Below are 57,671 nucleotides of genomic sequence, written 5' to 3' on the forward strand. Positions count from 1 at the left end.
GGGGCGAGCCACGACCTGTGCGCGGTGGGCTGCTGCCCGGCGCGCGCGCCCCGGCCGGCGGCCGCGGGCGCCGACAGCCCGTACGCGTAGGACCCCTACGCAGAGCGGCAGCCGTACGCACCCACGCACCGTGGACTCGAGAGGGCGACGCATGATCTCGGAAGAACTGAAGGCCGAACTGCTGGACGTGGGCCTGGAGGCCGCACGGCGGGCCGGAGAACTGCTGCGCTACGGCAGGCCGGCCGATCTGGCGGTGGCGGCGACCAAGAGCAGCCCCGTCGACGTGGTCACCGAGATGGACATCGCGGCGGAGAAGCTGATCACCGGCATCCTCGCGGAGCGGCGGCCCGAGGACGGGCTGCTGGGCGAGGAGGGAGCGGACGTCGCCGGGACGAGCGGAGTCCGCTGGGTCGTAGACCCGCTGGACGGCACCGTGAACTACCTCTACGGGCTGCCCGCCTGGAGCGTCTCGATCGCGGCCGAGTACCGGGGCGAGACCGTGGCGGGGGTCGTCGAGGTGCCGTTGCGCGGGGAGACGTTCCACGCGCTGCTCGGCGGCGGGGCCTGGCTGGGCGGGCGGCGGATCGCCTGCCGGCCGCCGGCGCCGCTGGACCAGGCGCTGGTCGCGACGGGCTTCGCGTACCTCCAGCCCCGGCGGGCCCAGCAGGCGAAGGTCGGGCAACGGATCATCCCCCTGGTGCGGGACATCCGGCGGGGCGGGTCGGCCGCGGTGGACCTGTGCGACGTGGCCGCCGGACGGCTGGACGGCTACTACGAGCGCGGGCTGAACCCGTGGGACCTGGCGGCCGGGGACCTGATCGCCCGGGAGGCGGGCGCGGTGACCGGCGGCCGTCCGGGGAAGCCGGCCTCGGGGGAGCTGGCCCTGGCGGCCACCCCCGCGGTCTTCGCCTCGCTCCAGCCCCTCCTGGACGAGGCCGGGGCCTGGCACGACTGACTCCCGGCTGAGCCACCGCCCCCGGCTGAGCCCACCGGCCCCGGCGCCGGGCCGGGACATGACCGAACCCCGGCCGCCCGAAGGCGGCCGGGGTTCGGTGTGTCGGGTGGGGGTGCGGGCTCAGCAGGCGGGCACGGCGGCCGTGACCGGGACGCCGTGCTCGGCGGCGGTGACCGGGACGCCGTGCTCGGCGGCCAGTCGCTGGAGATCCTCCAGCTCCGCCTGTTCCACTTCCGCCAGGAAGTCGTCGCCCGCCTCGCGGGCCTGTCGGAGGTCCGCCTGGGTGGCCCGGATGCGCTGCAGGAGACCCGCGGTGAATGCGTCCATGGTTCGCCCCCTCTTCGTGGGTCGGCGGCGGCACGTGGCAGTCCGCCGTCAGGGAGTGGATTGGGGTGTCCTCACGTCCTCCCCGGCGCCGCGCGCCCAGAAACCTCGTGAGGACAGGGAATCCTCACTCCCGTCCCGCCCGCCCCTCCGTGGCCCCTGCACACGACGCCTTACAGCCGGTTTACGGCCGAAACGGGCAGGATGGGCGACGCAACACACGTGTGCCCTTCTGGGCTCGGAGGAAGGAAACGACGTGCGCGTACTCGTCGTCGAGGACGAGCAGCTGCTCGCCGATGCGGTGGCCACCGGACTGCGCCGGGAGGCCATGGCCGTGGACGTCGTGTACGACGGCGCCGCCGCCCTCGAGCGCGTCGGAGTGAACGACTACGACGTGGTCGTGCTCGACCGGGACCTCCCGCTCGTGCACGGCGACGACGTCTGCCGGAAGATCGTCGAGCTCGGCATGCCCACCCGCGTGCTGATGCTGACGGCGTCCGGTGACGTCAGCGACCGCGTGGAGGGACTGGAGCTCGGGGCGGACGACTACCTCCCCAAGCCCTTCGCCTTCACCGAGCTGACCGCCCGCGTCCGGGCGCTCGGGCGGCGTACGACCGTCGCCCTGCCGCCCGTACTGGAGCGGGCCGGGATCAAGCTGGACCCGAACCGGCGCGAGGTGTTCCGCGAGGGCAGGGAGGTGCAGCTGGCGCCCAAGGAGTTCGCGGTGCTGGAGGTCCTCATGCGCAGCGAGGGGACCGTCGTCTCCGCGGAGCAGCTGCTGGAGAAGGCCTGGGACGAGAACACCGACCCCTTCACCAACGTCGTGCGGGTCACGGTCATGACCCTGCGGCGCAAGCTGGGCGAGCCGCCGGTCATCGTGACCGTACCCGGTTCCGGATACCGGATCTGATGCGCGTGGCAGCCAATCCGGCGCCACCGCCCGCGCCGCCGAAACCGACCTGGGACCCCGGCCAGCCCGAGGGTCCCTTCCCGTGGCTGCGGCCGACCATCCGCATACGCCTCACGCTGCTCTACGGCGGGATGTTCCTGATCGCCGGCATCCTGCTGCTGTCGATCATCTACCTGCTGGCGGCGCAGGCCCTGCGGGAGGGCAACGCGCTGCCGTTCCAGATCGTCGGCGGCGAGCAGGTGAAGGTCTCCAGCAACACCTGCCCGGGCGTGGTGGGCATCGAGCAGACGCACAGCCAGTTCAACGCCGCCATCAACCAGTGCGTCCTGGAACAGCGCAGGCACGCGCTGGACGACCTGCTGAGCCGGTCGCTGATGGCCCTGCTGGGCCTGAGCATCATCGCCTTCGCCTTCGGCTACGCGATGGCCGGCCGGGTGCTCTCGCCGCTGGGCAAGATCACCCGTACCGCCCGCCGGGTGGTCGGTTCCGACCTGACCCGGCGGATCGAGCTGGACGGGCCGGACGACGAGCTCAAGGAGCTCGCCGACACCTTCGACGAGATGCTCGACCGGCTGGAGCGGGCCTTCACGGCGCAGCAGCGCTTCGTGGCGAACGCCTCGCACGAGCTGCGCACGCCGCTCGCGATCAACCGGACCCTGCTGGAGGTGCACCTCTCCGATCCGGGGGCCCCGGTGGAGCTCCAGCAGCTCGGGAAGACCCTCCTGGCCACCAACGAGCGCAGCGAGCAGCTGGTCGAGGGCCTGCTGCTGCTGGCCCGGAGCGAGAACCAGATCGTCGAGCGCAAGCCCGTGGACCTGGCGGAGGTCGCCTCGCGCGCCCTCGACCAGGCCCGTGCGGAGGCCGAGGCGAAGGGCGTGGAGATCCGCGGCGAGCGCGCGCTGGCCGTCGTCCAGGGCAGCGGCGTGCTGCTGGAGCGGATCGCCCTGAACCTGGTGCAGAACGCCGTCCGGTACAACGTGCCGGAGGGCGGCTGGGTCGAGGTCACCACGGAGGTCCAGCACGGCCAGGCGGTGCTCCTGGTATCGAACACGGGTCCCGTTGTTCCCGCGTACGAGGTGGACAACCTGTTCGAGCCGTTCAGGCGGCTGCGTACGGAGCGAACGGGCAGTGACAAGGGGGTCGGCCTCGGCCTCTCCATCGCGCGCTCCGTGGCGCGCGCACACGGCGGAAGGATCCAGGCGGTACCCCGGGAAGGCGGTGGCCTCGTGATGCGTGTCACTCTTCCCTCGTGAGAACCTCACCCCGTGTTCGCTGACGGCCGAATGCGTGGCATGCGCAGGCGCCGGGCTTTGTGTGATCGATCACAGGGCCCGACGTCCGCCCATGTGCGTTCGGTGACTCCGGGACGGCCGGAAAGCCCGGGAAGTCCGGGTTTCCGGTCCCCCTGATGGCGGGAAATACACGGGGTGGCGTTTGTGCAAGACGGCCCCCGGACCGTGTACGGTCCCGGTCGTCATCCCAGCCAATCGCACCTCCATGTGGGCGGCTGGGTGTCGATTCAGTAACAGACCTTGATGTGAGGCAAAATCTCCGCCTCAGGTCGGGCACAAGTCCGGCCTCTCGCGCGTTACGTGCGCTGAGACACCGCTAACACCCAGAGGGGGAGAGCGAACAATGGCAACGGACTACGACACCCCGCGCAAGACCGACGACGACGTCGACAACGACAGCATTGAAGAGCTGAAGGCCCGACGTAACGACAAGTCGTCCTCGGCCTCGGACATGGACGAGTTCGACTCGGCCGAGAGCCTGGAGCTTCCCGGCGCGGACCTCTCCAACGAGGAGCTGGCCGTCCGGGTTCTGCCCAAGCAGGCGGACGAGTTCACCTGCATGAGCTGCTTCCTGGTGCACCACCGCAGCCAGCTGGCGCGTGAGAAGAACGGCCAGCCGATCTGTCGCGACTGCGACTGAGAGGCGACGGTCGTGGCTGGCTCCACACCGTTCCGGAAGCGACGCTTCCGGAAATCAGGTGAACCGGCGGAGACGCAGGAGGCGATCACGGGCCCGGAAACGGGTCCTGGGGCTCCCGGCGGCTCCGCCCTTGAGGCGACAGCCGTGCCCGCCGACACCGCCGCGGCGGTGCCGTCGGACACAGAGTCCGGCGAGGGAACCCGGCAGCGGTCCGGGGCTCGTCGGCTGCAATCCGTGCGCAACGGCGTACGCAAGGGCGGCGAAGGTGTCAGGGGCGCCGCCCTGTACATCGCCGACCGGATCATCGAGAACGCACCGCGCGTTCCGGTTCGGGACCTCGCGACGCTGCGCGCGCAGTTCCCGGGCCTCGGTCCCGAACAGCTCGCGGACAAGCTGATCTCGGGCGCCGCCAACGCCACCTCCACCGTCGGCGCGGGCGTCGGAGCGGCCGCGATGCTGCCCGTACCGCCCGCCATGATCGCCGAACTGACCGCCGAGGTCACCTGCGTCGCGGCGATCGAACTGAAGCTCCTCGCCGAGCTCCACGAGGTCTACGGCCAGCGGCCGCCCGGCAACCTCAAGGAACGCAGCTTGGCCTACCTGACCGCGTGGACCGAGGAGCGCGGGGTCGACCTGACCAAGCCGACCACGCTCAACGCCGCGCTCGGCGGCCAGATGAAGCGCGAACTGCGCCAGCAGATCACCAAGCGGATGGTCCGCAACCTGCCGAACCTCATCCCGTTCATGGTCGGCGCGGCCGTCGGAGCGGTCATGAACCGCCGCGACACCCGGAAAGTCGCCGAGAAGGTGCGTACGGACCTGCGTGCGCGCGCCGTGCCGTGGGACGCCCTGGCGAAGCTCCCGCCCCTGGAGTCCCCCGCCCAGCCCCTTCCCGAGGCCATCAGGGCCGCACTGGAGCCCCCCGAGCGGGAGGACTGAGGCCCGCCACCCCCGAAACCCCGGGGGAGCGGCTAGCCCTTGGCCGCGCGGATCGCCGAGGCCAGAGCCTGCGGCTCCCGGGTGGAGACGTACACGTACGGGGTGGGGTCCGCCGGGTCGGTCACCTCGACGCGCACCGCCGTCGGCACGTAGCTGCGCATGAACATGAAGGCGCGGGTGTCGGCCTTGTACGTGCGCCAGGCGGCCGACTCCTCGGCGTCCAGGACCTCGGGCTCCCCGAGCGCCGACACCGGGATCCGCGCGTCCCCGGCCGCCAGTGAGCCGTTGACCACGCGCACGCGCGCGGAGCCGTACGAGCTCACCGCCAGCCCCGCCAGCGCCGTGCCCCCGACGAGGCCGGCCAGCAGCGGCAGCGAGCCCAGCGGCAGCAGCATCAGCGCGCACGCCAGGCCGATCAGTACGGCGATGACCCACCAGGAGCGGGGGGCGGTCAGGCGTTCGTCGTGGTGCGCGGGGGAGGGCTGCATGCGGCCAAGCCTGCCACGAGGCGACCGGCGGGTAGCCGCGCGGGTAAGGTCTGCGGCTGTGAGTGGACGAAACACAGCGCTGACGCCCCCGGCCGACGCCGCCGCACCGGTCCGGCACCCCGACGCCCCGGCGCCCGGCGAGCTCCTCGGTGCGCACTACGAGCACTGCTTCGGCTGCGGCGAGGGCCAGCCGCACGGGCTCCACCTGGAGGCCCGCGCGGGCGAGGGCGTGCGCGTCACCGCCGAGTTCACCGTACGGGCCGCCCACCAGGGCGCTCCCGGCCTCGCCCACGGCGGGGTGCTGGCCACGGCGCTCGACGAGACGCTCGGCTCCCTGAACTGGCTGCTGCGCGTCATCGCGGTGACGGGACGGCTGGAGACCGACTTCGTGCGGCCCGTGCCCGTGGGCACCGTGCTGCACTTGGAGGCCGAGGTCACCGCGGTCGCCGGGCGGAAGATCTACTGCACCGCCGTCGGCCGGATAGGCGGCCCGCGGGGCCGGGTCGCCGTGCGCGCCGACGCCCTGTTCATCGAGGTCAAGGTCGACCACTTCATCGACAACGGACGGCCCGAGGAGATCCAGGCGGCCATGGCCGACCCGGACCAGGTCAGGCGCGCACGCGCCTTCGAGGTGAACCCCTGATGTCCCAGAACGACTACGCGCCCCACCATGACGTCGACGTGCTGATCCGGCGCGTGGACCCCGAGGTGCCGCTCCCCGCCTACGGTCACCCCGGCGACGCCGGCTGCGACCTGGTGACCACCACCGCCGCCGAGCTCGCGCCCGGAGAGCGGGCGGTCCTGCCCACCGGGGTGTCCATCGCCCTGCCCGACGGGTACGCGGCGTTCGTGCACCCGCGGTCGGGCCTGGCCGCACGCTGCGGGCTCGCGCTCGTGAATGCCCCGGGGACGGTGGATGCCGGGTACCGTGGGGAGATCAAGGTGATCGTGGTCAATCTCGACCCGCGCGAGAGCGTCCGGTTCGAGCGTTTCGACCGCATTGCCCAGCTGGTTGTCCAGCGGGTCGAGAAGGTGCGCTTCCACGAGGTGGCGGAACTTCCCGGCTCGGCCCGGGCCGAGGGGGGTTTCGGCTCCACCGGCGGGCATACGGCCGTGGCCGGATCCGGGGCTGGTCAGCAGGGTGGGAATGGCTACGCTTCGGTCGTAACCGACCGGGAAGGACAGTGACGTGTTCGGACGTCGCAAGAAGAACGACTCCGCCCAGGACGGCGGCGCGGCCGAGCAGGTCGTCGACGCCTCGGGCGCTGATGAGCGGGACGAGGCCGAGGGCCAGGACGGCGCTGCCGCGCCGCGCCGGATGAACCTGCCGCCGGCTCCGCGGCCCGACGGTCCCTGGGACTCGACCGAGGTGCTCGGCGACCCCGCCGACGGGCGCGTCGACCTGGGCGGCATCCTGGTACCCGGTGTCGAGGGCATGGAGCTGCGCGTCGAGGTCGCCGGTGACGCGATCGTGGCCGCGACCGTGGTGCTGGGCGACAGCGCCGTGCAGCTGCAGGCCTTCGCGGCGCCCAAGAAGGAAGGCATCTGGGGCGAGGTCCGCGACGAGATCGCCACGGGCATCACCCAGCAGGGCGGCATCATCGACGAGGCCGAGGGCCCGCTGGGCTGGGAGCTGCGCGCACAGGTGCCCGTACCGCTGCCCGACGGCCAGACCGGCGCCCAGCTGGTCCGCTTCGTCGGCGTCGACGGCCCGCGCTGGTTCCTGCGCGGCGTCATCTCCGGCCAGGGCGCGGTGCGCCCCGAGTCGGCGGGCGTACTGGAGCAGATCTTCCGGGACACGGTCGTCGTCCGCGGCGACGGTCCGATGGCACCCCGCGACCCGATCGTCCTGAAGCTGCCGAACGACGCCCAGATGGTGCCGGACGGCGTGCAGACGACGACGGAGGAGCAGGAGGGCTCCCGCTTCGGCGGCGGCATGGGCCAGCTGGAGCGCGGCCCGGAGATCACCGAGGTCCGCTGACTCCGGCGGCCCCGCGCACGTAACGGGGCACGCGCAGCCTTCGGCCGGTGGGCCCCACTCCTGCGGGAGTGGGGCCCACCGCCGTTCGCGGGCGGCCGACGGGTGCGTCAGGGATGCGTCAGGGATGGGCGTGCGGCCCCCCATCGGTGCGTGAACAGCGCGGACGTCCCCGAGAATGGGCGCATGGGACGCGGCAAGCTCAGGATCTATCTCGGCGCGGCGCCCGGCGTGGGCAAGACCTACGCGATGCTCTCCGAGGGCCACCGCAGGGTCGAGCGGGGCGGGGACGTCGTCGTCGGCTTCGTCGAGCACCACGGCCGGCCGCGCACCGAGGTCATGCTGCACGGCCTCGAAGCGGTCGAACGCAGGGAGCTGAGGCACCGCGGCGCCGCCTTCACCGAGATGGACGTGGACGTGCTGCTCGCCCGCGCGCCCGCCGTGGCGCTCGTGGACGAGCTGGCGCACACCAACGTGCCGGGTTCGCGCAACGCCAAGCGCTGGCAGGACGTGGAGGAGCTGCTGCGGGCCGGCATCGACGTCGTGACCACCGTGAACATCCAGCACCTGGAGTCGCTCGGGGACGTGGTCGAGTCGATCACCGGGGTCCGGCAGCGGGAGACCGTACCGGACGAGGTGGTCCGGCGTGCCGACCAGATCGAGCTCGTCGACATGTCGCCGCAGGCCCTGCGCCGGCGGATGGCGCACGGCAACATATACAAGTCCGACAAGGTCGACGCGGCCCTGTCCAACTACTTCCGCCCCGGGAACCTCACCGCCCTGCGCGAGCTGGCCCTGCTGTGGGTGGCCGACCGGGCCGACGAGTACCTCCAGCAGTACCGGGGCGAGCACGACATCCGCTCGACCTGGCAGGCGCGGGAGCGGATCGTCGTCGGCCTCACCGGCGGCCCCGAGGGGCGCACGCTGATCCGGCGGGCCTCCAGGATGGCGGCCAAGGGCTCGGGCAGCGAGATCCTCGCCGTCTACATCGCCCGCAGCGACGGGCTCACCGCCGCCTCGCCGAAGGAGCTCGCGGTCCAGCGGATCCTGGTCGAGGACCTCGGCGGAACGTTTCACCACGTGATCGGGGACAACATCCCCGACGCCCTGCTGGAATTCGCCCGCGGGGTCAACGCCACCCAGATCGTGCTCGGCTCCAGCCGCCGCCGTTCCTGGCAGTACGTCTTCGGACCCGGCGTCGGCGCGAGCGTGGCCCGCGACTCGGGTCCCGACCTCGACGTCCACATCGTCACGCACGAGGAGGTCGCCAAGGGGCGCGGCCTGCCCGTGGTCCGCTCGGCGGCCCGGCTCGGACGGCCGCGGATCGTGGCCGGCTGGATCGTCGGCGTGATCTTCCCCGTCCTGCTCTGCGTCCTGCTGACGCACGTGGACGTGGACCCGGGGCTCGCCAACGACATGCTGCTCTTCCTGGCGCTGACGGTCACCGCCGCCCTGCTGGGCGGACTCTGGCCGGCGCTGGCCTCGGCCGCCTTCGGCTCGCTGTTGCTGAACTACTTCTTCGCGCCGCCGCTGCACCGGTTCACGATCTCCGATCCCAAGAACATCGTGGCCATCGCCGTCTTCTTCGGCGTCGCCGTCTCCGTCGCCTCGGTGGTGGACCTGGCCGCCCGGCGCACTCACCAGGCGGCGCGGCTGCGTGCCGAGTCGGAGATCCTCTCCTTCCTCGCGGGCAGCGTGCTGCGCGGCGAGACCCGGCTGGACGCGCTGCTGGAGCGGGTGCGCGAGACCTTCGCCATGGAGTCCGTCGCGCTGCTGGAGCGGGCCGGCGACGTCGAGCCGTGGAACCGGGCCGGAAGCGTCGGCCCCCGGCCGGCCGGCCGCCCCGAGGACGCCGACGTCGACATGCCGATCGGGGACCACATGGCGCTGGCCCTGTCCGGCCGGGTGCTGCCCGCCGAGGACCGCCGGGTGCTCGGCGCCTTCGCCGCCCAGGCCGCCGTGGTGCTGGACCGGCAGCGGCTGGTCGGCGAGGCCGAGGAGGCCCGCCGGATGGCCGAGGGCAACCGGATCCGGACGGCACTGCTGGCCGCCGTCAGCCACGACCTGCGGACGCCGCTGGCCTCCATCAAGGCCTCGGTGACGTCGCTGCGCTCCGACGACGTGGAGTGGTCCGAGGAGGACCGGGCCGAGCTGCTGGAGGGCATCGAGGCCGGCGCCGACCGGCTCGACCACCTGGTGGGCAACCTGCTGGACATGTCCCGGCTCCAGACCGGCACGGTCACCCCGCTGATCCGCGAGATCGACCTCGACGAGGTGGTCCCGATGGCGCTGGGCGGCGTACCGGAGGACAGCGTCCTGCTGGACGTGCCCGAGTCGCTGCCGATGGTGGCGGTGGACCCGGGGCTGCTGGAGCGCACCGTGGCCAACGTGGTCGAGAACGCCGTCAAGTACAGCCCGGCGGGCCGGCCGGTGCTCGTGTCGGCCAGCTTCCTCGGCGACCGGGTCGAGGTACGGGTCGTCGACCGCGGCCCCGGCGTGCCCGACGAGGCCAAAGACCGGATCTTCGCCCCCTTCCAGCGGTACGGCGACGCCCCCCGAGGGGCGGGCGTGGGCCTCGGGCTCGCGGTCGCCCGCGGCTTCGCGGAGGCCATGGACGGCACCCTGGCCGCCGAGGACACCCCGGGCGGCGGGCTCACGATGGTGCTCACCCTCCGCGCCGCGGGCCGGGGCGCAGGACAGTCGCGCGTCACGGTGGACGACGAGGGCCGGAGCGTGGAGCACGGCCACGGCGGGGAGGACGGCCTCGGCGTGGACGACCACGGCGTGGACGACCACGGCGACCGGGAGCACGACCCCCACCCTCCCCCCGGCCCCGGCCCCGGCCCCGAACCCGACCATGAGCGCGGTCGCGACGACCGTGACCGGACACGACAGAAAGCAGGACCCCGATGACCCGGGTGCTCGTGGTGGAAGACGAGCCGCAGATCGTGCGAGCCCTCGTGATCAACCTGAAGGCGCGCAAGTACGAGGTCGACGCCGCCGTCGACGGCGCGAGCGCCCTGGAGCTCGCGGCCGCCCGCCACCCCGACGTGGTCGTCCTCGACCTCGGCCTGCCCGACATGGACGGGGTCGAGGTGATCAGGGGCCTGCGCGGCTGGACCCGGGTGCCGATCCTGGTCCTGTCCGCCCGGCACAGCTCCGACGAGAAGGTCGAGGCCCTGGACGCCGGCGCCGACGACTACGTCACCAAGCCCTTCGGCATGGACGAGCTGCTGGCCCGGCTGCGGGCCGCCGTACGGAGGGCCGAACCCGCCGCCGGGGCCGGCGGGGACGAGGTGGTCGTGGAGACCGCGGGCTTCACGGTGGACCTGGCGGCCAAGAAGGCCGTACGGGAAGGACGCGACGTCCGGCTCACGCCCACCGAGTGGCACCTGCTGGAGGTGCTGGTCCGCAACGGCGGCAAGCTCGTCAGCCAGAAGCAGCTGCTCCAGGAGGTCTGGGGGCCCTCGTACGGCACCGAGACGAACTACCTGCGCGTGTACATGGCGCAGTTGCGCCGGAAACTGGAGACGGACCCGTCGCACCCGCGCCACTTCATCACCGAGCCCGGCATGGGGTACCGCTTCGAGAGGTAGCCGGGGCGCCGGTACGCTTCCTGTATGAGTGCTGAACCGCGTCCCGAGAAGTCCGCGAAGCCGGTCCGGCCCGCGGGCCGGTTCCGCCGGATGATAGAGCGGCTGTCCACCTCGCAGGAGGAGCTGCATTCGGCGGAGCTGCAAGAGGACGCAGAGGCCGCGGGGTGCCTGCGGATCTGCGACTGTTCCGACCGCCAGATAGTCAAGGTGACCGGGACGCTGCGTACGGTCACCCTGCGGCCCCGGGCCGGCGTTCCCGCGCTGGAGGCGGAGCTGTTCGACGGCTCGGCCGCCCTCGACGTGGTCTGGCTCGGCCGTCGCTCGATCGTGGGAATCGAGCCCGGCCGACGCATGATCGTCTCCGGACGCATGTCCATGTCCCATGGCCGCCGGGTGCTCTTCAACCCGAAGTACGAACTCCGACCGCTCGGACAGGAGCAGTAACCGGTGACGTCTTTCGACAAACCGACCACCCCAGACCCCGCCTCCTCCTCCGCCCCTTCCGAGGACCAGAAGGCGGTGACGCAGGCGGCGCTCTTCGACGCCTTCGGAGGCATCCGGGGCACCGTGGAGACGATGCTCCCCGGGCTGCTCTTCGTCATGATCTACACGATCAACAAGGACGTGAAGCTGTCCGCCATCGCGGCGGGCGCCGTCGCGGTCCTGCTGGTGATCGTGCGGCTGCTGCGCAAGGACACGGTGAAGCACGCCTTCAGCGGCGTCTTCGGCGTGGGCGTGGGCGTGGCCTTCGCCCTGTTCACGGGCAGCGCGAAGGGCTTCTACCTGCCGGGCATGATCTACGGCGTCGGCCTGGGCGCGGCCTTCACGATCTCGGCGCTCGTCGGCTTCCCGCTGCTGGGCGTGATGCTGGGGCCGGTCTTCAAGGAGAACCTGTCCTGGCGCACCCGCAACCCCGGCCGCAAGAAGGCCTACACCAAGGCCAGTCTGGCGTGGGGCCTGATCTTCCTCGCCAAGTACGCGATCCTCTTCCCGCTGTACTGGTGGGGCGATGCGACGCAGCTGGGCTGGGTCCTGATCGCGCTGAAGCTGCCGCCGATGGTGCTCGCGGTGTACTTCACCTGGGTCTTCCTGGCCAAGGCGCCCCCGCCGATCAACGTGATCGATGAGTGGGAGGCCGAGGAGCGCGCCGAGAAGGCCGCCAAGGCGGCGAAGGCCGCGGCCAAGGAACCCGGCCTCTGACACGCGTGCGACGCGAAGGGGGCGGGACGACCGGTCGGTCGTCCCGCCCCCTTCGTACGCCGTCGCACCGGCGTCGTACGCGCCGTGGCCCCCGCGGGGCTACGGGCGGCGGGCCTGGAGGAGGACCTCCAGCTGCTCCTCACGGGCCTGGGCGGCCACGAAGAGCAGCTCGTCACCGGGCTCCAGGGTCTCCTCCCCGTGCGGGGTGAGGACCCGGTTGCCGCGGATGATCGTAACCAGCGAGGTGTCCTCGGGCCAGCTGATGTCGCTGATCTGGGTGCCCGCGACCGAGGAGTCGGGCGGCAGGGTCAGCTCGACGAGGTTGGCGTCGCCGTGGCTGAAGCGCAGCAGCCGTACGAGGTCGCCGACGCTGACGGCCTCCTCGACGAGCGCCGACATCAGGCGCGGCGTGGAGACGGCGACGTCCACGCCCCAGGACTCGTTGAAGAGCCACTCGTTCTTCGGGTTGTTGACCCGGGCCACCACGCGGGGGACCCCGTACTCGGTCTTGGCGAGCAGCGAGACGACGAGGTTGACCTTGTCGTCGCCGGTCGCCGCGATGACCACGTTGCAGCGCTGGAGCGCCGCCTCGTCCAGCGAGGTGATCTCGCAGGCGTCGGCCAGCAGCCACTCGGCCTGCGGGACCCGCTCCACCGAGATGGCGGTCGGGGCCTTGTCGACGAGGAGCACCTCGTGGCCGTTCTCCAGCAGTTCGGCCGCGATGGACCGGCCCACCGCGCCCGCCCCGGCGATCGCGACCCTCATGCGTGTGCCTCCTCAGGCCCCTCGGCGAAGGCCGCCTCGACCTTGTCGATCTCGTCCGTGCGCATCATCACGTGGACGAGGTCGCCTTCCTGGAGCACCGTCGCGGACGTCGGCAGCACGGCCTCGCCCAAGCGGGTGAGGAACGCGACGCGCACGCCAGTCTCCTCCTGCAGCTTGCTCACCTTGTGACCGATCCAGGCCGTGGAGGTGTGCACCTCCGCGAGCTGTACGCCGCCGCTCGGGTCGCGCCACAGCGGCTCGGCGCCCGACGGCAGCAGCCGGCGCAGCATCTGGTCGGCGGTCCACCGCACGGTCGCGACGGTGGGGATGCCGAGGCGCTGGTAGACCTCGGCGCGCTTGGGGTCGTAGATGCGGGCGGCGACGTTCTCGACTCCGAACATCTCCCGGGCCACGCGGGCCGCGATGATGTTGGAATTGTCACCGCTGGAGACGGCGGCGAAAGCGCCCGCCTCCTCGATCCCGGCCTCCCGCAGGGTGTCCTGGTCGAAGCCGACACCGGTGACGCGGCGGCCGCCGAATCCGGCTCCCAGCCGGCGGAATGCGGTGGGGTCCTGGTCGACGACCGCGACCGTATGCCCCTGCTGTTCCAGGGTCTGCGCGAGAGCGGAGCCCACTCTTCCGCAGCCCATGATGACGATGTGCACGGCCGTCCTTCCGGCTGTCAGCGCTCGCTGGTTTCCAGCCTCATTGCATGCTCTGGCATAACAGGGTCTCAGACCATGGCCCAAGCTACACACGGGCGGTCACGAGCGGGGCCCGTTGCGGCGCAGTCGGGGAGGAATTGCTGCGGGATCGCGATATGGGGGGGTGGGGGGTTCGTCAGGCTGATTTCGAACGCTTACGATCCTCTCCGTGTCCAAACTGACCGACGTGCCCAAACGGATCCTGATCGGCCGGGCGCTCCGCAGCGACCGCCTCGGAGAAACCCTCCTGCCCAAGCGGGTCGCCCTTCCCGTCTTCGCCTCCGACCCGCTCTCCTCCGTGGCGTACGCCCCGGGCGAGGTGCTGCTGGTCCTGTCGATCGCGGGCGTGTCGGCGTACCACTTCAGTCCCTGGATCGCCCTCGCGGTGGTCGTCCTGATGTTCACCGTCGTGGCCTCCTACCGGCAGAACGTCCACGCCTACCCGAGCGGCGGCGGCGACTACGAGGTGGCGAACACCAACCTCGGGCCCAAGGCCGGCCTCACCGTGGCGAGCGCACTGCTCGTGGACTACGTCCTGACGGTCGCGGTCTCGATCTCCGCCGGTGTCGAGAACCTCGGCTCGGCGGTCGATTTCGTCATCGAGCACAAGGTGCTCTCGGCGACGATCATGATCGTGCTCCTCACGCTGATGAATCTGCGCGGAGTGAAGGAGTCCGGGAGCCTCTTCGCCATCCCGACGTACATCTTCGTCGGCGCCGTTTTCATCATGATCGCCTGGGGCGCCTTCCAGGGCATCGTCCTCGACGAGACGATGCGGGCACCCACTGCGGATCTGGAGATCAAACCCGAACACGAGGGACTGGCGGGCTTCGCGCTGGTCTTCCTGCTGTTGCGGGCCTTCTCCTCCGGCTGCGCCGCGCTGACCGGCGTCGAGGCCATCAGCAACGGCGTCCCCGCCTTCCGCAAGCCCAAGAGCAAGAACGCGGCCACGACCCTCGCCCTCATGGGCGGCCTGGCCGTCACCATGTTCTGCGGGATCATCGGCCTGGCCATGGCCACCGACGTGAAGATGGCGGAGAACCCCGCCACCGACCTGATCGACAACGGCGTCCCGGTCGGCCCCGACTACGTCCAGCACCCGGTGATCTCCCAGGTGGCCGAGGCCGTGTTCGGCAACGGCAGCTTCCTCTTCCTCCTGCTCGCCGCCGCCACCGCGCTGGTCCTCTTCCTGGCCGCCAACACCGCGTACAACGGGTTCCCGCTGCTCGGCTCGATCCTCGCCCAGGACCGCTACCTGCCGCGCCAGCTGCACACCCGCGGCGACCGGCTGGCCTTCTCCAACGGCATCGTGCTCCTCGCCGGCGCCGCGATCCTGCTCGTGTGGGTCTACGACGCGGACTCGACCAAGCTCATCCAGCTCTACATCGTGGGCGTCTTCGTCTCCTTCACACTGAGCCAGATCGGCATGGTCCGGCACTGGAACCGCCACCTGAAGTCGGAGCGCGACCCGGCCGCCCGCCGCCGGATGCACCGCTCCCGCGCCATCAACACCTTCGGCGCCTTCTTCACCGGCATGGTCCTGGTCGTCGTCCTCGCGACCAAGTTCACCCACGGCGCCTGGGTCGCCCTGCTCGGCATGGTCATCTTCTACGGCACCATGAGCGCGATCCGGAAGCACTACGACCGCGTCTCCGCGGAGATCGCCGCCGCCGATGGACCGAGCGACGACAGCGTGCGGCCCTCGCGGGTCCACTCCATCGTCCTGGTCTCCAAGGTCCACAAGCCCACGCTGCGCGCCCTGGCCTTCGCCAAGCTGACCCGCTCGGACACCCTGGAGGCGCTCAGCATCAGCGTCGACCCGGTCGAGACCAAGGCGCTGCGCACCGAGTGGGACCGGCGCGGGATCAACGTCCCGCTCAAGATCCTCGACTCCCCGTACCGGGAGATCACCCGGCCGGTCGTCGAGTACGTGAAGGGCCTGCGCAGCGAGAACCCGCGCGACGCCGTCAGCGTCTACATCCCCGAGTACGTCGTCGGCCGCTGGTACGAGCACCTGCTGCACAACCAGAGCGCGCTGCGCCTCAAGGGGCGGCTGCTCTTCACCCCCGGCGTGATGGTCACCTCGGTGCCCTACCAGCTGGAGTCCTCCGAGCTGGCCAAGCGGCGGGCCAGGAAGCGCCAGGACTGGAACGCCCCGGGCGCGGTGCGACGGGGACCCGTCGACACCCCGCGCCCGCCGAAGGCGAAGGCGCCGCCGAAGTAGCAGGCGCCGCCGGAGCAGCAGGAGGCTCGGACCGGGGCGGGGACCCCCGGGGCCCGTGGGGTCGGGGGTCGGGACGGGTTGGTGAACGGCCGGGCGGGATCCACGTAAACTGGTGGGTCGGTCGTCCGGCCGTTCCCTTTCATTTTTGGAGTCTCCCCACCATGACCGAGCAGAACGAGAAGCAGTCACTGGTCGGGGAGGAGTACGAGGTCGAGGTCGGTCCCGTCGCGCACGGCGGCCACTGCATCGCCCGGACCGCCGAGGGCCGGGTCCTGTTCGTCCGCCACACGCTGCCCGGCGAGAGGGTCGTCGCCAAGGTCACCGAGGGCGACGCCGACTCGCGCTTCCTGCGCGCCGACGCGATCACCGTCCTGGACCCCTCCAAGGACCGCACCCCCGCCCCCTGCCCGTACGCCGGCCCCGGCAAGTGCGGCGGCTGCGACTGGCAGCACGCCAAGCCCGGCGCCCAGCGGCGGCTCAAGGGCGAGGTCGTCGCCGAGCAGCTGCTGCGCCTCGCCGGACTCACCCCGGAGCAGGCCGGCTGGGACGGCACGGTCATGCCGGCCGAGGGCGACAAGCTGCCGGCGGGCGAGGTCCCGCAGTGGCGCACCCGGGTGCAGTTCGCGATCGACGAGGACGGCAACGCGGGCCTGCGCAAGCACCGTTCGCACGACATCGAGCTCATCGACCACTGCATGATCGCCGCTCCCGGCGTCAGCGAGCTGGGCATCGAGAAGCAGGACTGGCCGCAGATGGCCACGGTCGAGGCCATCGCCGCCTCGGGTTCGAGCGACCGCCAGGTGGTCCTCACCCCCCGGCCCGGCGGCCGTCTCCCGCTCGTGGAGCTGGACAAGCCGGTCTCGGTCCTGCGCGTCGAGGAGAAGGACGGCGGGGTCCACCGGGTCCACGGCCGCCCCTTCGTGCGCGAGCGCGCGGACGGCCGTACGTACCGCGTGGGCATGGGCGGCTTCTGGCAGGTCCACCCCCAGGCCGCCGACACCCTGATCAAGGCCGTCATGCAGGGCCTGATGCCGCGCAAGGGCGAGATGGCCCTCGACCTGTACTGCGGCGTCGGCATCTTCGCGGGAGCCCTGGCGGAGCGCCTCGGCGAGACGGGCGCCGTCCTCGGCATCGAGTCGACGAAGCGCGCGGTGGAGGACGCCCGGCACAACCTGGAGGACTTCCCCCGGGTCCGCATCGAGCAGGGCAAGGTCGAGCAGATCCTCCCGAAGACGGGGATCACGGAGTGCGACCTGGTCGTCCTGGACCCGCCCCGCGCGGGCGCCGGCAAGCAGACGGTCCGCCACATCGCGGGCCTCTCGGCCCGCCGCATCGCGTACGTGGCCTGCGACCCGGCGGCACTGGCGCGCGACCTCGGCTACTTCAAGGACAACGGCTACCGCCTCCGCACGCTCCGCGTCTTCGACCTGTTCCCGATGACCCACCACGTGGAGTGCGTGGCGATCCTGGAGCCGGTGGCCAAGGGCGCCTGACCTGCAGGTCAGGGCCGTGCGCGTGATGTACATTGTGGCCGTCGCGGGCGATATCTTGACGCGGATTCGACGCTCGTTTGATGCACATTCTGGCGGATCGTCAGCTCCCTGATCGCGCAGGTCGCGTCAGGTGGCAGACCTACGACCAGAGACTTGGCATTCCGAAGTCTTGACTGTCCGCTGCCATGGGTGGCCAATGCCCATGGCAGCGGCCACTGTCCACGAGCATCGCTGAACCCTGAGGACGATCCGTAGCCGATCGGCAGGGGCGCAGTCGAACCGCGGAATCGTGACCCACGAGTATTTCCTGGATTCCGCTAGTTCTTTCTCAGTGGCTGTGTGATCCGTACGGTCCTGCTCCCGAAGGGCTGGGAAGCCGCACGCCTGTCCCTGAGCGGTGATCGTGAAGTGCGGAGCGGCGCTGCGCCGCCGATGGTGGAGCGGCGCACCGTGAGTCGGCCCGATCTTGCTGACGTGCCCCTGCTTCTGCGTTGCCGAAACAAGAGCCTGAACAAGTCGCAGGGCCCGTGCCGTACGGCCTTGGTCACACCCATGGGATGCAAATGGCTCTGCATAGCCTTCACCACAGCATGCGGTGGCGTGAGCCGGGCAGTTACGGGGACGGGTTCGAGCACAGCCAGGCGCCACGGGGGAACATCCTCCAACCGGATCTCAAAGCCGCCCCGACACCAGCGTCCGTACGGCTCCTTCGTCTCCGGAATCCTTCCGGATCTGCGCGCAGCGCTCACGCGGACGGATCAGTTCACGGAGTTCGGGCTAGACCTGCTGCTCTTCACAATCCGCCCGCCCGCTTCTGCAAGTCCCTCCAAAAGCTCTTCCGTAACCGTCCTACGGGGGTGCCCCGGGACGTATCGCCTTCTGTGGTGCCGTCAGCGCAACCTGCCTTGCAGGCGGCTCACTCTCAAGAGATGCGGCAGGGACGGAAGGAGCCGACTTCTGCGCTTGCGTCGTGGATCTGCGCTGCGGTTGAGCGGGCGGGTGCGTTCCCTGCGCCAGACAGTGCTGGCCCGCGCCGGTACATCGTGGCGCTCCACCGCCCCCGATGCCTGACCACCTTCTCAGCAGCCCGCGATGCTGTAGAGCCTGACAACTGGTCTTGTAAGAGCTGTCTTCCCACACGCCATCAGGGCGCCCCCGCCCGACCCAGTGCAGTACCGCCAGCCGTTCGTCAGTTGCTGCTTCACATGAACCTCCGTCCGGGTCGATCGGGCAATTTCGCATGTTGCCAGCCACGGCCCGCGATCTCCCGGAGTCCGGTGAAACAGAGGCATGCGAGATCGCATTGTGGTGTAAATCAGCCAAGTGCTTTGGTCTCTGTCTGCGACTCTGTCCGCTGCGGGACAATGGTCTGCGATGACCGTCACCACCACCGCACCGGAACCACGACCGGACGGATACAGCCCCTTCGCTCACCTCACTGTTCAGAACACGGCTCTCTACCGTCAGGTGATGCGGGGATTCGTGATCGCCAAAGAGCGGTTCGCGGTGCACCTTCGTCCCGAGGACGTGCATGCCACCCTGCCGGCCGGGACGCGACCCGCTGAGCTGGACGTCGTGGTCAAGGCGCTGGACAGCCTTGTCGGCTGGGGCAATCTCCGCGCTGACCCCGACACCGCCCGCGTTACCGCTGTCGAGGACTTCTACCGGAAGCGGTTCGTCTACCAGCTCACCCAGGCCGGAGAAGCTGCCGAGGAGGCGCTGGGCGTCTATGACGAGGCGCTCGGGCGGCGCGGCTCGCTGCAGGCCGTCGCCCTGCACGACATCGTTACCCAGTTGAGGGCCCTCCTCGTGCTGGCAGTCGAGGAACAGCCGGATCAGGCCAAAACTCATCTGGCACTTGACGCGCTGGCGAGTCGGTTCACCGCTCTTGCCGACAACGCCCGCGCCTTCATGGGGTCCTTGCAGCGGACCATCGACCTCCACGACGTCGAAGAGGACGTCTTCCTCGCCTACAAGGACCGCCTCATCCAATACCTGGAGCGGTTCATCCAGGATTTGATCACTCTTGGCGGGCGCATCGCCCGCTTGATCCTGGAGCTGGAAGACACCGGGAGCATCGAACCCCTACTGCGGGCTGCAGCGGCCCGTGAGGCGGCCGACGCCTCGCCTGAGGAGACCGAGCACGCCGAGTGGGCGGCTTACCAGCGCTGGTCCGGGCGTTGGACCGGCCTCGCCGCTTGGTTCATCAGCCGGGAGGGGCGCGAGTCGCAGGCCAGGCTGCTGCGCGGCAGGGCCCTCGGCGCGATTCCCCAGCTCCTGGCCGTCGTACGGTCGCTGAACGAGCGCAGGGCCGGGCGCTCCGACCGGTCTGCCGACTTCCGAACCCTCGCCCGCTGGTTCGCCGAGGCCCCGGACGACGACGCCCGGCACCGGCTGTGGCGCACCGCCTTCGGGCTGCACCCCGCACGACACCTCACCGTCGACGCAGAGACGCTGGCCGCCCGCGCAGCGCTGCCGGTACCCGCAGCCACTCCGTGGGCCGAGGCCGAGCCGCTGCGGATCAGCCCCCAGCTGCGTCGTACCGGCAGTTATGAGCGGCGCGGCAAGCCTCGCAAGGTGGAGGACCGTGAGGAGCCGCGCCGCAGACTCGCCGAGGCGGCCGCCAAGCAGGCGGCCGAGACCGCGGCGGCACGAGCTCGGCTCGTCACCGACGGGATCACCCGACTTTCCGGTCTCGGTGAACTCGACCCGGTCTCTTTCGGGCTCTTCCTCCAATTGCTCGGCGACGCGCTCGCCACCTGGCGGCCCGGTATGCGGCACACCGTGGTCACCAGCAACGACGGTTCCATGGAAATCCGGCTCAGCGCGCTCGCCGACGGCGGCACGGCGGAGATCCGGACGGCCTGCGGAGTTTTCCGTGGTCCCGACCACCTCATCGAGATCATCGACCTGACGGACGGGGCTGGTGTCCGATGAACAGCACTCCGCTCGCAGAGGTGCTCGACGGCCAGCACGCGGCCGACCTCCGCAAGGCTGCTCGCGCCCTGCTCAAGCAGCCTCTCCTGCTCGCCCGTGGCCGGTACGCCGACGAGTTCCGCCTTGTCCGTCGGCATGCCTCCGAACTGCGCGAATGGTTCGACCGCAATACCGGCTGGTCCCTCCAGACGGACGCCGAGGTCGCCCGCCTGCGGAAAATACCCGGCGTGCTCACCGACCCCACGCACCCCGCGCGCGAGGCGACCCGCGCGGCCGCCCCCTTCACGCGGCGTCGCTACGTGCTGCTCTGCCTCGCCCTCGGAGCCCTCGAACGCGGCGAGGCCCAGATCGCGCTCGGCCGCCTCGCCGGCCAGGTCGTCCTCGACGCCGCAGACCCGCAGCTCGTCCGGGCGGGCATCCAGTTCACCTTGGACCGCCGGGACGAGCGCCTCGACCTCGCCGCCGTCGTACGGCTCCTCCTCGGGCTCGGCGTGCTGCGGCGCGTGGCCGGCGACGAGGAGGCGTACGTCAGCGGAGCCGGCGATGTCCTGTACGACGTGGAACGGCGGGTCCTGGCCGGGCTGCTCGCCGCGCGCCGCGGGCCCTCCACCGTGCACGCCGAGGCCCTCGCGGACCGCCTCGCCGAACTCGTCGCCGAGACCGCTCTGGACAGCGACGAACTGCGCTTCCGCGCGATGCGGCGCTCGCTGACCCGCAGGCTCCTGGACGACCCGGTCCTTTACTACGACGAACTGAGCGATGCCGAGCTCGGGTACCTCACACGGCAGCGAGGATTCCTCACGGCCCGCATCACGGAGCTGACCGGACTGGTCCCGGAGGTGCGCGCCGAAGGCATCGCGATGGTCGACCCGGACGACGACCTCACCGATGTCCGGATGCCCGAACAGGGAACCCACGGTCACGTCACGCTGCTGCTCGCCGAGCACCTGGCCGCCGCCGGCGGCCCTGTCGCCACCGGTCGGCTGGCGCTCCGAGTCGGTGAACTCGCCGCCGAGCATGGCGGGTTCTGGGCCAAGTCGGCGCGGGAGCCAGGCATGGAAGCCGAACTCGTAGAACAGGCCGTCGCCCGGCTCGCCGCACTCGGGCTGGTCTCCCGTTCGGCCCAAGGCGTGGCGCCGCGCCCGGCCCTCGCCCGGTACGCCGTCGGCGAGACCGTCGTACTCGAACCAGGCACCGTACGCATGCCCGCGCAGCGAAAGGCCAGCAAGCCGTGACCCGCCTCCCCGATCCTCTGCGCTCCCGGTGGCAGCCTCTGCGCATTGGCCTCGTCGACCTCTTTCACTACGACGTCGAGGAGTTCCACTTCAAGGACGGGCGCCTGCTCCTGCGCGGGAACAACGGCACCGGCAAGTCCAAGGTGCTCGCCCTGACGCTGCCCTTCCTACTCGACGGGGACCTCAGCTCACGCCGGGTCGAACCCGACGGAGACCCGGGCAAGCGGATGGAGTGGAACTTGCTCCTCGGCGGCGAGCATCCGCACTCCGAGCGGCTCGGCTACACCTGGATCGAGTTCGGCAGGCTGGACGAGACCAGCGGCGAGCAGCATTTCCGTACGCTGCTCTGCGGACTCAAAGCAGTTAGCGGGCGGGGAATCGCACGCCATTGGTACGCGCTCACCAGCCAGCGCGTCGATCATGGCTCCGCGGCCGCCGACGTGATGTCCCTCAGCCTGCTGGACGCCACCGGCACGGCCCTGTCCAGGGACCGGCTCGCCGAGGCCGTCGCAGGGCACGGCATGGTGTACGACCAGGCCAAGACCTATCGCAGGGCGGTCGACGAGGCGCTCTTCGGACTCGGCGAGCAGCGGTACGGCGCTCTGGTCGACTTGCTCATCCAGCTGCGCCAGCCTCAGCTGTCAAAGCGCCCGAACGAGGCAGCGCTGTCCCGAGCCCTCACCGAGGCACTGCCGCCCATGGACCAGGCGGTCATCGCGGACGTGGCCGAGGCCTTCCGCTCCCTGGACGAGGAGAAGGAGGAACTGGCGGCCGCCTCCGCCGCCGAGCGGGCCGCCACAGCCTTCCTGGACCACTACCGGCGCTACGCCAGAATCGCCACCCGCCGGCGCGCACGCCTCCCGCGCGGCGAGCACTCCCGCTACGAGCACCTTCAGCGGGACCTCGCCGAGGCACAGGCAGAGCAGACCCGTGCCCGGGAGGCGCGGGCGACGGCGGAGGAACGGATCGCCGCCCTGGACGAAACCCAGGCACGCCTGCGGGCCCAGGACGCGGCCCTGCGCGAGGGTCCCGAGATGCGCAGCGCTCGGGAGCTGGAGCAGGCGGCCAAGGAGGCCGAGCGGACCCACCGCGCCCACAACCGCGCCCGGGACGACCGGGACCAGGCGGCAGGCCTGCACAACAAGGCGCTCGGACGGCTCGGGGCGGCCGAGAATCGGCTGCGCGCCGCCGGCCGGCTGGCCGAGGACACCTTCCGCACGGCGCGTGAGGCGGCCGCCGCCGCACGGATCGACCTGCCCGGGGACGACGGGTTGCCGGAGTCCGAACTGCGGCGCGCGACCGAGCAGTCGACGGACCGCGGAAATCGTGCGCTCGTCCACGCGGAGGACCTCGCGGACACGGCTGAGAGGGCGGCCGAGGGCCGACGGCAGGCATCCGTCCGTCTCGACGAGGCGGATACCGACCTCGACCAGACCACTGCGGCGCAGGGCGGAGCGGAGGAAGCAGCAGCACGGGCGGGGCAGGCCCTGCTGGACGACGTACGAGAACACGCGCGCACCTGGACCGAACTGGCCTGCCCTGACCTGGCCGGCCTGCTCGATGAACTCCAGGAGTGGACGCTGCACCTCGACGGGCCCTATCCGGCCCGTGTGCACGCCGCACGAGCCCACAGCGCGGCCTCGGCGCAACTGGCCGACGAGGCAGCCGAAGCGGCGCGCCGGGCGACGGAGCTGGCCGTACGCATCGGCCGGGGCCGCGAGGAGATCGTCGCGCTGGAGGCAGGTGGCCGACGAGGCCCTCAGGCCCCGCTCACCCGCACGCCCGGCCTGCGCGAGCAGCTTTCCGGAGCACCGCTGTGGCGGCTGGTGGACTTCCACGACGGACTCCCGGAACACGAACGCGCCGGACTGGAGGCGGCATTGGAAGCCTCCGGACTGCTGGATGCCTGGGTGCTCCCCGACGGATCCGTCCTCGCTGTGGACGGGCACGACGTACTCCTCGCCCCGACGACCGGGCCGGTGGCCGGGCCCTCGCTCGGCGGGCTGCTGCGCCCGGCCGGGGACGGCGGCGACGCGCAGGCCGCGGCGGTGGGCGATGACACGGTGGCACGGTTGCTCGCCGCCATCGGCACGGGAGGGGATGGTGGAGCCGGCACCTGGGCGGGGGTGGACGGGCGCTTCCGCGTCGGCACCCTCACCGGCCGCTGGGCCAAGCCGGCTGCCGAGTACGTCGGCGAAGGGGCACGGGAGGCTGCGCGGCGGTCCCGTATCGCTGCCCTTCGTACGGAACTCGACCTGCTGCAGCAGGAGTCGGACAAAGCGGTGGCGCAGTCCGAGGCGGTGGCCGCGCGACGCGCCACCATCGACGCCGAGTTGGCCGGCGTACCCGACGAGAGCCCCCTGAGCCGGGCGTACGCGCAGGTGACCGCCGCCGCGGAGTCGGTGGGCCGGGCTCGCCTGCGACGCGAGGAGCGCGCCGCCGACCTCTTGGAGGCGGCCGAACGGGCCGAACAGGCCGCCATGGAACTCACCGAGACCGCAGGTGAACTGGGGCTGCCCGCCCACCGGTCTGGCCTTGCCGAGGTACGGCAGGCCCACGGCTCCCTCGCCGTAACCTTGGCCACCCTGTGGCCGGCGCTGCGCGAACGCGGCGAGGCGGCCCGCCAGGCGGCGGAGGAACGCGCTGAGGCCGGGCAGGCGGGGGAGCGGACCGCCGAACTCACTCTGCGCGCCGACGAAGCCGGGCGCGAGGTCGTGGCAGCGGACGAGCGCCACACCACGCTGCGCTCCACCGTCGGCGCGGCCGTGGCCGAACTCGAACGACGGCTCACCGAGACCGCCGAAGCCCTGCGCGCCTGTGACGCGGACCAGAAGTTCACCCACAAGCGCCATGCCGAGGCGGACCGGGCGGCGAGCAAGGCCGAAGGCCGTATCGAGCAGCTGGAGAAGGGCCTCGTGGAAGCGGCCGAGGCGCGGGCGGAGGCCATCGCGGGGCTCCAGCGGTTCACGGCTACCGGCTTGATCACGGTTGCCCTCCCGGACCTTCCGCTGCCGACCGCGGGTGACGGCCCGTGGGCCGCCACCCCGGCGATCGTGCTCGCCCGCGCCATCGAGTCCGGGCTGGCGTCCGTCGATGACTCGGACGGCGCCTGGGAGCGCGTACAGCGTCGGCTGAGCGAGGAATTCAAGACCCTGCAGGACACTCTGTCCCGGCACGGGCACACCGCCTCTGCCCGGATGGTGGAGGACGGCATGGTCGTCGACATCGTCTATCAAGGCCGTGAGCGTGCCGTACCCGAACTTGCCGAGGCACTCACCGCCGAGGTTGGCGAACTCACCCGCATCCTGTCAGCCCGTGAACGGGAGATCCTGGAAACCCATCTGATCACCGAGGTCGCGGGCACCCTCCAGGAACTCATCGGGGCCGCCGAACGGCAGGTGCGCGACATGAACACCGAGCTGGAGGACCGCCCCACCTCCACTGGAATGAAGCTGAGGCTGGTCTGGCGGGCCTCCCGCAGGGCCCCCTCCGGCCTCGCCCCAGCCCGCGAACGGCTGCGTCAGTCCGCCGACGCCTGGACCCCGGAGGACCGGACGGCGGTGGGTGAGTTCCTCCAGACGCAGATCACCCGACAGCAGACGGACGACACGTCCGGCAGTTGGCTCGAACACCTCACTGCCGCGCTCGACTACCGCGCCTGGCACGAATTCGGGGTCGAGCGGCACCAGCACGGCCGCTGGGTCCCGGCCACGGGCCCGGCCTCGGGTGGCGAGCGGGTCCTCGCCGTATCCGTACCGCTGTTCGCCGCAGCCTCCTCGCACTACGCGAGTGCCGGCAGCGCGTACGCGCCCCGCCTGGTCACCCTCGACGAGGCGTTCGCCGGCGTGGACGACGACTCGCGCGCCAAGTGCCTGGGCCTGCTGCACGCGTTCGACCTGGACGTGGTGATGACGAGCGAACGCGAGTGGGCCTGCTACCCGCAGGTCCCCGGCGTCGCCATCGCCCAGCTTTCGCGGATCGACGAGGTGGCGGCGGTACTCGTCACCCGCTGGGAATGGGACGGTGCACGGCGGATCCGCCGGGAGGATCCGGTGCGGTCGGAGGATTCGCATCGGGACCCGCTTGCGGAGACGACCGCCGGACCGGAGCACCTGTGGACCTGACATCCGTCACCGCCCAAGTCGACGAGGCCCGGCTGCGCCGTCTGCTGGGCGCCCCCGCCCTTGACTGGCTGGTCGACCGGGCGCGTCGGCGCCTGGAACGTGAACAGCCTCTCACCAGACCGGTTTCTCTGAGCGCGCCCACGCCGGCGCAGCGGGCATGGGCCGAGCGGCTGCTGGGACGCTCACCTGGGAGCGGGCGCTCCTTGACCGTCCGGCTCGACGAGGTGGACACTGTTCTGCGTCGTTCTGGGATCAGCCCGGACGGCCTGGCGGCCGCCGTGGTAGCGCTCACCGGGCCGATCGTCCTGATCGGCCCGGCTCGGCAGGCCGAGGAACAGGCCTGGCGGGAGGCGTACGCCGTCGTCGACGTCCTCGCGGACCAGAGCCCGGGCCTTGCCGCATGGGCCGACCGGCTTCGCGGCGACGGCCTGGTACGCCGCCTCGCCGGCACACCTGCCGCAGCCCAAAACCTCCTCGGCCACGTCGCCACTGCCCTGAGCGCCCTCCCCGCAGACCCGCCCGTTTCGCTTCCCGCGTTCGCGGCCCGGCTGCTTGGCGGCGCCCACGCCCTGGACGACGGCACCCCCCTGGCCACCCTCACTCTCTCGGGCATCCGAGCCCTGACGGGCTTCGCCGACGGGTCGGGTGCGCAATGGCGCCGGGAGGCGTGGGCATCGGCGGGCCTGCTCCGTGACGAGCTGTCCTCTACGGTCCTCACCCTGAACCTGCGGGGTACGCCCGCCCTGGACTGGATGGCCGATGCAGGGGAGCCGTCCGTTCTGACCCTGAGGCAGCTGATCCGCCGGCCGCCCGCGTCCTGCGCCGCGGCCGTCCGGATCTGCGAGAACCCCGCGGTACTCGCCGCGGCCGCCGACGTGCACGGCCCGCACTCCGCGCCGCTGGTCTGCCTCCAGGGCCAGCCGTCCGCCGCCGCTCTCACCCTGCTGCGCCACCTGCACGAAGGCGGGGCGACACTGCACTACCACGGGGACTTCGACTGGGGCGGACTGCGCATTGCCTCCGCTCTGCTGCGCCGCGTCCCCTGGCAGCCCTGGCGTTACTCGGCCGCCGACTACCGTGCCGCGGCGCTCGCAAACCCGGGAGGCCCGCCCCTCACCGGCCGGCCCGCCGTGTCGCCATGGGATCCGGATCTACCGCGGGTCCTCATGGAACTGGGCATCCGCGTCGAGGAGGAGACGCTGCTCGACGCGCTGCTCACCGACCTCGAATGACGGCTCGCGCGACTCTGCTCGCACGACTGATCGCCCGTTGCTGATCTGTGTACGTCGTCAACGGGTCGTGACTGTCCCCAGTGTGCACTGACGGTATGCGGTGCCTGCATGGCAGACACAGACGCGGCATCGTACGGACCCCTGGTATCGGGATCTGAGATCGCGCGCCTCGTCGGCGTCACGCGCGCAGCCGTCTCCAACTGGCGGCGGCGCTACGAAGACTTTCCCCAGGCCGTTGGTGGTGGAGCGGGCAGTCCTCTGTTCGCGCTGACCGAGGTGCACAGCTGGCTGGAACGGCACCACAAGGGGCAGGACATCTCAAGCGAGGTCAGGCTATGGCAGGCGCTGCGGGCTTCCTACGGCGACGCCACGGTCACTGGTCTGGCAGACGTCGCCCGGCATCTGGCTGCCGTCGATGCCACAACGGTTGCTAGCCGGCGCCACCGTGTTCGACCCCGCGTGCGGAATCGGTTCCCTGCTGCGCGCCGTCGGGCCGGAGCAGGGGCTGATCCGGATCGGGCAGGAGACCGACCCGGACAGTGCAGCGCTGGCGCAGCTCCGCGCGGAGCTCACCGGCCGCACAAACGTCACTGCTGTTGTCGGGGACTCCCTGCGCGCGGACCAGTGGCCGAAATTGCAGGCCGACATCGTCGTGTGCGACCCGCCGGTGGGCGTCACGGAGTGGGGGCGTGAGTCACTGCTCCTCGACTCCCGGTGGGAACTGGGTACGCCTCCCCGGGCGGAAGGCGAACTGGCCTGGCTGCAGCACGCCTACGCACACACCGCGCCCGGCGGCCGGGTCCTCGTGGTCATGCCGGCGTCGGTCGCCTACAGCAAGGCGGGCCGCCGTATCCGTGCCGAACTCGTCCGGCGCGGGCTGCTGACCCAGATCGTCGCTCTGCCGGTTGGCGTCGCGGCGTCCCATGCCCTGCCCATTCACTTGTGGCTTCTCAGGCGCCCCGGCACGCCGCAGGATGCAGTGACCACCGTACGGCTCGTCGACCTGACGGCGAATGGCCCCGCGCCCCGACACGGCATTCGACCCAGGACCGACCCGAGTCGCCGACGTGCCGCTGATCGAGTTGCTGGACGACACCGTCGATCTCACCCCCGGGCGCCACACCAGCGCCTCGCACCGTGACTACCGCGCCGAGTACGCCGCACTGCGCGAGCAACTGGAGGCGGAGCTGGACAATCTCGGCGCCGTGCTGCCCGATCTGGCTTCGGAGAAGGGGCCCGGGTCCTTGGACGGCCCGATGGTGAGCGTTGCCGAACTGGCACGGGCCGGCCTCGTCGAGTACGGCGACCCGGAGCCGGCGTCGGCAAGTGAACAGCTCGACACCGACTACCTCCGCGGGTTTCTGCGCAGTACGGCGAGCGTCCGGCGGTCCACGAGCGTCGGCGGGACCTTCCGGGCCGACGGCCGCGGAGCGCGTATCCCCCAGCTGGCCATTGAGGAACAGCGTTGCTACGGACGGGCCTTCCGTGCGATCCAGGAGTTCGAGGAGTGCATGGGGGCCGTGGCGGGGCTGAGCCGGAAAGCCGCTGCGCTGGCACGTGATTGCCTTGGGAACGGTGCACTGGCGCCGACCGCCGACGACCATTCCTGAGGCAGCCGGGCGCCACCCGTGTGGCGAGGCAGGGCTTACCGGCCGGTCGGCTCCGGCACGAAGGAGCTCGGCCGACCGCTCCAGGACACCTGCAGTGCCTCGCGCCCGGGTGACCGCGACGAACAGCAGACACCGCTCACGCAGCAGGTCGGAGTCGTGCTGGAGCGCATCCACCTCGGCGGGTGTGACCTCGCGGGCGAAGGGCAGGGCGCTGGCCGTCACCCCGAGGACCGCCACACAACGGAACTCCAGACCCTTCATGGAGTGCATGGTCACCAACCGGACCCCATCCGCGTCGGCCCGCGGGTTGTCCCGGACGCGGACCACTGGAACCCCGGCGGCCGACAGCCTGTCGTACGCCTTGTCGAGCTGCAGGTTGAAGCGGGCGCAGACACCGATCTCGGAGGGGGCGGACACCCTGCGCGACCCACTCCTCCATCCGGTCGACGAGTGTCGAGATCTCCGCCTGCTCGCTGCCGTGGCTCTGGACGCGGGGCCGGCGGCCGTGCAGCAGTGAGCGGTAGCCCGCCAGGCTGTCCGTTCCCTCGCCGCCCAGAGCGGTGACCGACACCGGGGCGAGGATGCCGGTCGACCATGTCAGGATCTCTTCCGTGCTCCGGTAGTTGATGCGCAGCCGACTCGTACGCCCGGTCACCGAGATGCCCAGGGAACCGAGGGAGACCTTCGAGTCGTAGATCCGCTGGTGCGGGTCGCCGGTGATGAACAGATCGTCGGCTCCAGGAGCGACCGCGCCGCGCAGGACCCGCCACTGGGCGGGGTGAAGATCCTGTGCCTCGTCGACCACGACGTGGTCGTAGCGGAAGCCGGTCGTCGCCGGGATCTGGGCAGCCTTCGTGCAGACCTGGAGGTGCGTCGTCTGGGCGGAGCCGCGCAGCAACGACTCGAACAGCACGACGGCGGGCCAGAGCCGCTCTCGTTGAGCAGCGGACAGCGAACTGCCGCGCCCGCGGCGGTTCGCGGTGCGGTAGCTGTCCGGATCGCGGATGTCCTGAGCAAGGACGACGTGCCGGTACTCCTGCGCGAGGAACTGCTCCGTCCAGATCAGGCCGAGCCGCTTTGCGACACGCTGCCACAGCTGCAGCTCCTGCTGGTCGCCGACGGGGGAAGGCGCCCCGCCGCCGAGAACTCCCCACCCTGGACGTGCACTCCGCCGTCGATCATAGGGGCAGGCCAGCGGACATCTGCCGGGTTACGGCCGAGATGTCCGCCAGCAGCCCCGCGGGACCCTGGTCGAGGTCCAGCGCGTGCTGGTGGATGACGATGCCGGCGTGCCGCACCCGGTGGGCAGCGTGCGGGGCATTGCCCTTCGCGTAAATGAGGTGCCCGTCGGGGAGCCCGAGCGCCGTGCAGTAGGCGAGCATCTGGTACAGATCCGTGTCCGGGTATCCGTCCCGCTTCTGCGCCTTGTATTTGGCATCGGCCACCGCCAGTGGGGAGGTGCCCGGCCCGTAGAGCACGAAGTCCGGCCGCATCCGGATCGCGGCGGCCTCATCGAGGTGGTGGGAGTCCTGGAGCCGCCCTGTCAAGGTGGTTCCACGCAGGGCCTCGCGCAGGGCGACGGTCACGAAGTCCTCGAAGAGCTTGTTCATGTCGAACAGGAATCCGTCGATGCGTACGGCGCCGACCGTGTGTTCCGCTGAGGCGCCGTCCAGGACGATCCCGGACAGATGGAGCGCCTGGTGGTAGCGGGCGTTGAGCCGGGTGGGGTGCCAGGCCGGACGCGGCTGGCCGCGGACCAGGGGTGTGACATCGACGAGCCGGGCACGCTGGTGGAGCAGCCTTCGGCGCACCTCGCGGGGTACGCCAGGCAGCCGCAGGAGCCGCTCCACAGCCGCCCGCAGGATGCGGTTCTCCGCGATGTCGGTGGTGAACTCGTCGTACGTCACCTCGACGGGCAGCATTGCCCCGAACCGGCGCCGTATCTGCTCGGCCTCCCGCAGTCGACCGCGCACGACGAGAGAGCTCTCTTCGGTCGTCCGGTATCCCTGCAACAGCCCTTGCCGCAGCGACCGGTCGATCTGCCGCTCTACGGAGTGGGCGAGCGCGGGCAGCAGATCGCGGTGCTCGGCCACCTCCACCGGCCCGTCGCGCCAGCCGCCGAGCGGATCGAGACTGTAGCCGAGCACGAAGAAGAGTCGGGCGATGGGCACTTTGGGTGTGATCCGGAGGGTGATCCGCTCGCCGCTGCCCGGTGCCTCGACGGCCACGGCCCCGACCTTGCTGCCGGCCCGCAGCAGCCAGCGTCCCGGGGTGTACGGGTCCGGGGAAGCGTCGACGATCTTCGAGGCGGCCAGTGCGCGTCCCACAACATCGGGCAGCAGGTGACCGGTGGCCTGGGCGTGCTCGACCAGGTCGACGATCGGTGTCGGGGTCACGCCGGCGGCTCCGGCAGTACGTAGTAGAGGGACGCGCGCAGGGCGGCGATTCCGTACCGCTTCTCGATGTCGACGCCCTCGCCGTAGTGGTGCTCCTCCAGCAACGGAAGGATCTTCGTCCGCCAGGTCCGCTCCAGACCGCCGTCCCGGTAGACACCCTTCTTCATCAGGTACGAGGGGCCGATCCGGAAGTCCGGGTCGTCGATACGGGAGTTCAACTCCTCCAGGAGGTCGGCAGGCAAGGAATCCTTGCCCTGGGAGGCGAGCCACCGGCGCAGCAGGCCGCTGGTCGGCTCCGTGCGCGGGGAGAGCTCCACGAAGGCGAAGCGGCGCCGCATGGCCGCGTCCACAAGTGCGATGGACCGGTCGGCCGTGTTCATCGTGCCGATCACGAACAGGTTCGGGGGCAGCGCGAAATCATCGCCGGAGTAGGTCAGGCGTACCGACTTGTTCCGGTACTCGAGGAGGAAGTACAGCTCGCCGAAGACCTTGGCCAGGTTGGCCCGGTTGATCTCGTCGATGATCAGGAAGTGCGGGATATGCCGGTTGCCCTCGCGCGACGCGAGATCGGCCAGCTCTCGCAGAGGCCCGGCCGTCAGCCGGAAGGCCACCTGGCGCGTCTCGGGGTCCTCCTGGGGCCGGAACCCCTCGAAGAAGTCCTCGTAGGCGTACGAGGGGTGGAACTGCACCAGCTTGACCTGCTCGGGACCGCCTCCGAGGAACTCCGCCAGCTGGAGCGCGAGATACGTCTTGCCCGTACCGGGCGGCCCGTACAGCACCAGCTGCCGGTCGTCCCACAGGAGATCGCGCACCTCGCGCAGCCAGTCCGCGTCGTGTACGAGCAGCCGCTCCGCCAGCTCCACCGTCGGGACGGGCAGCTCCAGCTCCCGCCGTGCGGTGATGGAGGGGATCTCCACGCTCGGATCCCGCTCTATGGCCTCGGCCTCGTCGGTCAGCTCCTCATCCGTCCTGCCGAGCCCTTCGAGCAGTCCCTGGACGGCAGTGAGGTCCACGATGTCGTGCTGCACGGACAGCTTCTGCTGGAGCGCCTCGGGCAGCTCGTCGTATTCGTAGCCCGCACCCTGCCACTCGACGGGCCGCCGCAGATTCGACCGCCCGTCTTCGGACTCCGTCTGTTCGACATTGCCTGTGATCTCGCCGACGTGCAGCTGACCACCCGAAATCGTGCACACGGTGTCACCCGGCTTCATGCGCGACAGGAACGCATGAAGCTCCTCCACCAGCTGGAGCTTCTGGTTGTACGTCGCGGTGGACTCGTAGTCCTCGTCCACCAGTCTGCGCAAGTGATCCTTGCTCACTCCCTGCTCCACCCCTTGGCGGAGGCGGGCGGCGGCCAGGGTAACGCGTCCCTCGGGCAGCCAGAGCCGGCGTACGAGGTCCATCCCGGAGACGTTGGATCCGCGGATCAACCAGGCACGGTTGGGGCCGGACCAGACGCCCGTCATGAAGTCCGACAGCGGTGCGCCCTCCTCGGTCCGCCACTCCACCCACCCGTTGCGCGGCGCACCTACGAGCAGCTCGGCGGCGAAGGAAGGTGATCCGCACACCACGTCCTCGGTCAGTTGCAGCCAGCCGGGCCAGCGGAGGGATGTCGCGAGCACGCCCTTGGCCTTCAGTTCCTCCCGCCGGATGAACTGTCCGCTGAAATGCTTCGCGAACGACGGCATGGTGTGAGCGCGAGCTGGGGATCCGGCACGCAGGAGAAACTTGCGGCTGCCGTTCGTCCCGGTCTCGGCGAGCAACACCCCCCTGGCACGTGGGATCTCACCCCCGTTGGGGAGCCGCAACTGGAACTCCGGCTGGTCTTCGGTCATCGGTGCCCTCGCTCGCCTGGGAGACGGATCATGCACGGGAAGGGTAGGGGGCGGCTCTGACACGCGGACGGGGGCGGTGGCTTCGTCCTACCCGGTTCCGATGACCCCTGCCACCCGGAACCGGCCCCGACCTGTCCCGCCCGGGCCTCGTCATCGTCCACCGAGCGAGCGCCAAGGGACTGAGCTTCGAGGCCGTGGCCGTCCCTGCTATGGAAGTGGATGAGGCGTGGACCCTACCTCGACGGATCTGCGCACGACGTATCACGTGCTGTCCACCCACGCCCGTCACGAGCTCCACCTGGGGTTCGCGGGAGGGGAGGAGTCGGGGATCTTGGCAGGTACTCCTCATGACGTCCTGGTCCGTGGGTGAATGGCTGTGGCCGAACCTTTTCCTCATGACGCACCGCGTGGGGGTGTTTGGGCTCTGCCCCTGGTCACCAATTGCCTTTGCCTTGTGCCGCGACCAGTGGGGCGGGCTCTGCCCGTGCGGCGGGAGCTGGCAGGCAGGTTCGGGCGTGGTGCGTGGGGTGTGTGGTTCGTTGACGTGGCCGGGCGGCGGCGGGATGTGGTTGTGGGTTGGGCGGGGTGGTCGGCGCGTTCCTTAGGATGCGGAGGTGGACGAACTGGGGAGGGGGCCTCGTGGCGGCTGGTGATATCCGTGGGGTGCCGGAGCGGGAGTTTCGGCAGGATCGTGCGGACTGGTTGGGGGGTCGGGTCGAGCTCCTTGCTGGTGTGCTCGAGGACGTCGGGCCCCTCCTGTACAAGTTGCTTCCGGCCGATTTCGGTGAGGAACGGCTGGTGGCGGCGGTGACCGTCGCGCGGTTGGCGGCGGACGAGGCGCGGGCCCAGTCGGTCGCCGAGAGTGTCGGCTGGCTGGAGCGGCTGATTCCCGGTGGGGAGTTCGAGGACCTGGAGGGGCCGGTGCGCGAGCTCCGATCCGCCCTCGCGTCCTACGGGGAGCCCGCGCTCTGGTCGTGGAACGCGCCCCACTGGGAGTCGATGCTGCTGTGGCAGTGGCGCCGCGGCCGGCCCCGTTCGGGTGACCCGGTACGGGACGTGGCGGGGTGGCGGGCGCGCTGGGCGGCGGACATCCCGGGAGACGGGGATGCCGACGAACCGGAGCGGGCACCGCGTCGGCACGGGCGGGAGCTGGTCACGCCCGCTGCCTTCTTCGCCGGTGAGCCGGAACCGCTGGGGCTCCTGGCCCGGGCCGTTCTGGCCGGCCCCGAGGTGGCCGAGGCGGTGCAGGACGTCGTACTGCTGCACGGGGAGCACCTGCAGGGGGCCGGCCACCTGGAGTGGCTGACCGAGCAGCAGGTCCGGATCGAACGTCTCGACGCCTGGCGGCGGGAGCAGCAGGCAACCGGATCCGAGGCGACGCGGGCCTTCCTCGGCGAGCTGTCCGAGGCCGGCAAGCGGTACATGTCACTCGTGTTCCAACCGGTGGTCGACGCACTGTCGGGGTGCGAGCGCGCCCTCCTCGCGGACAGCAGGAGCGGGGCGAGCAGGTCCGCGACGGACTACCTGAGCGCATTCCTCGACGCACAGCAGCAGCCGGACGGGGAGGCTTGGGAGGACCGCCGTTTGAGCGCGGGGGTTCAGCGCCTGGCGGAGGAGAACACCGGGCGGGGTGTCGTGACGTGGCGCGGGATGTCCGGCTCGGTACCCGTCTGGTACCACGTCGTCGGCTCCAGGGAGGAGCGGGCCGCGGCCCTGGCCTACTCGGGGCAGCCGGCGCCCTCGGTCGTACGGGTCGAGGCGGGTTCGCAGCCGGCGGGCGAGTTCGCGGGGCTCCTCGACGAACCCTGGGCCGAAGACGCCGAGTGGTACCCGGAACCCGGGATCGGGATCCGGTACGACGGGCAGAGCCCGGGGGACCTCTGCGAGTTGCTGGCCCTGTGCCGGCTCGGGCACGCGAGGCTGGAATTCCTGGTCCCGCAGGCCGAGGGGCGCTTCAAGCGGCTCCGTACCCTCCGCGCCCGGATCCGCACGGACGATGCGGCCTCCTGGCGGCGCTGGGCGTTGGAACGCCTGGCGGACATCGTCCCCGATCCGGAAGACCTCGCCGACGCCCTTGCCGAGGAGCAGGGCATGGGCGGCGGGGACGACCTCGACAACGACTTCGGCCTCGACAACGAAGGGAAGGGCCAGGGTCCGGGGAACGACCGGCCGCGGCCCGACGGTACCGGCCCCTCGCCGGAGCCCCCGGCGGCCGGGCCCACCGCGGCTCGGCGCTCGGCCGGCGCCGGACTGCCCGCCGCGCTGCTCGAAAAGGTCAGGGCGCTCCTGCGGAAGGCGGAGAGCCAGGCCGTCGGCGAAGAGGAAGCTCGCGCCTATCTGGACAAGGCCACCGAGCTCATGGCCAAGTACGGCATCGAGCAGGCGATGCTCGACGACCAGACCGAACGGGGCGGTCCGGTGGACCGGGTCGTCGATCTGCACCCGCCCTACGTCAAGGAAGTGAGACGTCTGCTGGCCTGGATCAGCAGCGAGATGCGGTGCCGGTCGGTGTATCCCGGGGGGAAGAACAACAAGCACCGCGTGCACCTCTTCGGCTTCGAGGCGGACATCCAGGCCTCCGAGGTGCTCTTCTCGAGTCTCCGGCTGCAGATGCTGGACGGGGCGGACCGCGCCGAGCGTCTGCACCGCCCTGCGGGCGAAGACGCCCGCGCGTACAAGCGTTCCTGGATGCTCGGGTTCATCCGCGAGGTCGCGGCACGGGTTGGTGCGGCCCAGCAGGTGGCGCGGACGGCTGCCGAGCGGCAGGCGGGACCCGAGGGCGGGGAGGAACCCGCGAGCGGCCGCAGCGTCGCCTTGGTGCTCGCCGACCGGACGCAGGTGGTCGAGTCGCGCCTTTCGGCCCAGTACCCGACGTTGAAGAAGGCGACTCCGACCACGTTCAAGGGCACCGGCTACCACCAGGGTCTCGTCGACGGTCGCTACGCGGACATCGGTACGCGGGCGTTCGCGGACGTGGACGGGATCGCGTAGACCGGCCTGATCGCGGGTGTGGGCCGGGAGGAGAACCGGCCCACACACACTGTCACGCACCGGGTGCGCCGTCCGCGCCGCCCGCGGTGCCGGTACCCGAACCGTATGCGTGTCCGGGGCCCTGCGCGCGGCTTGTCGTTCGTGTTTCGCCGCGGTAGCCGGGGACCCTGCCGAGCCCCCGTGCGCGCTGCCTGGGCGTCAGACGGGGAGGCCCGTGGGTTCCTTGATGCGTTTCATGATGATCTGGGAGTTGACCTCGGTGATCCCGGAGAGGGCCGTCAGCTGTTCGATCCACAGACGTTCGTACGCGCGCAGGTCCGCCACCGCGATCCGCAGCAGGCAGCCGGGGCTGCCGAAGAGGCGGTACGCCTCGATCACGTCCGGGATGTCCTGGAGGGCCGCCTCGAAGGCCTCGACCGCCTCGCGGTCGCGGCGCACCTCCACCGAGACGAGCACCTCGAACCCACGGCCCACCGCCTCGGGGGAGATCACCGCGCGGTAGCCCTGGATCACGCCGTCCTGTTCGAGCTGGCGCACGCGGCGCATGCAGGGGGAGGGGGTCAGGCCCACCCGCTGGGCGAGCTCCTGGTTGCTGAGGCGTCCGTCGGCCTGGAGCTCGCGCAAGATATCTCGGTCAATGGCATCCATCACGCAATTATCACGCACCGTGTGTGACAGGAGGGGTGAAAGAAGCAATCGCCTTGCGCGTAGATCTCTCTATCATTGCTGGTTGCAGTACATCTGTACGAGCCACGCACGCGTGAGGGAAGGACGGCCACGGCCATGGGACGGATCGTCGTCATCAGCACCGGCGGGACGATAGCCAGCCGCTGGCAGGGCTCCGGTTTCGCCGCGGACGCCGACGGGAGCGAGGTCGTCGCCACCGCGCCGCTCCCCGAGGGCGTCACCGTCGAGCTCGTGGACCTGTTCAGCGTGAACAGCCCCCGGCTCACCACCGCCCACCAGCTCACCCTGCTGCGCACCGTGCACGAGGTGCTCGCCGACCCGGGGGTCGACGGGATCGTCGTCACGCACGGCACCGACACCCTGGAGGAGTCGGCGTTCCTCGTCGACCTCCACCACCACGACGAGCGGTCCGTGGTCTTCACCGGCTCGCAGCGCCCCATGGGCACCGCCGACGGGGACGGCCCCGGGAACCTGTACGACGCGCTCCTGACCGCCGCGACCACGCGCGGGCTCGGCGTGCTGATCGCCTTCGCGGGCCGGCTGCACGCGGCCCGGGGCACCGTGAAGACGCAGGCCGTGGCCCTGGACGCGTTCGCCGACCCCTCGGCCGAGCTGTTCGGGAAGGTCGGCTTCGGGAAGGTCACCGCGCTGCGTCCGCCGCAGCGGTCCGTCCCGCTGCCGCTGCCCGCGATGCCGGAGGTGCCGCCGCGGGTCGACATGGTCATGCACCACGCCGACGGCGACCCGGTCCTGCTGAACGCGGCCGTCGACGCCGGGGCGCAGGGGATCGTCCTGGTCGGGACCGGCGCGGGCAACGCGACGCCGGAGATCGTCCACGCGGTGAAGGCCGCCATCGGGCGCGGGGTGCTGGTCGCGCTGACCACGCGGGTCGCGGCCGGGCCGGTCACCGAGATCTACACGCACGGCGGGGCCGTGGACCTGGTCGCCGCGGGCGCCGTGCCGACCGGGACGCTGCGGGCGGGGCAGGCGCGGATCGCGGTCCTGTCCGCGCTGCTGGGCAGTGGGGATCCCGTGGAGCGGACCGGGCTGCTGCGGCAGGCGCTGGGCTCCGCCGGTTCGGTGCTGGTCGGGGCGTAGCCCTTGCCCTTGCCGGGCCGGGGCCGGGCCTTCGGGGCTCCGCCCCGGACCCCGCGCCTCAAGCGCCGGCGGGGCTGGATTCGGCCCCGCGCATGTCTCGAACGCCGGCGGGGCTGGGATGTGGCCCCGTGCCGCCTCAAACGCCGGCGGGGCTGAAGGGGCGCCCGGGTCAGGGGCGGGTGAAGGCCGCGAGGATGCGGTCCGCCGCCGAGGTGGCTGTGACCGTGCCTTCGCGGACCGCCGCTTCCAGGGCCGGCGCCAGTTCCCGTACGGACGGGTCCGCGCGCAGCCGCGCCAGCAGTTCGTCGCGGACCATCGACCAGGTCCACTCCACCTGCTGGGCCGCCCGCTTCGCCGCCAGCCGGCCCCCCGCCTCCAGCAGCGTGCGGTGCTGTTCGAGGCGGTTCCACACCTCGTCCAGGCCCGTCGACTCACGGGCGCTGCAGGTCAGGACCGGCGGTGTCCACGCGGCGTCGGCCGGGTGCATGAGGCGCAGCGCGCCCGACAGTTCGCGGGCGGCGGACTTCGCCTCGCGTTCGTGCGGGCCGTCCGCCTTGTTGACGGCGAGGACGTCGGCCAGTTCGAGGACGCCCTTCTTGATGCCCTGGAGCTGGTCGCCCGTACGGGCCAGGGAGAGGAGGAGGAAGGAGTCCACCATGCCGGCGACCGCGGTCTCCGACTGACCCACGCCGACCGTTTCGACGAGGACCACGTCGTAGCCCGCCGCCTCCATCACGATCATCGACTCGCGGGTGGCCTTGGCGACCCCGCCCAGCGTGCCCGCCGAGGGGGAGGGCCGGACGAAGGCGGCCGGGTCCACGGCCAGGCGTTCCATCCGGGTCTTGTCGCCGAGGATCGAGCCGCCCGTACGGGTGGAGGAGGGGTCCACGGCCAGGACCGCCACCCGGTGGCCCAGCGTCGTGAGCATCGTGCCGAACGCGTCGATGAAGGTGGACTTGCCCACCCCCGGCACCCCGCTGATGCCGATCCGGCGGGCGCGCCCCGAGTGCGGCAGCAGCTCCGTCAGGAGCTTCTGCGCCAGCGCCCGGTGGGCGGGCAGGGTGGACTCGACGAGCGTGATCGCGCGCGCGACGAACGCGCGCTTCCCGTCGAGGACCCCCTTCGCGTAGGCCTCGATGTCGATCTTCGGCATCGATGCCCGCCTACAGCTCGTGCCCGAGGTCCGCGGCCAGCCGCGTCACCAGGTCGTGGGCCGCGTCCGGGATGACCGTGCCGGGCGGGAAGACCGCCGTCGCGCCCATCTCCAGGAGGGTGGGCACGTCCGCGGGCGGGATGACCCCGCCGACGACGATCATGATGTCCTCGCGGCCCTCCTCCGCCAGCTGCTCGCGCAGCGCCGGTACCAGGGTCAGGTGACCGGCCGCCAGCGACGAGACGCCCACCACGTGGACGTCCGCCTCGACGGCCTGGCGGGCCACCTCCGCCGGGGTCTGGAACAGCGGGCCGACGTCCACGTCGAAGCCCAGGTCGGCGAAGGCCGTGGCGATCACCTTCTGGCCGCGGTCGTGGCCGTCCTGGCCCATTTTGGCGACGAGGATGCGCGGACGCCGTCCCTCCGCCTCCTCGAACCGGTCGACGAGCGCACGGGTGCGCTCCACGGACGGGGACTCGCCTGCTTCCATGCGGTACACACCCGAGATCGTACGGATCTGGCTGGCGTGGCGCCCGTAGACCTTCTCCAGGGCGTCGGAGATCTCGCCCACGGTCGCCTTGGCGCGCGCCGCGTCCACCGCGAGGGCCAGCAGGTTGCCCTCGCCGCTGCCCGCCGCGTTCGTCAGCGCCCGCAGGGTGTCCTGGGTGACGGCCTCGTCGCGCTCCTCGCGCAGCCGCCGCAGCTTGGCGATCTGCTGGGAGCGCACGGAGGAGTTGTCGACCTTGAGGACGTCGATCTGCTCGTCGGTCTCCACCCGGTACTTGTTGACGCCGATCACCGGCTGCCGGCCGGAGTCGATCCGGGCCTGCGTGCGGGCCGCGGCCTCCTCCACGCGCAGCTTCGGGATGCCCGCGTCGATGGCCTGCGCCATGCCGCCGGCCGCCTCGACTTCCTGGATGTGCTGCCAGGCCCGCCGCGCCAGGTCGTACGTCAGCTTCTCGACGTACGCGCTGCCGCCCCACGGGTCGATGGACCGGCAGGTCCCCGACTCCTGCTGGAGCAGCAGCTGCGTGTTGCGGGCGATGCGCGCCGAGAAGTCCGTCGGCAGCGCGAGCGCCTCGTCGAGGGCGTTGGTGTGCAGCGACTGGGTGTGCCCCTGGGTAGCGGCCATCGCCTCGATGCACGTGCGCGTCACGTTGTTGAAGACGTCCTGCGCGGTCAGCGACCAGCCCGAGGTCTGCGAATGGGTGCGCAGCGACAGCGACTTGGCGTTCTTCGGGTCGAACTGCTTGACCAGGCGCGCCCACAGCAGGCGGGCGGCGCGCAGCTTCGCGACCTCCATGAAGAAGTTCATGCCGATCGCCCAGAAGAACGACAGGCGCGGCGCGAACGCGTCCACGTCCAGCCCGACGGCCTGCCCGGCCCGCAGGTACTCGACGCCGTCGGCGAGGGTGTAGGCCAGCTCCAGGTCGGCCGTGGCTCCGGCCTCCTGGATGTGGTAGCCCGAGATGGAGATCGAGTTGTACCGCGGCATCTTCTGCGAGGTGAACGCGAAGATGTCGGAGATGATCCGCATCGAGGGCTTGGGCGGGTAGATGTAGGTGTTGCGGACCATGAACTCTTTGAGGATGTCGTTCTGGATGGTCCCGGCGAGCTTGTCGGGGGAGACGCCCTGCTCCTCCGCCGCCACGATGTACAGCGCGAGGACGGGCAGCACCGCCCCGTTCATCGTCATCGACACCGACATCTTGTCCAGTGGGATCCCGTCGAACAGCTGCCGCATGTCGTAGATCGAGTCGATCGCCACGCCCGCCATGCCGACGTCGCCGGTCACGCGCGGGTGGTCGCTGTCGTAGCCGCGGTGGGTCGGCAGGTCGAAGGCGACGGAGAGGCCCTTCTGGCCGGAGGCCAGGTTGCGCCGGTAGAAGGCGTTCGACTCCTCGGCCGTGGAGAAGCCGGCGTACTGCCGGATCGTCCAGGGCTGGTTCACGTACATCGTCGGGTACGGGCCGCGCAGGTACGGGGCCACACCCGGGTAGGTCCGCAGGAAGTCCAGGCCCTCCAGGTCGCGCCCGGTGTACAGCAGCTGCACGCCGATGCCCTCGGGCGTCTCCCACAGCAGGTCACCGGGGGCGGTGCCGGTGGACTCCTTCACGGAGGCGCGCCACTGGTCCTCGGAGCCGGCGGCGGGGCCGGCGCCGTCCAGCGCCAGCTCGGAGAAATCGGGGATGCCGCTCACGACGTGACTCCCATCCGGTCGAGTACGCAGGACAGCACGGCGACCGCGTCGCAGCCGGCGAAGACGTACGCGTCCACCGCTTCCGCGGCGGTACCGGGCTTCCCGGCGAGGAACACCGTCGTGGCGCCCGCCTCGCGCAGGGCGGCGGCCACCGCCTCGGCCTGCTCCTCGTACAGTACGTCGCTGGAGCAGATCACGGCGGTGCCGTCCGCGCCGCTCGCGGAGTACGCCGCCGCGGCCGTCTGCGGGGTCACCGACACCGGATCGTGCACCGGCTCGATGCCGCCCGCCTGGAACAGGTTCGAGGCGAAGGTGGCCCGCGCGGTGTGCGCGGCGGCCGGGCCGAGCGCGGCGAGGAAGATCCGCGGCCGGGCGCCGGTCGCGGCCAGGTGGGCGTCGCTGCGGGCGCGCAGCGCCTCGTACGCCTCGTCGCGGCGGACCCGGGGCAGGCCGCCGGCGGGCCCCGGGGGCGCGGGCTCGCGCACGACCGGCTTCTCCGACAGCAGGGGGAACTCGCTGACGCCGGTGATCGGCTCGCGGCGCTTGGCCAGCTTCTTGGACCGCTCGGCCCAGGTGGCGGCGATCCGGTCGGCGACCAGGCCGGAGCGCAGGGCGGCGGCCTGGCCGCCGGCCTTCTCCACGGTCTGGAAGAACTCCCACGCGGCGTGGGCCAGTTCGTCGGTGAGGCGCTCCACGTAGTAGGAGCCGCCGGCCGGGTCGATGACGCGGGCCAGGTGTGATTCCTCCAGCAGGATGCTGGAGGTGTTGCGGGCGATACGGCGCGCGAACGCGTCCGGCAGGCCCAGCTCGTGGTCGAAGGGGAGCACGGTGACCGCGTCCGCGCCGCCGACGCCCGCCGCCATGCAGGCGACGGTGGTGCGCAGCATGTTCACCCAGGGGTCGCGGCGGGTCATCATCACCGGCGAGGTCACGGCGTGCTGGCGCTGGGCGCCCGCCTCCGCGGCCCCGCAGGCCTCGGCGACCCGGGCCCAGAGGCGGCGGGCGGCGCGCAGCTTGGCGATGGTGAGGAACTGGTCCGCGGTGGCGGCGTAGCGGAACTCCAGCTGGCCGAGGGCCGCTTCGGTGTCCAGCCCGCCGTCGGTGAGGGCGCGCAGGTAGGCGACCCCGGTCGCCAGGGAGAGCCCCAGCTCCTCGGCGGCGCTGCCACCCGCCTCGTGGTACGGCAGCGCGTCCACGGTCAGGGCGCGCACGTGGGGGTAGCCGGCGGCCTCCCTGGCGAGCTCGACGGCGTCGGCGAGGTCGAGCTCCTCACCCGTACGGGCCTCGTGGCCCAGCGGGTCGGCGCCCAGGCTCGCGCGGGCGGCCGCGGGGGCCACCTCGCGTGCGGCGTACAGGTCCAGCAGGGCGCGGGCGGCCCGGGCGTAGCCGGCGCCGGCGTCGAGGGAGACGGGCGCGAGGTCGAGGTAGACCCCCTCCAGGGCGCGGGGGAGCGCCTCGGCGGGCAGGCCGCCGTCACCGAGGGTGAGCCAGAGGGAGGTGACCCCGTTCTCCAGGTCGGCGAGGACCGCCTCGTTCACCCGTACGGGGTCGGCGCCCTGGTGCCGCTGGCGCACGTCCCAGCCGTTCGCGGCGTTCCCCTCGGCCCTGCCTCCCCGTACGAAGGGGGCGAAGCCGGGGAAGCCGGTGTCGGGCGCGGTTTCGGGCGCGGTGTACAGCGGGCGGGTGGTGAGCCCGTCCTGGAGCGTGGTGGACAACGCGTCTTCCGCTGCCTCGCCGGAAACTTCCTTGCCCGACTTGCGCAGCACGCCTTCTACCAGGCGCTGCCACTGCTCATGCGTCGCGTCAGGGAATTCGGCGGCCAAGGAGAGCCCGTCATCAGGCAGGACCGTCATGGCTCGAATGCTAGGGGGGCGCCCAGGGAACAACCAGGACCACCCGATGTGATCTCCCCCTCTCATGTGAGGTGGGAGGGGTCACGAAAGAGCGGACCGAGCAGGACGGTCGCCGCCGCCCCCGGGAGCACGGCGGGACCGGCGTGGGGCGGGACGATCCGCCCGGGGTCTCCGGGGGCGCGGGCGAGGGACGCGGCCGCGTCGCGGATCTCGTCGAGATACCCGTCGTGCAGCACGCTCGACAGCTCGGTCACCACCATGACGGCCGGGTTGAACACGTCGAGGAGCAGGGCGGCGGCCCGGCCGACGTCGCGGGCGCGCTCGCGCAGCAGCCGGTCGGCGCGCGGGTCGCCGGTCGCGGCCGCGTCCACGAGCATCGGGACGGACGGGTCGGGGACGATCCCGCGGCGCACGGCCTCGGCGCCGAGTGCCGTGTCGGAGGCGGTCGCCTGGAGACAGCCCGTACGGCCGCACGCGCAGGGGGCGACCGAACCGGGCACCGGGAGGTGCGCGACGTCGCCCGCGGCCGCGCCCGGACCCTGGTGCACGGTGCCCTCGATGCCGAAGGCGGCGTCGACGACGTTGCCGATGAAGAGGTGGACGAGGCTGCGGCGGGCCTCCGGGCGGCCGAAGAGGATCTCGGCGTGGGCGACGGCGCGGGCGTGGTTGTCGACGGACACGGGCAGGCCCAGCGCCCGGGACAACTCGGCCGCGAGCGGCCGGTCCCGCCAGCCCAGGGCCTCGTGGCGGACGACCACCCCGGCGCCGGGCCCGCCCGCCCCGTCCGGGCGGCCCGGGCGGACCCAGCCGCCGAGGGCCGCGCCGACCCCGAGGAGCGGCCGGCCGGTGTCGCACTCGCGCAGGAACCGGCAGCCGGGCGGCGATCTCCCGGCCGAGATCGGGGGAGCGCGGGTCCCGGTGGGGGAAGGACCGCCGGGCCAGCAGGCGGCCGCGCAGGTCGACGAGGCTGAAGGTGGACTGGGGCACCCCGGTGTGCAGCCCGGCGGCGACGGGCCCGCCGACGGCCCCGGTGTGCAGGTCGAGCGGGATCCGCGGCCGCCCCACGCCGTCGGCGGGACCGGGCAACTCCCGCAGCAGCCCGGCGCGGAGCAGCCCGGTGGTCTGCCGGGACACGGCGGCGGGGCTGAGCCCGGACAGCCCGGCGATGCCGCTGCGCGCGACCGGCCCGTGGTCCAGGACCGTCCGCAGCACGGTGGAGGCGTTGGCGGCGGCCCGGCTGTCACCTGCCATACGGGTCACGGGGGTCTCCTCGGGGGGCGCGGGCGTCCCCTGATGATGCCGGAGCCCGCCAAAGCGCCACGGCGCATCGGCGGGCGGGGGCGGGGGCGGGGGCGGTGCGGTGCCGGACCGGGCCGGTGGCGGGGCGCCGGCCCCCGCCAGAGCGTCCCCCTCCGAGACCGCGCCCCGCCCAGGCCGTGCTCGGGCCGACCCCGAGCCGGGCGGGTGGGGCGGCGCGGGGTCGGAGGGGGGTGGCCGGGGCCCGGTACGGGCGTGCGCAGGGGCGTGCGGCGCGCCCGCGCCAGCTACCGCGCCCCGTCTACGCCGTACTCGGGCCGCCCGGGTCGTCCGCGACGCCCCGTCTTTGGCGTACTCGGCCCGCCCCGGGTCGTCGCCGTCGCCCCCCCAAGCCGTGGCCGTCCCGCCTACGCCGTGCCCGCCCTGCCAGCGCCGTGCCCGAGCTGCCGCGCGCCGCCGCGCGCCTGGGCGGGGGTGGTGCGATGCGGGGGCGCGCCGCGGACTCTTCCGCACCGAGTACACCGGCCGCACCCTGCGCGAGAACTACGGACTGCCGCGCCCGGCCAACCGCCACGCGCGGGCAGGCGCATGACGGACCGCGCCCCCTGAGCCGTGGCGGGGCGGGTGCGGGGGTACGGTCCGCCGGGCAGCAGCCTCCGGCGGACCGCACCCGTACGCCCCGCGGTGCGGGCGCGCGCCGTCCCGTCCCGCCCCGGGCCGGGTGCCGGTCAGAGCGTGAGGACGATCTTGCCGCGGGTGCGGCCCGCGGCGCTCAGCTCCCAGGCCCGCGCCGCCTCCGCGAGCGGCAGGGCGTGCTCGACGTTGACCGTGAGCCGGCCCGTGTCGGCGAGCCCGGCCAGGAAGGTGAGGTCGGCGTGGTCCGGGCGCACCCACAGCTGGTGCGCGCCCTTGGCGGCGGCCTCGTAGTCGGCAATGGACACCACCCGGTGGCGCTCCTTGACCAGCGACTGGAGCACCTCGATCACGCCGTCCCCGTAGAAGTCGAGGCCCGCGTCGACGCCCTCGGGGGCCAGCGCGCGGACGCGGTCGGCCAGGCCCTCCCCGTACAGGACGGGCTCGGCGCCGAGCGAGCGCAGGTAGTCGTGGTTGTGCGCGCCGGCCGTGCCGATGACGCGCAGGCCGAGGGCGACCGCGATCTGCACGCCGAAGGAGCCGGTGCCGCCGGCCGCGGAGTGGATGAGCACGGTCTCGCCGGCCCGGAGGCCCGCGCGGGTCAGTGACTGGTAGGCGGTGAGCCCGGCCAGCGGAATGGCGGCGGCCTGCTCGAAGCTCAGTTCGCGGGGCTTGTGGGCGAGCGTGCGGACGGGGGCGGAGACCAGTTCGGCGTAGGTGCCGAGCTCGACCCACTCCTTGCGGACGTAGCCGTAGACCTCGTCGCCCACGGCGTAGTCGAAGGTGTCGGCGCCGACGGCCTCGACGGTCCCCGCGACGTCCCAGCCGGGTATGACGGGGTGGCGGACCTCGAGGATCGGGTCGAGGTATCCGGCGGCGAGCTTCCAGTCGACCGGGTTGACCCCGGCGGCCTTGACGCGGACGAGGACCTCGCCCGGTCCGACCTTGGGCTCGGGTACGTCAACGAGCTGCAGTTCCGCGGGAGTTCCATATGAGCTGTACGTGATGGCCTTCATGATCACCGACAACAGGGCGCCCTCGGCGGGTTATTCCCCGCGGTGGCTCAGGCCCCCGCGGCGGCTCAGGCGGGCAGGGTGTTGCGGTGCGAGCGCCGCCGCGCCGCGCTGAAGAGGGCCTGGATCTGCGCGCCCGACTGCTCGACGTGGTCCAGCGGGGAGGGGAAGGCCAGCCGCACGTCGTGGTGGCGGCGCCGCTCCTCCAGCCGCAGGGTGATCCCGTACCGGTCCATGGCCACGGGCAGCGCGCGCAGGACGGCGGCGGTGGGCAGCGGCTCGACCAGGCGCAGGAGCAGCGTGACGAGGTCGGGGTGGTCGTCGAGGAGATGCGTGAGCATGCCGGCCTCGTACGGGGCCAGGGGGTCTGGGCAGGCCTCGTCGAGCTCTTCGAGGTTGACGTGGGAGAAGCCGTCCGCGGTCTCCAGGATGGCCTGGCCGTACTCCATGCAGGTGCTGTCCCCGGTGCTCGCCTCCGCGTACGGGGTGAGCAGCCGGCCGAGGACGGTGACCCGGGCGCGCACCCGGTCGCGTACGGGGGTGGGCGCGATGTCGGTGAACTCCAGCCTGATCGCGGGCCGCTCGTCGTGCAGGGCGGCGAGCGGGCTGCCCGCCGCGGGCGCCGCGGGGTGCAGGTGCAGCCGGCCCAGGACGTCCGTGCCGTCGAGGTGGCGCACCTCGGTCCGGAGGCCGTCGGCCACCACGGTCATGGAGTGGGCGGCGGCCAGGACGGACCGGACCCGTTCGGCGTCGGTGGGCCGGGCGGCGGGCGCGGACTGGGCGGCCGGGTGGGCGGGGTCACCGGACATGCGCATGCGGATCTTCTCCATCGTCCCGAGTGGGTTAGGTATGCCTAACCTAACCTAACCTATCCGTCCGGGTGGGGTACCCGCACGGTTCGTGTCGCTGTTGGGCTGAACGAGTGAAACGCGAGAGGATGGGGGGATGCACATGAAGCGCAGGGCCGAGGCGGTCCGGTGAGCAGGTATGACGTCACCGACGAACAGTGGGAGGGGCTCGCGCAGGTGGTCCCCCTGCGCAGTCGCAACGAGTGGCCCTCGCGGGTGGACCACCGCGCGATCCCCACGGCGCCCGGGGCCTCCGCGGCCGAGCAGCGCCGCTTCGTGGTGATCCGGGTCCAGATCTTCGCGGACGCGCGGGAGGTGGCCGAGTACCTGATCGCGCAGATCCCGGTGCTGCTCGACCTCACCGGCGCCGACAGCGAAGTGGCCAAGCGGATCCTGGACTTCAGCAGTGGCGTGGTCTTCGGGCTGGGCAGCGGCATGCACCGGGTCGACCGGAATGTCTTCCTGCTGGCCCCGGTCGGGACCGAGGTCGAGGGGATCGCGGCCGCCGCCGTCCCCCGATCGTAGGAAGACCGCCGCGGCGGAACGGTTCGCCGGGCCCTCGGGGGGTCCGGCGGCCCGTACCGTCCGGCGCATGGACGCCACCGCCGCCGCTCCCGATGCCGCCACCCCGTACGGGGAACCGGATCCCGCATCCGCCGCTGTCGCCGCCGCGCTCGCCGCCGCGTTAGCCGACGCGCCTGCCGCGCCCGCTGACGCCGCCTTGGCCGCGCCCGTGCAGGCGCCCGCGGCCGTGCGGGCGCCCGCGACCGCGCAGGCACCCGCGACCGTGCCCGCGGGGCCCGCGACCGTGCCCGCCGTGCCCGCCGTGCCCGCAGCGCGCACCGCGCCCGCCGGGCCGCCCCGTGCGGGGCGGGACCCCGACGACGCCGATCCGGTGGTGCCCGCGCAGGCCGGTGCGGGGGGCGTGGGGCGGGCGCCGGGCGCCCGGCACCGGCCCGTCCTCACCGAGTTGCGGCTCTCCGCCTTCGGCTCGCACCGGGCGGCCGCCTTCCCCCTGGGGCCCGTCACCCTCTTCGCCGGACCGAGCGGCAGCGGCAAGTCCCAGGTGCTGGCGGCCTACACGGCCCTCGCCGTGCTGGCCTCCGGTGCCACGCTGGAGGAGGCCTTCCCGGACCCGGCCGCCCGCATCCCCGACCGGGCCGCCCCCGACGCCGAGCGCCGCCGGGGGTTCCGCATCGGCTGCACGGTGGACGGCCCCGCCGGGCCGGTCCGGCTCGACCTCGCCGTCCAGGCCGAGCCGACGCTGCGGATCGTCGGCGAACGGCTCTCGCAGGACGGGCAGATCCTGCTCGGCACCGCCCTGCGCGACCCCGGCCGGCGCTCCGTGCAGGCGGCCTGGCTCACCGGCGGCGCGATCGGCGTCACCCGGGCCCCGCTCCCCGACGACCGGCTCGGCACCGCCCTGCTCCCGCTCCGCGTCGCCGGTGCCACGGCCGGCCAGCGGCAGGTGCTGGCCGCCGCCGAGCAGGTGGTGGTGGCCCTGCGCTCGGTGTTCCCGTGCGACCCCCGGCCGGACCGGATGCGCGCCCCCGTACGGCCGGGGGAGGGCCGGTTGTCGGAGGACTGCGCCAACCTGGCCGACGTACTGCGCCGGACCCGCCACGAGTGCGGCACCCGCCACGCGCTGCTGACCACGGCGGCCCGTACCGGCTGCGCGGGACCCGTGGCCGGCCTGGACGTCCGGGACCGGGCCGACGGCCTGCTCGCCGCCGTACTGGACCGGGGCCCGGGCCGGCCCGCCACCGAGCTCGCCCGGCTCGGTTCGGGCGAGCTCCGGTTCCTCGCCCTGGCGCTCGTCCTGCTGACCGGACCGGGGGTGCTGGCGGTGGATCCGGCGGCCGAACTGCCCTCCGCACGGCAGGTCCTGACGGTGCTCGCCGACGGTCTCGACCGCGGCCTGGACCGGCGCCAGGGCGACGAGCTGCTGCGCCTGGCGCTGCTGTCCTGCGGCCGCGGCCACCTGCGGCTGACCGCGGCCGTCGGGGAGGGGACCGCGGAGGCGGCCCGTGGGCTCACGGGCGTCGCGGTGGTAGACCTGACCCCATGAACGACACGGACACGCACGGGCCCCGGGACGACGAACGGCTGTACCGGCTCCAGCGACGGCTCGCCGCGTTCGCGGAGGCCCGGGACTGGGTCCCGTACCACACGCCGAAGAACCTGGCCGTGGCGCTGAGCGTGGAAGCGGCCGAACTCGTCGAGATCTTCCAGTGGCTGACGCCGGAGCAGTCCGAGAAGGTCATGGAGAAGCCGGAGAGCGCGCACCGGGTGGCCGACGAGGTGGCCGACGTGCTCGCGTATCTCCTGCAGTTCTGTGAGGTCCTCGGGGTGGATGTGCTGGATGCGCTCGCCGCGAAGATCGAGCGGAACGAGCTCCGCTTCCCGGCGAGGGGTACGCAGACCCCAAATCGTCACTCTTCGGAGTGATGGCCCCGTCCACAATCACGTTTGTGTCCACATTTTCCGAATACCCCTGGCTTTACTGGCCCGTTGCCCTCACTCTGGGTAGTGATGGGAATGGCGGGATGTCGTGCGGACGGGGGACGGCATATGGATGCGGTACGGCTCATCGCGGCCGGCCGGCACGCGCTGGCACAGAGCGGGGCTGCGTGGGACATCGTGGGCGAGGCCTGGCAGGCACAGGCACTCGCGCAGGGCATAGGCGGCTATCTGGCGGTCACCGGACCGCCGGAGATGAGAGCGGAGGCACGGGGACTGGGTGAAGCGGGAGGCAGAGGCTGCGGGGTGCTCGACCGGGCCGCCCTGCGCGGTGAGGGCAGCGCCCCGGAACAGCCGCCGCGGGCGGCGCAGCTGGCCGGGGTGGCGGATGTCCGGCAGGCGCTGCTCGGGCTCCAGGCGCTGCTGGGAGAAGTGGGCATAGCCCTGGTCGGGGTGGCCTGCGGGACGGACGACGAGACCCTGTACTGGCAGTGCATCGAGTCGATCGACGCGGCCGACGAGTCGAGCGACCGGGTCCGGGCGATCCTGCGCCGGATGACGGTCCGGGAGCGGGGCTCCGCCTCCGGGGTGGTCTGAGGCCACCGGTCGGTGTCACGGGCCGGGTCCCGTCGCGGGCGACGGGACCCGCACGGTCAGGACGACCGCTGGGCGGTGCCCGGGCCTTCCGGGACGCGGTCCGCGGAGGACTGGAGGTCTGCGTCGAGCTGCGTGAGGTCGGAGTTCAGCGCCGCCATCAACTCTTCCATCTGCTGCAGCAGGCCTTTGGACGCCCCGCCCTGGGCGGGTACCGCGGACTCCTGGCCCGCCTGGTCGTCGGCAGCCCATCCGGTCTGTCCTGTGTGTCGGGCGTTCTCCGGCACGGCCTCGTGGGACATGGCGGCCTCCTCGGCCCTGGCCCCTCCGGGAAGGAAGGGGGCGGCGGACGCACCGGCGTGAAGCCGCCGGCGCGCGGGCCGGGCGGTCCGGCTCCGTCCCAGCAACGATCCCCGTTTGGCCCGGTCACTGGCGCGGTCGGCGGTCGGCCGTCCGGTTGACGCAGATTCACCCGGCCGGGGCGGGACGGGCAGGATGGCGGGCATTGATCTTCGCGTTTTCACCGCGGTGTCGCGTTCTTCGCCCTGATCGCCGGCCTGGCGCACCAGGAGAGCAAGAACAAGAGCAAGTTCATTCGGGACGCCTTCGCCGTTCTCCGCGCCAGAGACGCCGCAAGGGCGGCACCGGGGACAGGGCGGGGTGCGAGTGGTCCCCCCGTGGTGCTCCGGATCCTCCGTGATCCGCGCCTGGCCGGCTTCGCCATCGGACCTGTGGATCAGAAGACGAAGCGACGCACCATCCTCCGAGACGAGGAGGGGCAGCCCGTCATGGCGCACGAGGGCTTCATCACGCCGAAGCGCTGGTATGACATCCAGCAGACCCTTGACGGACGCAAGCAGGAGCGACGCATGGACCGGACCGGGGAAATGACGCTGCCCGGCTTGTGGGGGCTGCTTGCGGTGCGGGCGCTGCACGTCGGGGCTGACGGTCTCGCGTGCTGGTGTCGGCACCTACGTGTGCAACCTCCGGCGCGCGACAAGGGGACGAGCCCAAGCACGTGCTCCGCATCCAGATGGACCACGCTGACGGCATCGTGGCGCAGCGCGTGTGGGCCCGGCTGGGCGCCATGGACCCGACCGACCCGGATGACGTCGAGTGGCTCTCAATCGCCGCTGAGCGCTTTGCCGTGCAGGTTGACGAGGGCGTCACCCACCCTGGCGCCATAGAGGTGGGCCGGTCATGAGGGTCGGCAGGAATCGGCGCGCACCCGTTGACGTCAGGTCGGCCCTGACGGCGGGTGGCTGGCCCCCGTAGCTCAGTTGGAAGAGCATCGCGCCGGTCGTCCCACGACGACGATCGTCATGACCCGGTCCTGAGACCCTCCTTGTGAACATGGACCGCTGGACGGGCGTGCGCTGGCGCGATGTCAGCTTCGGCCCGGCGGCCCCCAAGGCCTCGGATCGCCGGTGGCCGGGGCTTTCGCATGCCCGCACCCTGGAGCAGACTGGACGGATAGTCGGTTCCGCAGGTCAGGTAGGTGGTAAGCGATGGGTAGCGACGTAGCCGGTTCTTCCGCTCCGACCACTGTCTGCGCATGGGCTCGGCGGACGGCCTTCCGGGCCCCACCGACGCCTGGATCACCCTCGCGGGTCTGGCCCGCGAGACCAAGCGGATCCGGCTGGGCACGCTCATGACGGCCGGCACCTTCCGGCTGCCCGGCGTGCTCGCCATCCAGGTGGCCCAGGTCGACCAGATGTCCGGCGGGCGCGTCGAACTGGGCCTGGGCGCGGGCTGGTGCGAAGACGAGCACAAGGCCTACGGCATCCCCCTCCCGGCGGAGCGGATGGCTCGGCCGGAGGAGCAGCTGGCCATCGTCACCGGCCTGTGGGCCACCCCGCCCGGCTCCGCCTTCGACTACGCGGGCAGCCACTACCAGGTGGAGAACTCTCCGGCACTCCCCAAGCCCGCCCAGGCCAAGGTGCCCGTCCTGATCGCCGCCGCCATCGGCCGCGACGTGGAGGACCTCCGGGCCAACGGGCTGACCGGTTCCCCCGCCGAGGTCGTGGAGAAGACCGGGGCGTACGGGGAGACCGGCTCCTCCCGCGTCTACCTCCAGCTACTCGACCTCGACGACCTGGACCACCTGGAGCTGATCTCGGCCCGAGTCCTGTCCCAGCTGGGCTGACGGGGGTCCACACCGATGACGCGCGCGTCCGGCCCGCTCGCCGGAGCCCTGGCCCGGCGGACGGTGGTCCTGGACGGCGGGCTGAGCAACCAGCTCGCCGCCCAGGGCTGTGACCTGTCCGGCGGCCTGTGGACGGCCCGGGTCCTCGCCGAGGAGCCGGAGCAGGTCGAGGCCGCCCACACCGCCTACGCGCGGGCCGGCGCGCAGGTGCTGACCACCGCGAGCTACCAGGTCGGCTACGAGGCCTTCGCCGCCCGCGGCCACGACCGGCGGGCGACCACCGCCCTGCTGCACCGCAGCGTCGCCCTCGCCGCCCGCGCGGCCGAGGCCGCCGACCACGAGGTGTGGGTGGCCGCATCGGTCGGACCGTACGGGGCGGTGCTCGCGGACGGCTCCGAGTACCGCGGGCGGTACGGCCTGACGGTGCGGGAGCTCGTCGCCTTCCACCGGCCCCGGGTCGAGGCCCTGCTCGCCGCGGGCCCCGACGTCCTCGCCCTGGAGACCGTGCCCGATCCCGACGAGGCCGAGGCCCTGCTCACGGTCCTCGCCGAGACCGGAGCGTCGGCCTGGCTGAGCTACACGGTCGCCGGCGGCCGCACCCGCTCCGGCACACCCCTCACGGAGGCCTTCGCGCTCGCCGCGCGGGCGCCGCAGGTCATCGCCCTCGGCGTCAACTGCTGCGACCCGGCCGACGTCCTGCCCGCACTGGAAACGGCGGCGGCCGCCACCGCCAAGCCGCTGCTGGCCTACCCCAACGACGGCTCCGTCTGGGACGCTGCCACCGGCACCTGGAACCCGCCGCCCGCCCGCGCCCCCTGGCCCACCGCCGCCTGGCACCGCGCGGGCGCCCGCCTCATCGGCGGCTGCTGCCGCATCGGCCCCGCCGGCATCACCGCCCTGGCCCGCGGCCCGCACGCCGCCTGACGGTCACGGCCACCCGCCGTCACACGGCGCGGGAGGCGGCGGCGCGGTGTTGCGCAGGACGGATAAATCCCTGGTCGGCGGGCGGGGGCGCGGTCAATACTCGGTCGTGTGTTCCTGACGATCTCCACCACCGGCTCCCTCGAACGTCCCGCCACCGACCTGGGCTACCTGCTGCACAAGCATCCCGGCAAGGCGCAGGAGTTCTCCACCTCCCACGGCACCGCCCACGTGTTCTACCCCGAGGCCACGGCCGAACGGTGCACGGCGGCCCTGCTGCTGGAGGTGGATCCCGTCGCGCTCGTGCGCCGCGGCCAGGGCAAGGGCCGGGGCGGGGCGCCCGACGCCGCGCTGGCGCAGTACGTCAACGACCGTCCGTACGCCGCGTCCTCGCTGCTCGCCGTCGCGCTCAGCGGGGTGTTCCGCAGCGCGCTGGGCGGCCAGTGCACCGCCCGCCCGGAGCTGCCGGGGCAGGCGCGTCCGCTGCGGGTCGAGATCCCGGTGCTGCCCGCGCGCGGCGGCGCCGAGCTCGTGCACCGGCTGTTCGGGCCGCTCGGCTGGGACCTCGTACAGGCGCAGCCCCTTCCGCTCGACGAGCGGTTCCCCGAGTGGGGCGACTCCCGGTACGTACGGCTCGTGCTGGAGGGGGAGCTGAGGCTCGCGGACGCCCTGCGGCAGCTCTACGTCCTGCTGCCGGTCCTGGACGACGCCAAGCACTACTGGATCTCCCAGGACGAGGTCGACAAGCTGCTGCGCGCCGGGGAGGGCTGGCTCGCCGCCCACCCCGAGAACGGCCTGATCAGCTCGCGCTACCTGGCGCGGCACAAGGGCCTGACCCGAGACGCCCTCCAGCGCCTGGAGCTGGTCCGGCTCGCCGAGTCCGACGGCAGCGAGGTCGAGGAGCTCGACAACGCCGTCGACGAGGACCGGGACACCGAGGAGCGGCCCGTTCCGCTCGCCGTGCAGCGCCGCGAGGCCATCCTCGCCGCGCTGCGCGGCGCCGGCGCCCAGCGGGTGCTGGACCTCGGCTGCGGGCAGGGACAGCTGGTCCAGGCCCTGCTCAAGGATCCGGCGTACACCGAGATCGTCGGGGTGGACGTGTCCATGCGGGCGCTGCACCTCGCCGCCAAGCGGCTGCGGCTGGAGCGGATGGGGGAGCGGCAGAGCTCCCGCGTCCGGCTGGTCCAGGGCTCGCTCGCGTACACCGACAAGCGGCTGGCCGGCTACGACGCGGCCGTGCTCAGCGAGGTCATCGAGCACCTGGACCTGCCCCGGCTGCCCGCCCTGGAGTACGCCGTCTTCGGCTCGGCCCGGCCGCGCACGGTCCTCGTCACCACCCCGAACGTCGAGTACAACGTCCGCTGGGAGACCCTGCCCGCCGGGCACGTCCGGCACGGCGACCACCGCTTCGAGTGGACCCGGGAGGAGTTCCGGGCCTGGGCGCACGAGGTCGCGGCCCGGCACGGGTACGGGGTCGAGTTCGTCCCCGTCGGGGACGACGACCCCGAGGTGGGACCGCCGACCCAGATGGGCGTCTTCACCCGGGCCGACACCGACACCGACACCGACATCAACCCGGGCGCCGACACCACCACCGACACCACCGACACCCCGAAGGAGGGCGAGGCAGCATGACCACCACCACGACCACCGCCGCGGAGACCGACCGGCACCGCGTCCTTCCCGTCACCGACCTGTCCCTCGTCGTCCTGATCGGGGCCACGGGATCGGGCAAGTCCACCTTCGCCCGCAACCACTTCAAGGCCACCGAGGTCATCTCCTCCGACTACTGCCGGGGCCTGGTCGCGGACGACGAGAACGACCAGAGCGCCAGCAAGGACGCCTTCGAGGTCCTGCACTACATCGCCGGCAAGCGCCTCGCCGCCGGCCGCCTCACCGTCGTGGACGCCACCAGCGTCCAGGCCGACGCCCGCCGGCAGCTGGTCCAGCTCGCCCGCGAGCACGACGTGCTGCCCATCGCCATCGTCCTCGACCTGCCCGAGCAGGTCTGCGCCGAGCGCAACGCGGCCCGCCCCGACCGGGCCGGCCTGCCCCGCGCCGTCATCCAGCGCCACCGCCGGGACCTGCGCCGCTCGCTGCGCGGCCTGGAGCGCGAGGGCTTCCGCAAGGTGCACGTGCTGCGCACCGTCGAGGAGGCCGAGAGCGCCGAAGTCGTTCTGGAGAAGCGGTTCAACGACCTCACACACCTCAGCGGCCCCTTCGACATCGTCGGTGACATCCACGGCTGCTCCTCCGAGCTGGAGACCCTGCTCGCCAAGCTGGGCTACGAGGACGGCGTCCACCCCGCGGGCCGTACCGCCGTCTTCGTCGGCGACCTCATCGACCGCGGACCCGACAGCCCGGGCGTCCTGCGCCGCGTCATGGGCATGGTCCGCTCCGGCAACGCCCTGTGCGTGCCGGGGAACCACGAGAACAAGCTCGGCCGGTACCTCAAGGGCTCCGAGGTCCAGCGGACCCACGGCCTGGCCGAGACGATCGAGCAGCTGGAAGGCGAGTCCGAGGAGTTCGTCGGGGAGGTGCGGGAGTTCATCCGCGGCCTCGTCAGCCACTACGTGCTCGACGGCGGCAGGCTGGTCGTCTGCCACGCCGGCCTGCCCGAGAAGTACCACGGCCGCACCTCCGGCCGGGTCCGCTCGCACGCGCTGTACGGGGAGACCACCGGCGAGACCGACGAGTTCGGTCTGCCCGTGCGCTACCCGTGGGCCGAGGACTACCGCGGCAAGGCCGCCGTCGTCTACGGCCACACCCCGGTCCCGGACACCACGTGGATCAACAACACCATCTGCCTCGACACCGGCGCCGTGTTCGGCGGGCGGATGACCGCCCTGCGCTGGCCCGAGCGCGAACTGGTCGACGTACCGGCCGAGAAGGTCTGGTACGAGCCGGTCAGGCCGCTCGCCGCCGAGGTGCCGGGTGGGCACGACGGGCGGCCGCTGGACCTCGCCGACGTCCACGGGCGCCGGATCGTGGAGACCCGGCACCTGGGCAACGTCACCGTCCGCGAGGAGAACGCGGCCGCAGCCCTGGAGGTCATGAGCCGCTTCGCGGTGGACCCCCGGCTGGTGCCGTATCTGCCGCCGACCATGGCGCCGACGGCGACCTCCCGCGAGGACGGCTACCTGGAGCACCCGGCGGAGGCCTTCGCGCAGTACCGCAAGGACGGCATCGTCCAGGTGGTGTGCGAGGAGAAGCACATGGGCTCCCGGGCCACCGTCCTGGTCTGCCGGGACGCCGCCGCCGCCCGCGAGCGCTTCGGCGTGGACGGGCCGACCGGATCCGTCTACACCCGTACCGGGCGGGCCTTCTTCCACGACCCCGAGGTCACCGAGGAGGTCCTCGGCCGGATCCGCTCGGCGATTACAGAGGCCGGCCTCTGGGAGGAGCTGACCGAGCCCGACAGCGCCTCCGGCGCGGGCGACTGGCTGCTCCTCGACGGGGAGCTCCTGCCCTGGTCCCTGAAGTCCGCCGGCCTGCTGCGCCACCAGTACGCCGCCGTGGGCGCGGCCTCCCGCTCCGTCCTCCCCGGGGCGATCGGCGCGCTGGAGGCCGCGGCCGCCCGCGGCGTCGACACCGGAGCACTGCTGGCCCGCCAGCGGGACCGGGCCACCGACGCGGCGGCCTTCACCGAGGCCTACCGACGCTACTGCTGGCCCACGGACGGGCTGGACGGCGTACGGTTCGCGCCGTTCCAGCTGCTGGCCGCGGCCGGGCGCTCGCTGGCGGCCGTGCCCCACGACGAGCAGCTGTTCTGGCTCGACCGGCTCGTCGCCGCCGACGAGGCGGCCGGCACCGGGCTGCTGCGCCGCACCGGCCGGATGCTGGTGGACACCGGCGACGAGGAGTCCGTACGGGCCGGCACCGACTGGTGGCTGGAGCTGACGGCCGCCGGCGGCGAGGGCATGGTCGTCAAGCCGCTCCAGGCCTACGCCCGGGACGGCAAGGGCCGGCTGGTGCAGCCCGGCGTCAAGGTGCGCGGGCGCGAGTACCTGCGGATCATCTACGGTCCGGAGTACACCCGCCCCGACCACCTGGAGCGCCTGCGCGACCGGTCCCTCGGCCACAAGCGGTCGCTCGCCCTGCGCGAGTACGCGCTGGGGCTGGAGGCACTGGACCGGCTGGCCGCGCAGGAGCCGCTGTGGCGGGTCCACGAGGCGGTCTTCGCGGTGCTCGCGCTGGAGTCGGAGCCGGTCGACCCCCGGCTATGACCGCGCCGCCCGGGACCACCGCCGACGGGGCGCCGCTCCGCGAGGCACGTGCCGTAAAGCAAGGACCCCCGTACGGCCGCGAATTAGGTCGTATGGGGGAACTTTCGCGGAGAACTCCGGGAATACCACCGGCGGGATCGTTCATCCAGGGCAGCGGAATGTCCGCGAACCTGGAAGGACGGAACGTCACTTATGAAGATGACCGCGCGCGGAAGCATTGCGGCGCTCATGACCTGTCTGGCCGCGGCCGGCGCGGCCACCCCGGCCGTGGCCGACTCGGTCCCGGTCGGGGTCCCGTTGGAAGCCGTCGAGACGTCCCTCGGAGTGGACGCCCCGCGCGTGGCGACCGGGGTTCCGGTCCCGGTCGTCGGAGCGCCCGACGTCCCCCGCCACCACACGGGTGACCTGCTCCCGACCCCACTCCTCCCGACCGTCCCGATCGGCGCCGAGCTGGGCGACACCCTCGTCGCCTCGCCGGTGCCCAACCTGCTGGGCAAGCCGGAGACGGACGGCGAGGGCTCCCTGGGTGCGCCGGCCACCACCCTGCGCACCCGGACCCCGGGTGCGGTCGTCGGCTCCCCGCTGACGATGCCGGACGGATCCAACTTCGGGCTGCCGAACCTGACGACTCCCAAACTGGGCATCATCGCCCCGGAGTTGACCGGCGCCCCGGCCGCCCTTCTCGGCCTGCGCTGAGACGGCGTGGCGGACGCC

At 72.2% G+C, this 57,671-nt stretch carries 44 protein-coding genes and 3 pseudogenes; 32 read left to right on the top strand and 15 right to left on the bottom strand.

Annotation, left to right across the window (positions count from 1 at the left end; all coding sequences use genetic code 11):
* Nucleotides 1-151 precede the first annotated feature (151 nt).
* Entirely contained in the window at nt 152-955 is an 804-nt protein-coding gene (locus ACFWTC_RS19900) for an inositol monophosphatase family protein (protein ID WP_384027775.1), read from the top strand.
* A 120-nt stretch (nt 956-1,075) separates the two neighbouring features.
* On the opposite strand, the gene ACFWTC_RS19905 is transcribed toward ACFWTC_RS19900, so the two are convergent.
* On the bottom strand, nt 1,076-1,282 hold the full coding sequence (locus ACFWTC_RS19905; protein ID WP_383932861.1) for a hypothetical protein: 207 nt from the start codon (nt 1,280-1,282) through the stop codon (nt 1,076-1,078).
* Nucleotides 1,283-1,535: 253 nt separating this feature from the next.
* Here ACFWTC_RS19905 and ACFWTC_RS19910 point away from each other — a divergent pair, with 253 nt between their 5' ends.
* The 4 genes from ACFWTC_RS19910 to ACFWTC_RS19925 all read left to right on the top strand — a co-directional run bounded on the left by ACFWTC_RS19910 (nt 1,536) and on the right by ACFWTC_RS19925 (nt 5,060).
* The gene (locus ACFWTC_RS19910) at nt 1,536-2,189 is read left to right on the top strand and encodes a response regulator transcription factor (protein WP_030036265.1); all 654 of its coding nucleotides are present in this window, start codon (nt 1,536-1,538) and stop codon (nt 2,187-2,189) included.
* Between the two features lie 5 nt (nt 2,190-2,194).
* Nucleotides 2,195-3,442: a sensor histidine kinase gene (locus ACFWTC_RS19915; RefSeq protein ID WP_384027776.1), complete on the top strand. Its 1,248-nt coding sequence runs from the start codon at nt 2,195-2,197 to the stop codon at nt 3,440-3,442.
* Between the two features lie 382 nt (nt 3,443-3,824).
* Entirely contained in the window at nt 3,825-4,121 is a 297-nt protein-coding gene (locus ACFWTC_RS19920) for a DUF4193 domain-containing protein (RefSeq protein ID WP_267723728.1), read from the top strand.
* 12 nt (nt 4,122-4,133) lie between these two features.
* Nucleotides 4,134-5,060 (top strand): hypothetical protein, encoded by a 927-nt coding sequence (locus ACFWTC_RS19925; protein WP_384027777.1) that lies wholly within the window; start codon nt 4,134-4,136, stop codon nt 5,058-5,060.
* 32 nt (nt 5,061-5,092) lie between these two features.
* On the opposite strand, the gene ACFWTC_RS19930 is transcribed toward ACFWTC_RS19925, so the two are convergent.
* Nucleotides 5,093-5,548 carry a DUF3093 domain-containing protein gene (locus ACFWTC_RS19930; RefSeq protein WP_383932867.1) on the bottom strand — a complete coding sequence of 152 codons (456 nt, stop codon included), beginning with the start codon at nt 5,546-5,548 and terminating at the stop codon, nt 5,093-5,095.
* 58 nt (nt 5,549-5,606) lie between these two features.
* Between ACFWTC_RS19930 and ACFWTC_RS19935 the strand changes: the two genes are divergently transcribed.
* From ACFWTC_RS19935 to ACFWTC_RS19965, 7 genes are all read left to right on the top strand, one after another.
* Entirely contained in the window at nt 5,607-6,191 is a 585-nt protein-coding gene (locus ACFWTC_RS19935) for a PaaI family thioesterase (protein WP_384027778.1), read from the top strand.
* Complete coding sequence (gene dut, locus ACFWTC_RS19940) at nt 6,191-6,736, top strand: dUTP diphosphatase (RefSeq protein WP_383932871.1); 546 nt, start codon at nt 6,191-6,193, stop codon at nt 6,734-6,736. The genes ACFWTC_RS19935 and dut overlap by 1 nt, the downstream gene beginning before the upstream one ends.
* 1 nt (nt 6,737) lies before the next feature.
* Nucleotides 6,738-7,529, top strand: a complete 792-nt coding sequence (locus ACFWTC_RS19945; RefSeq protein ID WP_383932873.1) for a DUF3710 domain-containing protein — start codon at nt 6,738-6,740, stop codon at nt 7,527-7,529.
* 183 nt (nt 7,530-7,712) lie between these two features.
* Nucleotides 7,713-10,439, top strand: coding sequence for a DUF4118 domain-containing protein (locus tag ACFWTC_RS19950; RefSeq protein WP_384027779.1), 2,727 nt, complete (start codon nt 7,713-7,715; stop codon nt 10,437-10,439).
* Complete coding sequence (locus ACFWTC_RS19955) at nt 10,436-11,122, top strand: response regulator (protein ID WP_383929998.1); 687 nt, start codon at nt 10,436-10,438, stop codon at nt 11,120-11,122. The genes ACFWTC_RS19950 and ACFWTC_RS19955 overlap by 4 nt, the downstream gene beginning before the upstream one ends.
* A gap of 24 nt (nt 11,123-11,146) precedes the next feature.
* The gene (locus tag ACFWTC_RS19960; protein WP_383930001.1) at nt 11,147-11,566 is read left to right on the top strand and encodes an OB-fold nucleic acid binding domain-containing protein; all 420 of its coding nucleotides are present in this window, start codon (nt 11,147-11,149) and stop codon (nt 11,564-11,566) included.
* A gap of 3 nt (nt 11,567-11,569) precedes the next feature.
* Nucleotides 11,570-12,322 carry a DUF3159 domain-containing protein gene (locus ACFWTC_RS19965; protein WP_383930004.1) on the top strand — a complete coding sequence of 251 codons (753 nt, stop codon included), beginning with the start codon at nt 11,570-11,572 and terminating at the stop codon, nt 12,320-12,322.
* Between the two features lie 99 nt (nt 12,323-12,421).
* On the opposite strand, the gene ACFWTC_RS19970 is transcribed toward ACFWTC_RS19965, so the two are convergent.
* A complete protein-coding gene (locus ACFWTC_RS19970; protein WP_383930007.1) occupies nt 12,422-13,087 on the bottom strand; it encodes a potassium channel family protein in 666 nt (221 codons plus the stop codon).
* Nucleotides 13,084-13,752, bottom strand: coding sequence for a potassium channel family protein (locus tag ACFWTC_RS19975; RefSeq protein ID WP_383930009.1), 669 nt, complete (start codon nt 13,750-13,752; stop codon nt 13,084-13,086). The genes ACFWTC_RS19970 and ACFWTC_RS19975 overlap by 4 nt, the downstream gene beginning before the upstream one ends.
* 208 nt (nt 13,753-13,960) lie before the next feature.
* On the opposite strand from ACFWTC_RS19975, the gene ACFWTC_RS19980 reads away from it, so the two are divergent.
* From ACFWTC_RS19980 to ACFWTC_RS20015, 8 genes are all read left to right on the top strand, one after another.
* Nucleotides 13,961-16,015, top strand: coding sequence for an APC family permease (locus ACFWTC_RS19980; RefSeq protein WP_383930012.1), 2,055 nt, complete (start codon nt 13,961-13,963; stop codon nt 16,013-16,015).
* Between the two features lie 161 nt (nt 16,016-16,176).
* Entirely contained in the window at nt 16,177-17,508 is a 1,332-nt protein-coding gene (locus ACFWTC_RS19985; RefSeq protein ID WP_384027780.1) for a class I SAM-dependent RNA methyltransferase, read from the top strand.
* 1,374 nt (nt 17,509-18,882) lie between these two features.
* Nucleotides 18,883-20,445 carry a TIGR02677 family protein gene (locus ACFWTC_RS19990; RefSeq protein ID WP_384027781.1) on the top strand — a complete coding sequence of 521 codons (1,563 nt, stop codon included), beginning with the start codon at nt 18,883-18,885 and terminating at the stop codon, nt 20,443-20,445.
* Nucleotides 20,442-21,680 carry a TIGR02678 family protein gene (locus ACFWTC_RS19995; protein WP_384027782.1) on the top strand — a complete coding sequence of 413 codons (1,239 nt, stop codon included), beginning with the start codon at nt 20,442-20,444 and terminating at the stop codon, nt 21,678-21,680. Before ACFWTC_RS19990 ends, ACFWTC_RS19995 begins: the two co-directional genes overlap by 4 nt.
* The gene (locus ACFWTC_RS20000; RefSeq protein ID WP_384027783.1) at nt 21,677-25,804 is read left to right on the top strand and encodes a TIGR02680 family protein; all 4,128 of its coding nucleotides are present in this window, start codon (nt 21,677-21,679) and stop codon (nt 25,802-25,804) included. The genes ACFWTC_RS19995 and ACFWTC_RS20000 overlap by 4 nt, the downstream gene beginning before the upstream one ends.
* Nucleotides 25,795-27,036: a TIGR02679 family protein gene (locus ACFWTC_RS20005; RefSeq protein WP_384027784.1), complete on the top strand. Its 1,242-nt coding sequence runs from the start codon at nt 25,795-25,797 to the stop codon at nt 27,034-27,036. The genes ACFWTC_RS20000 and ACFWTC_RS20005 overlap by 10 nt, the downstream gene beginning before the upstream one ends.
* Before the next feature lie 445 nt (nt 27,037-27,481).
* A complete protein-coding gene (locus tag ACFWTC_RS20010) occupies nt 27,482-28,177 on the top strand; it encodes a class I SAM-dependent DNA methyltransferase (protein WP_384074279.1) in 696 nt (231 codons plus the stop codon).
* Nucleotides 28,104-28,646 carry a hypothetical protein gene (locus ACFWTC_RS20015; RefSeq protein WP_384027786.1) on the top strand — a complete coding sequence of 181 codons (543 nt, stop codon included), beginning with the start codon at nt 28,104-28,106 and terminating at the stop codon, nt 28,644-28,646. Before ACFWTC_RS20010 ends, ACFWTC_RS20015 begins: the two co-directional genes overlap by 74 nt.
* Before the next feature lie 35 nt (nt 28,647-28,681).
* On the opposite strand, the pseudogene ACFWTC_RS20020 reads toward ACFWTC_RS20015, so the two are convergent.
* The 3 genes and pseudogenes from ACFWTC_RS20020 to ACFWTC_RS20030 form a co-directional block, all read right to left on the bottom strand.
* Nucleotides 28,682-29,787 (bottom strand): annotated as a pseudogene (locus tag ACFWTC_RS20020) (3'-5' exonuclease); the annotation flags it as partial.
* 37 nt (nt 29,788-29,824) lie between these two features.
* Nucleotides 29,825-31,042: an McrC family protein gene (locus ACFWTC_RS20025; RefSeq protein ID WP_384027787.1), complete on the bottom strand. Its 1,218-nt coding sequence runs from the start codon at nt 31,040-31,042 to the stop codon at nt 29,825-29,827.
* Entirely contained in the window at nt 31,039-32,877 is a 1,839-nt protein-coding gene (locus ACFWTC_RS20030) for a DUF4357 domain-containing protein (protein ID WP_384027788.1), read from the bottom strand. Before ACFWTC_RS20030 ends, ACFWTC_RS20025 begins: the two co-directional genes overlap by 4 nt.
* Nucleotides 32,878-33,609: 732 nt before the next feature.
* On the opposite strand from ACFWTC_RS20030, the gene ACFWTC_RS20035 reads away from it, so the two are divergent.
* Complete coding sequence (locus ACFWTC_RS20035) at nt 33,610-35,868, top strand: DUF2786 domain-containing protein (RefSeq protein ID WP_384027789.1); 2,259 nt, start codon at nt 33,610-33,612, stop codon at nt 35,866-35,868.
* A gap of 198 nt (nt 35,869-36,066) precedes the next feature.
* Here ACFWTC_RS20035 and ACFWTC_RS20040 read toward each other — a convergent pair whose 3' ends face one another.
* Nucleotides 36,067-36,516 carry an Lrp/AsnC family transcriptional regulator gene (locus ACFWTC_RS20040; protein ID WP_383922526.1) on the bottom strand — a complete coding sequence of 150 codons (450 nt, stop codon included), beginning with the start codon at nt 36,514-36,516 and terminating at the stop codon, nt 36,067-36,069.
* A 135-nt stretch (nt 36,517-36,651) separates the two neighbouring features.
* Between ACFWTC_RS20040 and ACFWTC_RS20045 the strand changes: the two genes are divergently transcribed.
* On the top strand, nt 36,652-37,653 hold the full coding sequence (locus ACFWTC_RS20045) for an asparaginase (RefSeq protein WP_383922529.1): 1,002 nt from the start codon (nt 36,652-36,654) through the stop codon (nt 37,651-37,653).
* A 169-nt stretch (nt 37,654-37,822) separates the two neighbouring features.
* Here the strand turns inward: ACFWTC_RS20045 and meaB are convergent, their stop codons facing one another.
* The 6 genes and pseudogenes from meaB to ACFWTC_RS20075 all read right to left on the bottom strand — a co-directional run bounded on the left by meaB (nt 37,823) and on the right by ACFWTC_RS20075 (nt 46,577).
* A complete protein-coding gene (gene meaB / locus ACFWTC_RS20050; RefSeq protein WP_383922532.1) occupies nt 37,823-38,806 on the bottom strand; it encodes a methylmalonyl Co-A mutase-associated GTPase MeaB in 984 nt (327 codons plus the stop codon).
* 10 nt (nt 38,807-38,816) lie between these two features.
* The gene (gene scpA, locus ACFWTC_RS20055) at nt 38,817-41,006 is read right to left on the bottom strand and encodes a methylmalonyl-CoA mutase (RefSeq protein ID WP_384027790.1); all 2,190 of its coding nucleotides are present in this window, start codon (nt 41,004-41,006) and stop codon (nt 38,817-38,819) included.
* Nucleotides 41,003-42,859, bottom strand: a complete 1,857-nt coding sequence (locus tag ACFWTC_RS20060; protein ID WP_384027791.1) for a methylmalonyl-CoA mutase family protein — start codon at nt 42,857-42,859, stop codon at nt 41,003-41,005. Before ACFWTC_RS20060 ends, scpA begins: the two co-directional genes overlap by 4 nt.
* Nucleotides 42,860-42,921: 62 nt before the next feature.
* Nucleotides 42,922-44,110, bottom strand: a pseudogene (locus ACFWTC_RS20065) (ROK family protein).
* A gap of 734 nt (nt 44,111-44,844) precedes the next feature.
* Nucleotides 44,845-45,765 (bottom strand): NADP-dependent oxidoreductase, encoded by a 921-nt coding sequence (locus ACFWTC_RS20070; protein WP_383922543.1) that lies wholly within the window; start codon nt 45,763-45,765, stop codon nt 44,845-44,847.
* 65 nt (nt 45,766-45,830) lie between these two features.
* The gene (locus ACFWTC_RS20075) at nt 45,831-46,577 is read right to left on the bottom strand and encodes a DUF2470 domain-containing protein (protein ID WP_383922670.1); all 747 of its coding nucleotides are present in this window, start codon (nt 46,575-46,577) and stop codon (nt 45,831-45,833) included.
* Nucleotides 46,578-46,739: 162 nt separating this feature from the next.
* On the opposite strand from ACFWTC_RS20075, the gene ACFWTC_RS20080 reads away from it, so the two are divergent.
* The 4 genes from ACFWTC_RS20080 to ACFWTC_RS20095 all read left to right on the top strand — a co-directional run bounded on the left by ACFWTC_RS20080 (nt 46,740) and on the right by ACFWTC_RS20095 (nt 49,667).
* Nucleotides 46,740-47,135: a cell division protein SepF gene (locus ACFWTC_RS20080; RefSeq protein ID WP_383922546.1), complete on the top strand. Its 396-nt coding sequence runs from the start codon at nt 46,740-46,742 to the stop codon at nt 47,133-47,135.
* A gap of 67 nt (nt 47,136-47,202) precedes the next feature.
* Nucleotides 47,203-48,678 carry an AAA family ATPase gene (locus ACFWTC_RS20085; protein WP_383922549.1) on the top strand — a complete coding sequence of 492 codons (1,476 nt, stop codon included), beginning with the start codon at nt 47,203-47,205 and terminating at the stop codon, nt 48,676-48,678.
* Nucleotides 48,675-49,058, top strand: a complete 384-nt coding sequence (locus ACFWTC_RS20090) for a nucleotide pyrophosphohydrolase (RefSeq protein ID WP_384027792.1) — start codon at nt 48,675-48,677, stop codon at nt 49,056-49,058. Before ACFWTC_RS20085 ends, ACFWTC_RS20090 begins: the two co-directional genes overlap by 4 nt.
* Before the next feature lie 123 nt (nt 49,059-49,181).
* The gene (locus ACFWTC_RS20095) at nt 49,182-49,667 is read left to right on the top strand and encodes a DUF6099 family protein (RefSeq protein ID WP_383922555.1); all 486 of its coding nucleotides are present in this window, start codon (nt 49,182-49,184) and stop codon (nt 49,665-49,667) included.
* Between the two features lie 56 nt (nt 49,668-49,723).
* Here the strand turns inward: ACFWTC_RS20095 and ACFWTC_RS20100 are convergent, their stop codons facing one another.
* Nucleotides 49,724-49,966, bottom strand: coding sequence for a hypothetical protein (locus tag ACFWTC_RS20100; protein ID WP_383922557.1), 243 nt, complete (start codon nt 49,964-49,966; stop codon nt 49,724-49,726).
* 716 nt (nt 49,967-50,682) lie between these two features.
* On the opposite strand from ACFWTC_RS20100, the gene ACFWTC_RS20105 reads away from it, so the two are divergent.
* The 6 genes and pseudogenes from ACFWTC_RS20105 (at nt 50,683) to ACFWTC_RS20130 (ending at nt 57,653) form a co-directional block, all read left to right on the top strand.
* On the top strand, nt 50,683-50,868 hold the full coding sequence (locus tag ACFWTC_RS20105; protein ID WP_383922560.1) for a hypothetical protein: 186 nt from the start codon (nt 50,683-50,685) through the stop codon (nt 50,866-50,868).
* 324 nt (nt 50,869-51,192) lie between these two features.
* Nucleotides 51,193-51,810 (top strand): annotated as a pseudogene (locus tag ACFWTC_RS20110) (LLM class flavin-dependent oxidoreductase); the annotation flags it as partial.
* A 15-nt stretch (nt 51,811-51,825) separates the two neighbouring features.
* Nucleotides 51,826-52,734: a homocysteine S-methyltransferase gene (mmuM, locus tag ACFWTC_RS20115; RefSeq protein WP_383922563.1), complete on the top strand. Its 909-nt coding sequence runs from the start codon at nt 51,826-51,828 to the stop codon at nt 52,732-52,734.
* A 108-nt stretch (nt 52,735-52,842) separates the two neighbouring features.
* The gene (locus ACFWTC_RS20120) at nt 52,843-54,366 is read left to right on the top strand and encodes a 3' terminal RNA ribose 2'-O-methyltransferase Hen1 (RefSeq protein ID WP_383922566.1); all 1,524 of its coding nucleotides are present in this window, start codon (nt 52,843-52,845) and stop codon (nt 54,364-54,366) included.
* Nucleotides 54,363-56,957, top strand: a complete 2,595-nt coding sequence (locus ACFWTC_RS20125; protein WP_384027793.1) for a polynucleotide kinase-phosphatase — start codon at nt 54,363-54,365, stop codon at nt 56,955-56,957. The genes ACFWTC_RS20120 and ACFWTC_RS20125 overlap by 4 nt, the downstream gene beginning before the upstream one ends.
* 192 nt (nt 56,958-57,149) lie before the next feature.
* Nucleotides 57,150-57,653 carry a hypothetical protein gene (locus ACFWTC_RS20130; RefSeq protein ID WP_384027794.1) on the top strand — a complete coding sequence of 168 codons (504 nt, stop codon included), beginning with the start codon at nt 57,150-57,152 and terminating at the stop codon, nt 57,651-57,653.
* The last annotated feature ends 18 nt before the right edge of the window (nt 57,654-57,671 follow it).

Source organism: Streptomyces sp. NPDC058619 (genome assembly GCF_042717785.1).
Lineage (GTDB): Bacteria > Actinomycetota > Actinomycetes > Streptomycetales > Streptomycetaceae > Streptomyces.

Bases quoted from the DNA above. Each gene is read 5' to 3' on its own strand.
- ACFWTC_RS19900 (WP_384027775.1), top strand. From the start codon at position 152: ATGATCTCGGAAGAACTGAAGGCCGAACTGCTGGACGTGGGCCTGGAG.
- ACFWTC_RS19905 (WP_383932861.1), bottom strand. From the start codon at position 1,282: ATGGACGCATTCACCGCGGGTCTCCTGCAGCGCATCCGGGCCACCCAG.
- ACFWTC_RS19920 (WP_267723728.1), top strand. From the start codon at position 3,825: ATGGCAACGGACTACGACACCCCGCGCAAGACCGACGACGACGTCGAC.
- ACFWTC_RS19930 (WP_383932867.1), bottom strand. From the start codon at position 5,548: ATGCAGCCCTCCCCCGCGCACCACGACGAACGCCTGACCGCCCCCCGC.
- dut (WP_383932871.1), top strand. From the start codon at position 6,191: ATGTCCCAGAACGACTACGCGCCCCACCATGACGTCGACGTGCTGATC.
- ACFWTC_RS19950 (WP_384027779.1), top strand. From the start codon at position 7,713: ATGGGACGCGGCAAGCTCAGGATCTATCTCGGCGCGGCGCCCGGCGTG.
- ACFWTC_RS19955 (WP_383929998.1), top strand. From the start codon at position 10,436: ATGACCCGGGTGCTCGTGGTGGAAGACGAGCCGCAGATCGTGCGAGCC.
- ACFWTC_RS19960 (WP_383930001.1), top strand. From the start codon at position 11,147: ATGAGTGCTGAACCGCGTCCCGAGAAGTCCGCGAAGCCGGTCCGGCCC.
- ACFWTC_RS19970 (WP_383930007.1), bottom strand. From the start codon at position 13,087: ATGAGGGTCGCGATCGCCGGGGCGGGCGCGGTGGGCCGGTCCATCGCG.
- ACFWTC_RS19985 (WP_384027780.1), top strand. From the start codon at position 16,177: ATGACCGAGCAGAACGAGAAGCAGTCACTGGTCGGGGAGGAGTACGAG.
- ACFWTC_RS19990 (WP_384027781.1), top strand. From the start codon at position 18,883: ATGACCGTCACCACCACCGCACCGGAACCACGACCGGACGGATACAGC.
- ACFWTC_RS19995 (WP_384027782.1), top strand. From the start codon at position 20,442: ATGAACAGCACTCCGCTCGCAGAGGTGCTCGACGGCCAGCACGCGGCC.
- ACFWTC_RS20030 (WP_384027788.1), bottom strand. From the start codon at position 32,877: ATGACCGAAGACCAGCCGGAGTTCCAGTTGCGGCTCCCCAACGGGGGT.
- ACFWTC_RS20040 (WP_383922526.1), bottom strand. From the start codon at position 36,516: ATGGATGCCATTGACCGAGATATCTTGCGCGAGCTCCAGGCCGACGGA.
- ACFWTC_RS20045 (WP_383922529.1), top strand. From the start codon at position 36,652: ATGGGACGGATCGTCGTCATCAGCACCGGCGGGACGATAGCCAGCCGC.
- meaB (WP_383922532.1), bottom strand. From the start codon at position 38,806: ATGCCGAAGATCGACATCGAGGCCTACGCGAAGGGGGTCCTCGACGGG.
- ACFWTC_RS20060 (WP_384027791.1), bottom strand. From the start codon at position 42,859: ATGACGGTCCTGCCTGATGACGGGCTCTCCTTGGCCGCCGAATTCCCT.
- ACFWTC_RS20070 (WP_383922543.1), bottom strand. From the start codon at position 45,765: ATGAAGGCCATCACGTACAGCTCATATGGAACTCCCGCGGAACTGCAG.
- ACFWTC_RS20075 (WP_383922670.1), bottom strand. From the start codon at position 46,577: ATGCGCATGTCCGGTGACCCCGCCCACCCGGCCGCCCAGTCCGCGCCC.
- ACFWTC_RS20085 (WP_383922549.1), top strand. From the start codon at position 47,203: ATGGACGCCACCGCCGCCGCTCCCGATGCCGCCACCCCGTACGGGGAA.
- ACFWTC_RS20090 (WP_384027792.1), top strand. From the start codon at position 48,675: ATGAACGACACGGACACGCACGGGCCCCGGGACGACGAACGGCTGTAC.
- ACFWTC_RS20095 (WP_383922555.1), top strand. From the start codon at position 49,182: ATGGATGCGGTACGGCTCATCGCGGCCGGCCGGCACGCGCTGGCACAG.
- ACFWTC_RS20100 (WP_383922557.1), bottom strand. From the start codon at position 49,966: ATGTCCCACGAGGCCGTGCCGGAGAACGCCCGACACACAGGACAGACC.
- mmuM (WP_383922563.1), top strand. From the start codon at position 51,826: ATGACGCGCGCGTCCGGCCCGCTCGCCGGAGCCCTGGCCCGGCGGACG.
- ACFWTC_RS20125 (WP_384027793.1), top strand. From the start codon at position 54,363: ATGACCACCACCACGACCACCGCCGCGGAGACCGACCGGCACCGCGTC.
- ACFWTC_RS20130 (WP_384027794.1), top strand. From the start codon at position 57,150: ATGAAGATGACCGCGCGCGGAAGCATTGCGGCGCTCATGACCTGTCTG.